The organism is Microbacterium sp. 1S1 (assembly GCF_008271365.1).
Lineage (GTDB): Bacteria > Actinomycetota > Actinomycetes > Actinomycetales > Microbacteriaceae > Microbacterium.
Window position 1 is genome coordinate 1459702 of the sequence record NZ_CP043430.1, and the last position, 54963, is coordinate 1514664.

Annotated in this window: 57 protein-coding genes and 1 tRNA gene (1 of these 58 only partly in view); 40 read left to right on the forward strand and 18 right to left on the reverse strand. The window is 70.0% G+C overall.

The genetic code is table 11. The features are described 5' to 3' along the window. The first annotated feature begins 32 nt into the window (after positions 1-32). The 9 genes from FY549_RS07130 (at position 33) to FY549_RS07170 (ending at position 6141) form a co-directional block, all read left to right on the forward strand. A complete protein-coding gene (locus tag FY549_RS07130) occupies positions 33-836 on the forward strand; it encodes a DUF1206 domain-containing protein (RefSeq protein ID WP_149084421.1) in 804 nt (267 codons plus the stop codon). A gap of 70 nt (positions 837-906) precedes the next feature. Then, the gene (locus FY549_RS07135; RefSeq protein WP_149084422.1) at positions 907-2214 is read left to right on the forward strand and encodes an aminotransferase class V-fold PLP-dependent enzyme; all 1308 of its coding nucleotides are present in this window, start codon (positions 907-909) and stop codon (positions 2212-2214) included. Then, positions 2211-2645: a Fe-S cluster assembly sulfur transfer protein SufU gene (gene sufU / locus FY549_RS07140; RefSeq protein WP_149084423.1), complete on the forward strand. Its 435-nt coding sequence runs from the start codon at positions 2211-2213 to the stop codon at positions 2643-2645. The genes FY549_RS07135 and sufU overlap by 4 nt, the downstream gene beginning before the upstream one ends. Before the next feature lie 59 nt (positions 2646-2704). Next, positions 2705-3346, forward strand: coding sequence for an NADPH-dependent F420 reductase (locus FY549_RS07145; protein ID WP_149084424.1), 642 nt, complete (start codon positions 2705-2707; stop codon positions 3344-3346). Positions 3347-3431: 85 nt separating this feature from the next. Further along, positions 3432-4079 carry a GntR family transcriptional regulator gene (locus FY549_RS07150; protein ID WP_149084425.1) on the forward strand — a complete coding sequence of 216 codons (648 nt, stop codon included), beginning with the start codon at positions 3432-3434 and terminating at the stop codon, positions 4077-4079. A 103-nt stretch (positions 4080-4182) separates the two neighbouring features. Further along, entirely contained in the window at positions 4183-4428 is a 246-nt protein-coding gene (locus FY549_RS07155) for a hypothetical protein (protein WP_149084426.1), read from the forward strand. Positions 4429-4436: 8 nt separating this feature from the next. Then, positions 4437-5288, forward strand: a complete 852-nt coding sequence (locus tag FY549_RS07160) for a hypothetical protein (protein WP_262381148.1) — start codon at positions 4437-4439, stop codon at positions 5286-5288. Between the two features lie 118 nt (positions 5289-5406). Next, positions 5407-5991, forward strand: a complete 585-nt coding sequence (locus FY549_RS07165; protein ID WP_149084428.1) for an asparagine synthase — start codon at positions 5407-5409, stop codon at positions 5989-5991. Between the two features lie 77 nt (positions 5992-6068). Continuing rightward, positions 6069-6141, forward strand: a tRNA-Arg gene (locus FY549_RS07170). Positions 6142-6217: 76 nt separating this feature from the next. Here FY549_RS07170 and FY549_RS07175 read toward each other — a convergent pair. After that, positions 6218-7153 carry a LysR family transcriptional regulator gene (locus FY549_RS07175; RefSeq protein WP_187614944.1) on the reverse strand — a complete coding sequence of 312 codons (936 nt, stop codon included), beginning with the start codon at positions 7151-7153 and terminating at the stop codon, positions 6218-6220. A gap of 71 nt (positions 7154-7224) precedes the next feature. On the opposite strand from FY549_RS07175, the gene FY549_RS07180 reads away from it, so the two are divergent. Next, entirely contained in the window at positions 7225-8955 is a 1731-nt protein-coding gene (locus FY549_RS07180; RefSeq protein ID WP_149084430.1) for an L-aspartate oxidase, read from the forward strand. 41 nt (positions 8956-8996) lie between these two features. Here the strand turns inward: FY549_RS07180 and FY549_RS07185 are convergent, their stop codons facing one another. Further along, on the reverse strand, positions 8997-9308 hold the full coding sequence (locus tag FY549_RS07185) for a hypothetical protein (protein ID WP_149084431.1): 312 nt from the start codon (positions 9306-9308) through the stop codon (positions 8997-8999). A 135-nt stretch (positions 9309-9443) separates the two neighbouring features. Between FY549_RS07185 and FY549_RS07190 the strand changes: the two genes are divergently transcribed. The 5 genes from FY549_RS07190 (at position 9444) to FY549_RS07210 (ending at position 14040) form a co-directional block, all read left to right on the forward strand. Then, complete coding sequence (locus FY549_RS07190; RefSeq protein WP_149084432.1) at positions 9444-10937, forward strand: L-serine ammonia-lyase, iron-sulfur-dependent, subunit alpha; 1494 nt, start codon at positions 9444-9446, stop codon at positions 10935-10937. 103 nt (positions 10938-11040) lie between these two features. Continuing rightward, entirely contained in the window at positions 11041-11784 is a 744-nt protein-coding gene (locus FY549_RS07195; RefSeq protein WP_149084433.1) for an AAA family ATPase, read from the forward strand. Positions 11785-11794: 10 nt separating this feature from the next. Next, entirely contained in the window at positions 11795-12391 is a 597-nt protein-coding gene (locus FY549_RS07200; protein WP_149084434.1) for a TetR family transcriptional regulator, read from the forward strand. A 144-nt stretch (positions 12392-12535) separates the two neighbouring features. After that, the gene (locus FY549_RS07205) at positions 12536-13309 is read left to right on the forward strand and encodes an ABC transporter ATP-binding protein (protein ID WP_374114495.1); all 774 of its coding nucleotides are present in this window, start codon (positions 12536-12538) and stop codon (positions 13307-13309) included. Beyond that, positions 13306-14040, forward strand: a complete 735-nt coding sequence (locus FY549_RS07210; RefSeq protein ID WP_149084436.1) for an ABC transporter permease — start codon at positions 13306-13308, stop codon at positions 14038-14040. The genes FY549_RS07205 and FY549_RS07210 overlap by 4 nt, the downstream gene beginning before the upstream one ends. Positions 14041-14060: 20 nt before the next feature. Here the strand turns inward: FY549_RS07210 and hrpB are convergent, their stop codons facing one another. From hrpB to FY549_RS07230, 4 genes are all read right to left on the reverse strand, one after another. Continuing rightward, positions 14061-16616, reverse strand: coding sequence for an ATP-dependent helicase HrpB (hrpB, locus tag FY549_RS07215; protein WP_149084437.1), 2556 nt, complete (start codon positions 16614-16616; stop codon positions 14061-14063). Positions 16617-16815: 199 nt separating this feature from the next. Continuing rightward, positions 16816-18417, reverse strand: coding sequence for a flotillin domain-containing protein (locus FY549_RS07220; RefSeq protein WP_149084438.1), 1602 nt, complete (start codon positions 18415-18417; stop codon positions 16816-16818). Between the two features lie 170 nt (positions 18418-18587). Continuing rightward, complete coding sequence (locus FY549_RS07225; RefSeq protein WP_149084439.1) at positions 18588-19016, reverse strand: MarR family winged helix-turn-helix transcriptional regulator; 429 nt, start codon at positions 19014-19016, stop codon at positions 18588-18590. A 219-nt stretch (positions 19017-19235) separates the two neighbouring features. Continuing rightward, positions 19236-19928, reverse strand: coding sequence for a hypothetical protein (locus FY549_RS07230; RefSeq protein ID WP_149084440.1), 693 nt, complete (start codon positions 19926-19928; stop codon positions 19236-19238). Between the two features lie 170 nt (positions 19929-20098). Between FY549_RS07230 and FY549_RS07235 the strand changes: the two genes are divergently transcribed. Next, entirely contained in the window at positions 20099-21145 is a 1047-nt protein-coding gene (locus FY549_RS07235) for an NAD(P)-dependent alcohol dehydrogenase (protein ID WP_071328057.1), read from the forward strand. Positions 21146-21201: 56 nt separating this feature from the next. Here FY549_RS07235 and FY549_RS07240 read toward each other — a convergent pair whose 3' ends face one another. Further along, positions 21202-21795 (reverse strand): TetR/AcrR family transcriptional regulator, encoded by a 594-nt coding sequence (locus tag FY549_RS07240; RefSeq protein ID WP_149084441.1) that lies wholly within the window; start codon positions 21793-21795, stop codon positions 21202-21204. A 98-nt stretch (positions 21796-21893) separates the two neighbouring features. On the opposite strand from FY549_RS07240, the gene FY549_RS07245 reads away from it, so the two are divergent. The 3 genes from FY549_RS07245 (at position 21894) to FY549_RS07255 (ending at position 24114) form a co-directional block, all read left to right on the forward strand. Then, the gene (locus tag FY549_RS07245) at positions 21894-22283 is read left to right on the forward strand and encodes a DUF1304 domain-containing protein (protein WP_149084442.1); all 390 of its coding nucleotides are present in this window, start codon (positions 21894-21896) and stop codon (positions 22281-22283) included. A 40-nt stretch (positions 22284-22323) separates the two neighbouring features. Next, complete coding sequence (locus FY549_RS07250) at positions 22324-23346, forward strand: NADP-dependent oxidoreductase (RefSeq protein WP_149084443.1); 1023 nt, start codon at positions 22324-22326, stop codon at positions 23344-23346. A 120-nt stretch (positions 23347-23466) separates the two neighbouring features. Then, positions 23467-24114, forward strand: coding sequence for a GntR family transcriptional regulator (locus FY549_RS07255; RefSeq protein ID WP_149084444.1), 648 nt, complete (start codon positions 23467-23469; stop codon positions 24112-24114). A gap of 58 nt (positions 24115-24172) precedes the next feature. Here FY549_RS07255 and aspS read toward each other — a convergent pair whose 3' ends face one another. Further along, positions 24173-25474 (reverse strand): aspartate--tRNA(Asn) ligase, encoded by a 1302-nt coding sequence (gene aspS / locus FY549_RS07260; protein ID WP_149084445.1) that lies wholly within the window; start codon positions 25472-25474, stop codon positions 24173-24175. A gap of 360 nt (positions 25475-25834) precedes the next feature. Here aspS and FY549_RS07265 point away from each other — a divergent pair, with 360 nt between their 5' ends. Both FY549_RS07265 and FY549_RS07270 read left to right on the forward strand, forming a co-directional pair. Beyond that, positions 25835-26854, forward strand: a complete 1020-nt coding sequence (locus FY549_RS07265; protein ID WP_149084446.1) for a TerC family protein — start codon at positions 25835-25837, stop codon at positions 26852-26854. Between the two features lie 94 nt (positions 26855-26948). After that, a complete protein-coding gene (locus FY549_RS07270; protein ID WP_149084447.1) occupies positions 26949-28241 on the forward strand; it encodes a hemolysin family protein in 1293 nt (430 codons plus the stop codon). 111 nt (positions 28242-28352) lie between these two features. On the opposite strand, the gene FY549_RS07275 is transcribed toward FY549_RS07270, so the two are convergent. Continuing rightward, complete coding sequence (locus tag FY549_RS07275; protein ID WP_149084448.1) at positions 28353-28895, reverse strand: small multidrug efflux protein; 543 nt, start codon at positions 28893-28895, stop codon at positions 28353-28355. Between the two features lie 156 nt (positions 28896-29051). On the opposite strand from FY549_RS07275, the gene FY549_RS07280 reads away from it, so the two are divergent. The 13 genes from FY549_RS07280 (at position 29052) to FY549_RS07340 (ending at position 43774) form a co-directional block, all read left to right on the forward strand. Further along, positions 29052-30245 carry a sensor histidine kinase gene (locus FY549_RS07280; RefSeq protein WP_200838900.1) on the forward strand — a complete coding sequence of 398 codons (1194 nt, stop codon included), beginning with the start codon at positions 29052-29054 and terminating at the stop codon, positions 30243-30245. After that, positions 30242-30844 (forward strand): response regulator transcription factor, encoded by a 603-nt coding sequence (locus FY549_RS07285; protein ID WP_149084449.1) that lies wholly within the window; start codon positions 30242-30244, stop codon positions 30842-30844. Before FY549_RS07280 ends, FY549_RS07285 begins: the two co-directional genes overlap by 4 nt. A 219-nt stretch (positions 30845-31063) precedes the next feature. After that, complete coding sequence (gene erm / locus FY549_RS07290; protein ID WP_149084450.1) at positions 31064-31828, forward strand: 23S ribosomal RNA methyltransferase Erm; 765 nt, start codon at positions 31064-31066, stop codon at positions 31826-31828. A gap of 81 nt (positions 31829-31909) precedes the next feature. Beyond that, positions 31910-33313: a threonine synthase gene (thrC, locus tag FY549_RS07295; RefSeq protein WP_149084451.1), complete on the forward strand. Its 1404-nt coding sequence runs from the start codon at positions 31910-31912 to the stop codon at positions 33311-33313. Positions 33314-33369: 56 nt separating this feature from the next. Continuing rightward, on the forward strand, positions 33370-34089 hold the full coding sequence (locus tag FY549_RS07300; RefSeq protein ID WP_149084452.1) for an ABC transporter ATP-binding protein: 720 nt from the start codon (positions 33370-33372) through the stop codon (positions 34087-34089). Then, positions 34086-35372 (forward strand): ABC transporter permease, encoded by a 1287-nt coding sequence (locus tag FY549_RS07305; protein ID WP_149084453.1) that lies wholly within the window; start codon positions 34086-34088, stop codon positions 35370-35372. Before FY549_RS07300 ends, FY549_RS07305 begins: the two co-directional genes overlap by 4 nt. Positions 35373-35375: 3 nt before the next feature. Continuing rightward, the gene (locus FY549_RS07310) at positions 35376-35963 is read left to right on the forward strand and encodes a TetR/AcrR family transcriptional regulator (RefSeq protein WP_149084454.1); all 588 of its coding nucleotides are present in this window, start codon (positions 35376-35378) and stop codon (positions 35961-35963) included. Positions 35964-36089: 126 nt separating this feature from the next. Continuing rightward, positions 36090-37430: a purine-cytosine permease family protein gene (locus FY549_RS07315; RefSeq protein ID WP_149084455.1), complete on the forward strand. Its 1341-nt coding sequence runs from the start codon at positions 36090-36092 to the stop codon at positions 37428-37430. Positions 37431-37474: 44 nt separating this feature from the next. Next, positions 37475-39022 (forward strand): hydantoinase/oxoprolinase N-terminal domain-containing protein, encoded by a 1548-nt coding sequence (locus tag FY549_RS07320; protein WP_149084456.1) that lies wholly within the window; start codon positions 37475-37477, stop codon positions 39020-39022. Between the two features lies 1 nt (position 39023). Further along, complete coding sequence (locus FY549_RS07325; protein WP_149084457.1) at positions 39024-40124, forward strand: DUF917 domain-containing protein; 1101 nt, start codon at positions 39024-39026, stop codon at positions 40122-40124. After that, positions 40121-41224 carry a DUF917 domain-containing protein gene (locus FY549_RS07330; protein ID WP_149084458.1) on the forward strand — a complete coding sequence of 368 codons (1104 nt, stop codon included), beginning with the start codon at positions 40121-40123 and terminating at the stop codon, positions 41222-41224. The genes FY549_RS07325 and FY549_RS07330 overlap by 4 nt, the downstream gene beginning before the upstream one ends. 10 nt (positions 41225-41234) lie before the next feature. After that, positions 41235-42263: a DUF917 family protein gene (locus FY549_RS07335; protein WP_149084459.1), complete on the forward strand. Its 1029-nt coding sequence runs from the start codon at positions 41235-41237 to the stop codon at positions 42261-42263. Then, entirely contained in the window at positions 42260-43774 is a 1515-nt protein-coding gene (locus tag FY549_RS07340) for a helix-turn-helix domain-containing protein (RefSeq protein WP_149084460.1), read from the forward strand. The genes FY549_RS07335 and FY549_RS07340 overlap by 4 nt, the downstream gene beginning before the upstream one ends. A gap of 9 nt (positions 43775-43783) precedes the next feature. Here FY549_RS07340 and FY549_RS07345 read toward each other — a convergent pair whose 3' ends face one another. The 6 genes from FY549_RS07345 to FY549_RS07370 form a co-directional block, all read right to left on the reverse strand. Beyond that, the gene (locus FY549_RS07345; RefSeq protein WP_149084461.1) at positions 43784-44194 is read right to left on the reverse strand and encodes a VOC family protein; all 411 of its coding nucleotides are present in this window, start codon (positions 44192-44194) and stop codon (positions 43784-43786) included. A 45-nt stretch (positions 44195-44239) separates the two neighbouring features. After that, positions 44240-44998 (reverse strand): SDR family oxidoreductase, encoded by a 759-nt coding sequence (locus FY549_RS07350; protein ID WP_149084462.1) that lies wholly within the window; start codon positions 44996-44998, stop codon positions 44240-44242. 10 nt (positions 44999-45008) lie between these two features. Continuing rightward, the gene (locus FY549_RS07355) at positions 45009-45317 is read right to left on the reverse strand and encodes a hypothetical protein (protein ID WP_149084463.1); all 309 of its coding nucleotides are present in this window, start codon (positions 45315-45317) and stop codon (positions 45009-45011) included. 146 nt (positions 45318-45463) lie between these two features. Then, positions 45464-46633: an RtcB family protein gene (locus FY549_RS07360; protein WP_149084464.1), complete on the reverse strand. Its 1170-nt coding sequence runs from the start codon at positions 46631-46633 to the stop codon at positions 45464-45466. Between the two features lie 275 nt (positions 46634-46908). Further along, positions 46909-47310: a VOC family protein gene (locus FY549_RS07365; RefSeq protein ID WP_149084465.1), complete on the reverse strand. Its 402-nt coding sequence runs from the start codon at positions 47308-47310 to the stop codon at positions 46909-46911. A gap of 31 nt (positions 47311-47341) precedes the next feature. After that, positions 47342-48109: a siderophore-interacting protein gene (locus FY549_RS07370; RefSeq protein WP_149084466.1), complete on the reverse strand. Its 768-nt coding sequence runs from the start codon at positions 48107-48109 to the stop codon at positions 47342-47344. Between the two features lie 100 nt (positions 48110-48209). On the opposite strand from FY549_RS07370, the gene FY549_RS07375 reads away from it, so the two are divergent. From FY549_RS07375 to FY549_RS07390, 4 genes are read left to right on the forward strand one after another with little or no spacing between them, the layout of a single operon-like run. Beyond that, positions 48210-49205, forward strand: coding sequence for a siderophore ABC transporter substrate-binding protein (locus FY549_RS07375; RefSeq protein ID WP_149084467.1), 996 nt, complete (start codon positions 48210-48212; stop codon positions 49203-49205). Positions 49206-49257: 52 nt separating this feature from the next. Continuing rightward, positions 49258-50244, forward strand: a complete 987-nt coding sequence (locus FY549_RS07380; protein ID WP_149084468.1) for an iron chelate uptake ABC transporter family permease subunit — start codon at positions 49258-49260, stop codon at positions 50242-50244. Between the two features lie 7 nt (positions 50245-50251). Then, the gene (locus FY549_RS07385; RefSeq protein WP_149086031.1) at positions 50252-51280 is read left to right on the forward strand and encodes an iron chelate uptake ABC transporter family permease subunit; all 1029 of its coding nucleotides are present in this window, start codon (positions 50252-50254) and stop codon (positions 51278-51280) included. Then, positions 51277-52032 carry an ABC transporter ATP-binding protein gene (locus FY549_RS07390; RefSeq protein ID WP_149084469.1) on the forward strand — a complete coding sequence of 252 codons (756 nt, stop codon included), beginning with the start codon at positions 51277-51279 and terminating at the stop codon, positions 52030-52032. Before FY549_RS07385 ends, FY549_RS07390 begins: the two co-directional genes overlap by 4 nt. Positions 52033-52038: 6 nt before the next feature. Here the strand turns inward: FY549_RS07390 and FY549_RS07395 are convergent, their stop codons facing one another. The 3 genes from FY549_RS07395 to FY549_RS07405 are packed head-to-tail and all read right to left on the reverse strand — an operon-like array spanning position 52039 to position 54003. After that, the gene (locus tag FY549_RS07395; RefSeq protein ID WP_101847336.1) at positions 52039-52236 is read right to left on the reverse strand and encodes a hypothetical protein; all 198 of its coding nucleotides are present in this window, start codon (positions 52234-52236) and stop codon (positions 52039-52041) included. Between the two features lie 38 nt (positions 52237-52274). Further along, positions 52275-53234: a DNA-3-methyladenine glycosylase family protein gene (locus tag FY549_RS07400; RefSeq protein WP_149084470.1), complete on the reverse strand. Its 960-nt coding sequence runs from the start codon at positions 53232-53234 to the stop codon at positions 52275-52277. Positions 53235-53289: 55 nt separating this feature from the next. Continuing rightward, positions 53290-54003 (reverse strand): winged helix-turn-helix domain-containing protein, encoded by a 714-nt coding sequence (locus FY549_RS07405; protein WP_149084471.1) that lies wholly within the window; start codon positions 54001-54003, stop codon positions 53290-53292. A 331-nt stretch (positions 54004-54334) separates the two neighbouring features. On the opposite strand from FY549_RS07405, the gene FY549_RS07410 reads away from it, so the two are divergent. Next, complete coding sequence (locus FY549_RS07410) at positions 54335-54643, forward strand: GNAT family N-acetyltransferase (protein WP_149084472.1); 309 nt, start codon at positions 54335-54337, stop codon at positions 54641-54643. A gap of 52 nt (positions 54644-54695) precedes the next feature. After that, on the forward strand, positions 54696-54963 hold the 5' portion of the coding sequence (locus FY549_RS07415; protein WP_149084473.1) for a DIP1984 family protein. It continues 215 nt past the right edge of the window; 268 of the gene's 483 nt are visible here — the first part of the coding sequence; the start codon lies at positions 54696-54698; its stop codon lies beyond the right edge, outside the window.

Genomic DNA, 54963 nt, shown 5'->3' on the forward strand with positions numbered 1-54963 from the left:
TCCCGGCCTGCCGCGGCGGATACTCTTCGAGGATGAGCACCGTCAAGCATGCGGCGCGCGTGGCGAAGGATTCCACCGCGTTTCGGCGGACCGCCCGCGCGGGATTCGTGGTCCTCGGCGTCATCCACATCATCATCGGGGCGATCGCCCTCACGATCGCCGCTGGTGGGGCCGGCGACGCCGACCAGGACGGCGCGATGCAGCAGGTGCGCAACAACCCGATCGGCGGACTCCTGCTGGTCGCCATCGCTGTCGGACTCCTCGCGCTCGCCGTGTGGCAGGTGGCGAGCGGCTTCCTCGCCGCCGACCCGGCCGAGACGAAGAAGTGGGGGAAGCGCCTCAAACTCTTCGGGATCTCCGGCACCTACCTCGTGATCGCCGGCCTCGCGCTCGTCTACGCGGTGGGCGGGCGAGCGGAGTCGGAGGAGGCGTCGAAGACCCTGAGTCAGGTGGTGCTCGCCGCCCCCGGCGGGGTGGTCCTGCTCGTGGTCATCGGTCTCAGCGTGATCGGCGTCGGCATCGGCTTCATCGTGGGCGGCATCACGCGCTCCTTCCGCAAGCTGATCGACGTGCCGACCGGAGCTGCCCGCCCCGGCATCATGGCGCTCGGCGTCGTCGGCTACATCGGCAAGGGCATCGCGGTGGGCGTCACCGGCGTGCTGTTCGTGGTCGCCGCCGTGACGCAGGACCCCGAGAAGGCCGCCGGCCTCGACGCCGCGCTGCACAGTCTGCTGACACTGCCGCTCGGCGGGCTCGTCCTCGGTGCGGTCGGCGTCGGGTTCGCGCTCTACGGGGTGTTCTGCATCGCACGGGCCCGCCTCGCCCGCATGTCTTAGCACCTCCTCTCCGAGGCTGTGCCCGCCCGGAGCCGGACCCCTGTCGCCCGGAAGATGGGAGACTGGAACGATGAGCGCTTCTCCCGGAGTCGACGTGTTCACCCCGCTGACCGAGACCGAGGTGCAGCGGATCCGCGAGGACTTCCCGATCCTGCACACCCACGTGCACGGGCACCCCCTGGCGTACCTCGACTCCGGCGCGACATCGCAGCGCCCGGAGGCCGTGCTCGACGCCGAACGCCGCTTCGCCACCACCGCGAACTCCGCCGTGCACCGCGGGGCTCACACCCTCGCCGCCGAGGCGACCGAACTGTTCGAGGACGCCAGGGGGACCCTCGCCCGCTTCGTGGGTGCCCACGACGACGAGATCGTCTGGACATCCAACGCCACCGAGGCGATCAACCTCGTTGCCTACTCGCTCTCCAACGCCTCGCTCGGCCGGGGCGGTGCCGCCGCGGCGGGCCTTCGGCTCCGCGACGGGGACGAGATCGTCACCACGGAGATGGAGCATCACGCCAACCTCATCCCGTGGCAGGAGCTCGCCGCACGAACCGGTGCCACCCTCCGGGTCATCCCTCTCGACGACGACGGAGCCCTCCGCCTCGACGTCGCCGCGGAGCTCATCTCGGAGCGCACGAAGCTCGTCGCCTTCACCCACGTCTCGAACGTTCTCGGGGTCATCAATCCGATCGAGACCCTCGTCGGCCTCGCCAGGGAGGTCGGCGCCCTGACATTGCTCGACGCCTGCCAGTCGGCCCCCCACCTGCCGCTGGACGTCCACGCGCTCGGCGTCGACCTCGCGGTCCTCTCGGGTCACAAGATGCTCGGCCCGACCGGCATCGGGGCCCTGTACGGCCGGCGCGAGGTTCTCGCCGCGATGCCCCCGTTCCTCACCGGCGGCTCGATGATCACGACGGTCACGACGACCGAGGCCGAGTACCTGCCCGCACCGCAGCGCTTCGAAGCCGGGACGCAGCGGGTGTCGCAGGCGATCGCGCTCGCCGCCGCCGTGGACTACCTGTCCGCGGTCGGCATGGAGCGCATCGCAGCGCACGAGGCCGCCTTCGGGCGACGCCTCGTGGACGGCCTCGGTGAGATCGAGGGCGTGCGGGTTCTCGGTGCGGGCATCGCGCTGCCACGGGTCGGGCTCGCGAGCTTCGACGTCGCCGGCATCCACTCCCACGACGTCGGCCAGTTCCTCGACGATCGGGGCATCGCCGTCCGCGTCGGCCACCACTGCGCGCAACCCTTGCACCGCAGGCTCGGTGTCACCTCGTCGACCAGAGCTAGTACCTACCTCTACACCACCGCGTCCGAAGTGGACGCCGTCATCGAGGCGGTCGCCGGGGCGATCGCGTTCTTCGGGAGGGGCGCATGAGCGACCTGCAGAGTCTGTACCAGGAACTGATCCTCGACCACTCGCGCACACCGCATGGCTACGGGCTCCGCGAGGAGACCCCGGCGCAGTCACACCAGCTCAACCCGACGTGCGGCGACGAGATCACCCTGCAGGTGCATCGCGGCGCAGACGGAGGGGTGGAAGCGATCGCGTGGGAAGGACACGGGTGTGCCATCTCCCAGGCCTCGGCGTCCCTGCTCGCCGAGCTGGCCGAGGGCCTCACCGTGGACGAGCTGGAGGTGCGCATCGCGAAGTTCCGTGAGGCGATGCGCTCACGGGGCACGATCGCACCGGACGAGGAGCTGCTCGGCGACGCGGCGGCGCTCGGCGGTGTGTCGAGGTATGTCGCACGGGTGAAGTGCGCGATGCTCGCGTGGGTGGCCGCGGAGGATGCGCTCACGCGCCTCTGACGCCGTCCGAAACGGTCCTCGACCGGGAATAGCATTGCGCGCCTGGCGTTGGGCCGAGCATGACAACTCTCGGAATCATCGGAGCAGGCAACATCGGCAGCCAAATCGCTCGCGTGGCGGTGGCGAACGGCTATGGCGTGGTGATCGCGAACTCGCGAGGACCGGAGACCCTCTCCGACCTCGTCGCGGAGCTGGGGCCGCACGCGAAGGCGGCGACGGCGGAGGAGGCGGCCGCCGCGGCGGACGTGGCCGTGGTCACCGTGCCGCTGCATGCGATCGATCAGCTCCCGGCCGCACAGCTCGCCGGGAAGATCGTGCTCGACACGAACAACTACTACTTCGAGCGCGACGGGCACATCGAGGCCCTCGACAAGGGCGAGACCACGACGTCCGAGCTTGTGCAGGCGCAGCTTCCGGAGTCGAAGATCGCCAAGGCGTTCAACCACATCTACGCCGCCGACATCACCACCGACGGGACCCCCGCCGGTACGCCGAACCGTCGCGCGCTGGCCACCGCCGGAGACGACGCGGAGGCGGTGGCCTTCGTCACCCGTTTCTACGACGAGGCCGGTTTCGACACGGTCAATGTCGGCCCGCTCAGCGAGTCGTGGCGCGTCGAGCGTGACCGTCCGGCGTACGTCGTGCGGCAGAACGCGGAAGAGCTGACGGCGAACCTGGCGCGGGCGAACCGCCTCCCCTGAGAGCCGGAGCCCTGCCCCGGTCTGGGATACCAAACTTGGCCATTCCCGGGCCGGGGTGGGAGAATGCCCGGATGGTGGGGGGGCTGTGGGGGCAGGCGGGGAACTCGAGTCGGTCAGGGTCACGAGGATCCTGCGAGACGACATCGTGCTGGGGAGGCGCGCTCCCGGGTCGCGTCTCGTGGAGCGCGACATCGCCGCAGAGTTGAACGTGTCGCGTCTGCCGGTGCGCGAGGCCATCCGGACGCTGGTCGCGGAGGGCGTCGTGGTCGCGCGGCCGCGTACCTGGGCCGTGGTGCGGGAGTTCACGCACGACGACATCCGCGACTTCGCCGAGGTGCGGGAAGCGATCGAGACCCTCATCTTCGTGTTCGCGGCCGAGCGGCACGACGCGGCCGGGCTCGCGCGGCTGCGTGACGCCTACGAACGCGAGGCGGAAGCCGCCCGGTCCGGTGATGCCGAGGCGGCGCGCACGGCGGCGGCGACGTTCCATGAGGTCGCCGTCGGCTTGGCGGGCAACGAGATGCTCGGTGAGCTCATCGCCGTGTTCCTGACCCGGCTGCGATGGTTGTTCGGCCAACACGACGACCTGGAGGCGATGGCGGACGAACATCGGGTCATCCTCGAGGCCGTCGCCGCGCGCGACGCTGAGGCCCTGCGCCGGATCGTCCCGGCGCATCTGTCGAGTGGGCAGTCGGCAGCCGAGCGTCGGTTGGCCCGCACCGCCGAGCGCTGAGGCAGCTTCGCTCCGCGAAGACGCCCCCGATGGGCAGCGCGGCGGTTGTATCCTTGTCCGGTCAGAGTCCGTCCGGTCTGTTCGTGTTGTTCTGGGGAGCGAGATGCGAGGTCTTGCTGTCACCGTCGGAGGGATCCTCCTGCTCGGTGGTGCCGCTCTCGTCGTGGTGGCCGACCAGGCGCGCGCCGGCGATGTCGCGGCCGTGAAAGCGGAGATCGCGCGGATCGAACAGATGCTCGAGGAGTCGCAGAGCGAGAACCTCGCCTTGGCGGAGCGGCTCACCGACCTCCGGTTACGGATCGCGGCGCAGGACGCGGAATTGTCGGACACGACGGGCTTCCTGAAGTGATCCGTCGGGTGCTGGCGGTGACCGCGACGGCGGCCGTGCTGCTCGCGGCCGCAGCGGCCGCGAAAGCCGAGGGGCTGGAGGGCGAGCGGGCAGAGGCCATGGCCGAGCTCGCCGTCATCGCGGACCGTTCTCACAGCGCTGCCCAGCGCACCGATCACCTCTCGGGCGCCATCGCGCAGGCCGAGGAGGACACGGCCGATCGAGCGGCGGTGCTCGCGGTGCGTCCCGCGTTCATCGACGAGCTCTCCACCCTGGCGGCAGCCCTGCGCACCGCCGACGGCAAAGTCGACACGGCGGTGCAGGTCGCGTCGGCGCGCTCGGCCCAGGAGGCGGTGCGGACGGAGCGTACCGACCCCGACACCGTGGTCGCGGCGACGGCGACGCTCCGAGCGCTCACGCAGAAGGTCGGCACAGAGGTCGCGGGCTGGCAGGCCGCGCAGCTCGCCGGCTCCGGTGGCGCGCCGTGGTCGTCGAGCGGCCCGGGCGGCTACGCGCGAGTGCGGGCGGCTCTCGACCGGGTGGGCGGCGGGGGCGTCGGCCTGTACGAGTCGTCGTCGTGCGCGGGGGGCACCGCTCCCGCCTGCGCCAACAGCAACGGTTACATCAAGTACCGCGCCGACATCACGGGGTGGAGCGACGGGCGACTGAACTGGGCGATGGCGCATGAGCTCGCGCACATCTATCAGTTCCGCGTCTGGGGCCCACTCACCGCGTCGAACACCTATGCGGCGATGTTCGGGGGAGACCCGGAGTTCCTCGCCAACTGCATGGCCGTCGTCCGGGGCTTCCCCGGATCGGTGGGGTGCTCCGGCGAGCAGCAGACGTGGGCGTCCGGCATCTGGGTCGGCGTCGTCCGCTGAGCCGCCGCGCCCCGCGCCCGCGTGCCGATGTCGGACGCGTGCGGCATGCTGATCCCGAGCCGTTCCGGCCGAGACTGCTCGGCATCGATACCGGTACGCTCGACGGAAGGAGGTGCCGGTGGGACGGACTGCGGATGCCATCGCCGAAGGCGTCGCGATCGCGACGGCCGCTGCGCGCCTCGCCGTGAAGAATCACATCCTCATCGGCACCATCGCGGAGGACGGCGTCTTCGACCTCGACAAGTACGTCGAGGACGCGAGGGCTGCGCTGGCGGCGATGGCCGAGGAGTCCGAGGAGGCCGCCGCGACCGTCACGGCTCTGCGGAAGCGTGCCCGTGGCCGGCATTCGGACCCGGTCGGCACGCACGACTACCGGGACCGCGACGTGCGCAACCTGCGGCGGCGAGCCAAGCAGTCGCTCGGCGTCGCGCAGCGCCTGCGCGAGATGATGGACGACCGGCCTCAGCTCGAGAGCATCGTCGAAGAGGCGCGCGCGGCGGCGTGGGCGGACGTGCGGCACAATCTCGACCGCCGGCTGCGCGTCGAGGGAATGCGGCCGGACCAGGATCCGGACTACGGCCGCATGCGCGAGGCCCGCATGCAGGCGCTGCGGCTGGTCGACCTGCAGGCACTCTCGTCGCAGCAGAGAGCGAAGGAGAAGCGGCGGAAGAAGCAGGAGAAGGCGGCCGCGAAGGGCGAGTGAGCCCTCGTTTCGCTTTCCTGTCTCGACTGTTGTAGGCTGGTCGTCGGCCCGCTGAGCGGTAACGCACCGCGGGTCCTGCGCCTCTAGCTCAATGGATAGAGCATCTGACTACGGATCAGAAGGTTGGGGGTTCGAGTCCCTCGAGGCGCACACTGTGTTGAGACAGTACGGAAACCCCCGTCGCGGAAGCGGCGGGGGTTTTCGCTGTCCCGGGAGGGTGCTTCGATCAGAGCAGGCTCGTGATGGCGGGGTCGCGCTCGGCGAGCTCGGCCGCCGTGGACACGATGGCTGTGCGCATCGCGGCGACCGCGACCGCGGGGGTGACGTCCGAGCGATGGGCGAGGCTGATCGTCCGGGACATCGCCGGATGCGTCAGACGGGTGGACCGCAGCGCCGGGCGTTCGTAGAGCACCATCGCGGGGACCACCGCCACGCCGACGCCCCTTTCGACGAAGCGCAGTACGGCGTCCATCTCGGCGCCTTCGAGCGCGAGCGTCGGGGTGAGGTCGGCGGCTCGGAAGGCGGCGTCCATCGCAGCCCGGAGCTCGTAGCTCTCGTCGAACTGGATGAGGGGGAGGGTGGCGAGATGCGCCAGGCTCACGGACGGGCCGTGGGTCACCGGGGGTGCGGCCGCCGATGAGATCACCACGAGTTCCTCCGCGAGCAGCGGGACGTGCGTGAGGCTGACTCCGGCCGGCACCGGACCCTCGGACTGGGTGACGAGGGCGATGTCGACCGCACCGACGGCGAGCTGTTCGACGAGCAGGCGCGAGCCGCCCTCGGTGAGGTGCAGGTCGATGCCGGGGTGGGCCGCGTGGAACGTGCTCAGCGCTTCGGCCACGAGGCTGATGCACAGGGTCGGCGGGGCCCCCAGTCGCACACGGCCACGGCGGAGCCCGGCGAGTTCGGCCACTTCGTCGCGGATGGCATCCGCCTCGGCGAGCATCCGCTGCGCGCGGGGCAGGAGCGTCTCGCCGGCGGCGGTCAGGGCGATGTGACCCCGCGCGCGATGGAACAGTTCGGCCCCGAGTTCCCGCTCCAGGGTCGAGATCTGGCGGCTCAGCGACGGCTGAGCGAGGTGAAGGTGCTCGGAGGCGCGGGTGAAATGTCCGAGGCGGGCGACTTCGACGAACCCGCGGAGCTGCTCGAGGTTCATATCCATAGCGTACCCGCATGGTTTCCAGACGAACTATGCATTGGAGTAATTAGGATCGCCTAACTACCGTCGAAGGCATGAATGCACCCGAACGACAGATCTCCACCACGGTGCTCGTGATCGGCACGGGCGGCTCCGGACTCCGTGCCGCGATCGAGGTCGCCGAACACGGCGTCGACGTGCTCGCCGTCGGCAAGCGCCCGCGGCAGGACGCCCATACATCGCTCGCGGCCGGCGGTATCAATGCGGCCCTCGGCACGATGGACGCCGAGGACAGCTGGCAGCAGCACGCGGCCGACACGATCAAGGAGAGCTATCTCCTCGCGAACCCCCACACGGTGCAGATCGTCACCCAGGGCGCCGAGCGCGGCATCCGCGACCTCGAGCGCTGGGGCATGGACTTCGCGCGCGAAGGCGATGGCCGCATCTCCCAGCGCTTCTTCGGGGCGCACACCTACCGGCGTACGGCGTTCGCCGGCGACTACACCGGCCTCGAGATCCAGCGCACGCTGGTGGCCCGTGCCGAGCAGCTCGAGGTTCCCATCCTCGACAACGTCTACATCACGCGTCTGCTGGTGCGCGACAACGTGGTCTTCGGCGCGTACGGGTTCGATCAGGCGGACGGCACGCGCTACCTCATCCACGCCGACGCGGTGATCCTCGCCGCGGGCGGGCACAACCGCATCTGGCGTCGCACGTCGTCGCGGCGCGACGAGAACACCGGAGACTCCTTCCGGCTCGCGGTCGACGCGGGGGCACGGCTCCGCGACCCCGAGCTCGTGCAGTTCCACCCGTCCGGCATCATCGAGCCGGAGAACGCCGCGGGCACCCTCATCTCGGAAGCCGCGCGCGGCGAGGGCGGCATCCTCCGCAACGCGCTCGGTGAGCGCTTCATGGAGAGATACGACCCCGAGCGGATGGAGCTGTCGACGCGCGACAGGGTCGCCCTCGCCGCGTACACCGAGATCCAGGAGGGTCGAGGCACGACGAACGGCGGCGTCTGGCTCGACGTGTCGCACCTGCCCCGCGAGACGATCATGACCCGGCTTCCCCGGGTCTACCAGACGATGATGGAGCTGCAGATGCTCGACATCACGGCGGAGCCGATCGAGATCGCCCCGACTGCGCACTACTCGATGGGCGGCGTCTGGGTGCGCCCCGACGATCACCAGACTGACGTCGAGGGGCTGTATGCGATCGGGGAGGCGTCGAGTGGCCTCCACGGGGCGAATCGTCTCGGCGGGAACTCGCTCATCGAGCTGCTCGTCTACGGCCGGATCGTCGGGCAGGCCGCCATGGCGCACGCCGCGGGGCTCGATGCACAGCGCCGGTCGGCTGACGCCGTCGCGGCCGCCCGAGCCGAGATCGACGACCTTCTCGCCGCCGAGGGCCGGGAGAACGTCCGGGCGCTGCAGCGCGCGATCCGCAACCTCATGACGGAGTACGCGGGGGTGGTGCGGTCGGAGGAGGGGCTCAAGGCCGGCCTTGCGGACCTCGACATGATCGAGGGACGGATGGAGGACATCGGTATCCACCCGGACATCGCCGGCTTCCAGGACCTCGCGCACGCATTCGACCTCAAGGCCTCGGCGCTCGCTGCGCGGGCCACCCTGGAGGCGGCGCGCGAGCGTCGCGAGACGCGGGGATGCCACAACCGGAGCGACTTCCCGGACACCGACCCCACCCTGCAGGTTAACCTCGTGTGGTCACCCACTCAGGGCGTCAGCCGAGAGGAGATCCCGGCGATCCCCGCCGAGATCGCCGAACTCATGAGGGACGTTGACACCACCGGCAAGCTCGTCGAGTAAGCCGGGCGCGGGGCCGGTGGCGCCGCGGTCCCTCGGTGCGGTCAGTCTTCGGTGTCGCCGTTCTCGCCGACCTGGGGCTGCCCGACGACGCCGATGCCGACCGCCTCGTGGTCCGGCTGCGGGTCGTCACGCTTCGGCGCCTTGGGCTCCTCGCCCGGGGTCTTCTCGGTGCTCGGCTCCTCCAGCTCCTCGGTGCTCGGCACCTCGGCGGGGTCGGCGTCCTCGGGGGAGTCGGCCTGTTCGGGTGTCGTCGCCTCGCCCTGCGTGGTGTCGGACGCCGGCGTCGGCGTGGGTGTCTGTGCCTCGGGCGAGAGCTCGTCGTTCGCGGTGGGTTCGGGAGTGCTGTCTGTCATGATCGTCCCTTTCTGCGCTGTCGTCTTTCCAGGGTGTCTCCCCCTCATCGGGAGATGAAGGGGCTTGACGCGAGGCCGACGTCCCGCGGTTAATCCCGGTGAACCGGTTTGGGGAAGTCGGCGTAGCCTGGAGGGGTGACAGCGTACGTCTCGGCCTTCGACCTCTTCTCCATCGGCGTCGGCCCGTCCAGCTCGCACACCGTGGGACCCATGCGAGCGGCACTCGACTTCGCGCGGCGGCTCTCCGCCTCGGGTGAGCTCAGCCGCGTCGACCGCGTGGAATGCACGCTGTACGGCTCGCTCGGGGCCACGGGCATCGGTCACGGCACCCCGGATGCGGTGGTCGCGGGCCTCCGAGGCCTCGCTCCGGAGACCTGTGACCCGGCAGCGGTCCGCGCGGCGTGGGCCGCGTACCCGGACGGTGAGCCGCTGCGGATCGACAACGCCCACGCGGTGCCGTTCCAGAAGGACGACATCGTGTTCGCTCCCCGCACTCGCCTCCCCGGTCACCCGAACGCCATGACGCTCATCGCGCGCGACGGCGACGACCGCACGCTCGTCGAGCAGACGTACTACTCGATCGGTGGCGGGTTCATCCGGCGCGAGGGCGAGGCGGCACAGCTCTCCACCGGCGCTTTCCCGCATCCGTACACCGATGCCGCCTCGTTGCTCGCGCTGTGCGATGAGCTCGGACTGTCCATCGCGGAGGTCGCCCGACGCAATGAGACCGCGCTGCGGAGCGAGGAGGAGGTCGCCGCCGGCCTCGATGCCATCTGGGACGCGATGTCCGGCTGCGTGGACGCGGGGCTCCATGCCGACGGCGTCCTCCCGGGCATGCTGCAGGTGAAACGCCGCGCCGGCACGATCCGCGCGCAGCTCGAAGCCGTCGAGGCCGACGGGCACCGAGAGCTGCCCGGCGAGTGGCTCGGAGCGTTCGCGCTGGCCGTGAACGAGGAGAACGCCGCGGGCGGCCGCGTCGTCACGGCCCCCACGAACGGTGCGGCCGGGATCCTCCCCGCGGTGGCCATGTACTGGTGGCGCTTCCTCGCCGACTCCGGCCTCGGCGCCGGGAACGCAGTGACGCCGTACGGGGAGCTCGTCGGCAGCGCCCTTCTGGGGTTCGACAGCGCTTCGCCGGCTGCAGCCGCTCTCGACGGTGAGGAGGCCGGGATCGCGGAGGCCAATCGACGCCGCGGCATCCGACGGTTTCTGCTCACCGCCACGGCCCTCGGGTCCCTGTTCAAGGCGAACGCCTCGATCTCCGGTGCCGAGGGCGGCTGTCAGGCCGAGGTCGGGTCGGCGTGCGCGATGGCGGCGGGTGGGCTCACGGCGGTGATGGGCGGCACGAACCGTCAGATCGAGAACGCCGCGGAGATCGCGATGGAGCATCACCTCGGCCTCACGTGTGATCCGATCGGCGGACTCGTCCAGATCCCGTGCATCGAGCGCAACGCGATCGCCGCCTCGACCGCCGTGACGGCTGCGCGCCTCGCCCTCCGCGGTGACGGCAGTCACTACGTCTCGCTGGACGCGGTGGTCGAGACGATGCGCCAGACCGGCGTGGACATGTCGACGAAGTACAAGGAGACCAGCGAGGGCGGCCTGGCGGTGAACGTCATCGAGTGCTGACGGTGCCGACCCACCCCCTTCGGTGCACTCCGGCCCGTTGCGTGCGCACGAGAAGGGGTGGGAGGCGCGCACAGGGGTGGATCGACCGAGAGGGGAGAGCCATATGCGGCAGCAACCGGTCGTCGCGGTGCGGCCGAACGAGGAGGCGCCGGCCCCGGGCGGGACGTGGCCGACGAGCATCCCCGCGGTCGCCCAACTGCTGAGGGAGGGGCTGGACCTGGAACCGGGGGTGACGTTCCTCGTCGGCGAGAACGGCAGTGGGAAGTCCACTCTCGTCGAGGGCATCGCGATCGCGTACGGCCTCTCCCCGGAGGGCGGTTCCCGGCAGGCTCGGCACACCACACGGGCGACCGAGTCGCCGTTGTCCGATTGGCTGCGACTCCAGCGCGGCGTGGGCTCCAGTCGCTGGGGATTCTTCCTGCGGGCGGAGACGATGCACTCGTTCTACACGTACCTCGAAGACAACCCCTCCCTGCGCGGCGACGTGCCTTTCCATGAGATGAGCCACGGAGAGTCGTTCCTCGCCCTGCTCGACAGCCGCTTCGACGACCCGGGCTTCTACTGCCTCGACGAGCCGGAGGCCGCCCTGTCGTTCCACTCGACCCTCACGCTGATCGCGGTGCTGCAGCGCATCGCGGAGGAGGGCGGCCAGGTACTGTGCGCGACACACTCCCCGGTTCTCGCGGCCCTCCCCGGTGCAAGGATCCTGGAGGTCGGCGAGTGGGGGTTCCGCCCTGCCGCCTGGGAAGACCTGGAGATCGTGGCGCACTGGCGCTCGTTCCTCGGCGCGCCGCAGCGGTACCTGCGGCACCTGCTCGAGGACGAACGGGGAGCCGCGGAGTCGTAGGCTGGCGGGCATGACCGAGCAGAGGGCGCCGAGACGACGCGGACGCCCGCGCGGAGGCACCGACTCCCGGGAGCGCATCGTCTCCGCCGCCGTCGACGAGTTCGGCGAGCAGGGGTACGACGGCGCCACGGTGCGGTCCATCGCTGCCCGCGCCGGGGTCGACTCCGCCCTCGTCCACCACTACTTCGGCACCAAGGCGGACCTGTTCGCCGAGGTCGCAGGCATCCCGTTGCGACCCGACCTCGACGTCCCTGAGATCCTCGCCGGCCCGAAACAAGAGGCTGGAACACGGCTCGTGCGCTACGTGCTCGACGCCTTCGAGACCCCCGACGTCCGCCGCCGCGGCGTGCTTCTCCTGCGCACGGCGGTCGGAAGCCCGCTGACGACGCCCCTGCTCGCGGGCTTCCTCTCGCGCGAACTGCTCACCCGCGTGGCGCGCCGCCTCGACGTCGAGGACGCCGACCTCCGCGCGGCACTCGTCGCTTCGCAGATCGCCGGCATGCTCATCGGCCGCTACGTGTTGCGGCTTCCCCCGCTCACCGGAGCATCCGTCGATGAGCTCGTCCACCGTGTCGGGCCCACCGTCCAGCGCTATCTCTTCGGCTGAACCCCACCATCCGCGGGGCATTCTTCGGGGACCTCGGCCATCGCCCTGCGCCTATCGAGGCGTGTCGATCCGGTGCTCCGAGATCGTGCCGGCCGAAAGACGCCGTTGACCGGGCGAGGGCCGAGGCGGATAATTCATCGCATGATGAATAACGCGGCCGTCGAGATCGCGCAGCTGCGGGTGCGGCGTGGCGCCACACACGTATTCGACGGCGTCGACCTGAGCATCCCGCGCGGCCAGATCACGGGCCTCCTGGGCCCCTCGGGGTGTGGCAAGACCACGCTCATGCGATCGATCGTCGGGGTGCAGCGGATCGCGTCCGGCGACGTCACGGTCCTGGGCGAGCCGGGCGGTTCGCGCTCGCTGCGGCATCGAGTGGCCTACGGCACGCAGGGCGCGTCGGTCTACGGCGATCTCAGCGTGCGGCAGAACCTCTCGTACTTCTCGGCGCTCGTGAAGGCGCCGAGGGGCGACGTCGATCGGGTCATCCGAGAGGTCGGTCTCGACGCACAGGCGGGGCAGCGCGTCGACTCGCTGAGCGGTGGTCAGGCGACACGGGTCTCGCTCGCGGTGGCGCTGCTCGGATCCCCCGAGCTCATCGTGCTCGACGAGCCAACCGTCGGGCTCGACCCGGTACTGCGCGCCGAACTGTGGACCCTGTTCCGCGGCCTCGCCGATCGAGGTGTGACGCTCATCGTTTCGAGCCATGTGATGGACGAGGCAGTGCGCTGCGACCGGCTGCTGCTGATGCGGGACGGTCGGATCATCGCCGACACGACTCCGTCCTCTCTGCTCGCCGACACGGGAGCGACCGACGCCGAGACCGCGTTCCTGACCCTGATCGAACGCGACGCGGTCGCCGGCATCGGAAACACGCGACGAGCGCGCCGAGAACGGCATGAGGAGGCCGACGGATGAACAGCGGACGGCTTCTCGCGACCGCCGGCCGCGTGCTCACCCAGCTTCGGCACGATCCGCGGTCCATCGCCCTGATGCTCATCGCGCCGAGTCTGCTCGTCGGCCTCTTCGCCTGGCTGTTCAGCGACCAGGACGGTGTGTTCGACCAGTTCGGCGGGGCGATCCTGGCCCTGTTCCCTTTCATCGTGATGTTCCTCATCACGTCGATCACCACCTTGCGCGAACGTCGTTCCGGCACGCTCGAACGGCTGATGACCACGCCGCTGGGGAAGGCCGACTTCATTCTCGGCTACGCGCTCGCGTTCGGCCTGATGGCGCTGGTGCAGGCGGTGATCACCGTGTCGTTCGCGGTCGGGGTGTGCGGACTCGAGGTCGACGGACCGCTGTGGCAACTGGGGCTCGTCGCCGTGGTGGACGCTCTGCTCGGCACGGCACTGGGCCTGCTGGCGAGCGCGTTCGCGCAGACCGAGTTCCAGGCGGTGCAGTTCATGCCGCTCCTGGTGTTCCCGCAGATCATCCTCGGTGGTCTCTTCATGCCGCGCGACCAGATGCCCGACGTGCTGCATGCGATCTCCGACTGGCTGCCCCTCAGCTACGCCATCGACACGATCAACGCGGTCGCGGCGGGGGACGAGGGCGAGGACGTCTTCGGTCCGCTGCTCATCGTCGCGGCCTTCGCGGTCGGCGCCCTGATGCTCGCCGCCCTCACCCTCCGCCGGCGCACGCGCTGAGTCGGACGTCTGACTGGGGGTCAGCGCGCGGCGCGGTTCTTGGTGTGCTTCGTCGGTACCGCGGCCCAGGGATCCTCCGGCCAGGGGTGCCGGGGGTAGCGACCGCGCATCTCGGCTCGTACCTGGGCGTAGGGGCCGGACCAGAACGAGGCCAGGTCGTCGGTCACGGCGAGCTGCCGCCCGGCCGGCGACAACAGATGGAAGAGCACGGGCACACGTCCATCCACGAGCCGCGGAGTCTCCGCCCAACCGAAGCACTCCTGCAGCTTCACCGCGACGACGGGCCGAGCGGCCGGGTCGTCGTCGGACTCCGGATACCTGATGCGCACGCGGGACCCGCTGGGGACCTCGAGCCGCTCCGGGACGAGCGCATCGAGGTTCACCGCATCGGGCCAGGGCAGGAGACGGCGCAGAGCAGACGTGAGGTCCAGTCGGCTCGCGGGCGCTCCCGCCGCGAGGGCGTCGAGTTCCGGCGCCAGCCAGGCGTCGAGTGCGTCGACCAATCCGGCATCCGACACGTCGGGCCAGGGCTCGCCGAGCTCGCGTCGCAACAGCGCGAGCCGGCGGCGCAAGGCATCCGCCCCTTCGGACCAGGTGAACATGCCGAGCCCGTCGCGTCGGAGCGCTCGGCCCACGGCATCGCGACCTTCCGAGGCTGCTGCTCGCACCGGCACCGAGGAGCGCAGGATCGCACCGATGCGCCGCTCACGGCGGGCTTGCACGCGTCCTCCCACGAACTCGGCCTCGACGCGGTCGCTCACGAGATGATCAGCCGCACGCTCCACCTGCTCCTCGGTGAGGGCCGCCGCAGCGCGGATGACGGCACCGGTACCGGCCGCCGCCCGGGAGGAGGCCCGTGAGACGTCGGCTACGGCGAGCCATTCCGCGGCGGCGAGAGAGCCGTGCACTCCGGCCCGCGTGCCCGAAGCCAGCAGGAAGGTGGCTCCCGAACCTGTGCGTTCGACGCGGCGGGCGACGCGTTCCGGGAATGCCAGCGCGATCACGAGACCGGCGCCGTCCACCCCCGGGCGCGTGTCGGGCGTCGGCTCGATCAGGCGTTCCAGCCGACGTGCCTCCTCGCGCCAGCGGCGCGACTCCGCAGTCCCTCCGCCCCGCAGCGCGACGATCGCGTGGGCGACGTCGACATCCGGGACGCGCTGATCGCCGCCCAGAAGCGCCACGACCTCGGCGGCGAGCCGGCTCCCCACCACAGGGCCGCCGTCCCGCAACGCCCTGGCCAGCCGCGGATCGGTCGGGACGCGCGCCAACACCCGGCCCTCCGGTGTGGCGCGACCGTCATCGTCGACCGCGCCGAGACTGCGGAGCACGGTGACGGCCTCGGCGAGGCTGTCGGCGCGCAGCGGCTCGATCAGGCGAAGGCCAGCTCCGCCCGGGGCGCCCCAGCACGCGAGGAGAAGGGCCGCGGCGGCAAGGTCGGCCGTCGCGATCTCCGGCGACGGACGAGCGGGAGCCGCGGCGTAGGTGCGCTCGTCGACGCAGCGGACGACCGTGCCGGGGCCCTGCCGCGTGGCGCGCCCTGCCCGCTGAACGCACGAGGAACGGGAAGCGGCAGTGGTCACGAGGCCCGTCATACCCCGGGCGGCGTCGCGCTGCGGCTGCCGTGACAAGCAGCTGTCCACGACCAGCCGGACGCCAGGCACCGTGAGAGAGGACTCGGCGAGCGACGTGGTGACGATGATGCGGGGGAGGTCTTCCGGTCTGCGCCCGCGGATCACGGCATCCTGTTCCGCGGGAGGGAGCTGGCCGTGTAGCTCCCTCACGTCGAACGTGTCGCTCAGAGCCCGGACGCGTCGAGCGATCTCCGACACCTCGCGAGCGCCAGGGGCGAAGACGAGCACGTCGGAGCCGGGGTCCTCGTGCAGCAGGTCGCCGGCGGCCGCGGTCGCCACGCTCGCGACGTGATCGAGGAATCCCCGAGTGACGCCCCACTCGTCGAGGCGGGGTACGGGACTCGGCGCCCACCGCTCGATGAGGGGGAAGGCGGGGACGTCATGCTCGACGATCGGCGCGGGAGACGTCTCGGTGCCGATGACGGCGGCGATCCGGGCGGCGTCGAGCGTGGCGGACATCGCGACGACGACGAGGTCATCCCGCAGCTCGCGGACCTCGGAAAGCAGACCGATGAGGAGGTCGGTCTCCAGGGCGCGCTCGTGCACCTCATCGATGATGACGCCGTCGACGCCCTCGAGCCCCGGGTCGTCGAGCATCCGTCGCAGGAGGACGCCGGCCGTGACGAATTCGATCCTCGTGTCCGGCCCTGCCGTGCGCTCGCCGCGGACGGTGAAACCCACCCGGGCTCCGAGAGACGATCCGTCGAGCTGCGCGAGGCGGCGAGCGGCTGCGCGCGCGGCGACCCGGCGCGGCTGGGTGACGATCACGCGACCGGAGCTTCGTGAGGCGAGGAGCGGAGGCACGAGGGTGGTCTTGCCGGTTCCCGGGGGCGCAGTCACGACGACCGATCCGCTGGTGTCCAGGGCAGCGGAGAGCTCGTCGAGCGCGTCTGCGAACGAGAGGCCGGCGCCGATGGAGGCCAGGTCGAAGGCGTCGCGCGTCATCCGTCCAGTCTGCCCGGTCGCTCGCCGCGCGGAGCCGTTCACAACTCAGGAGAGGCGGCGCGATACGGAGGAGGGGGCGCCTCCGTGCTGGCTGAGCCCGTCGATCTCCTGAGTAGTGAACCGAAGGGGGACGGTGCCCGAACGGGAAACAGCGGATGCCGCGACCGAAGCGGTCGCGGCATCCGTTGTGGTGTGCCGGCTACTCCCCGGCGGGAGCCGGCGGCGCGGGCGGCGGCGGGGTGGTCGGTGCGGGCGTGCGCGGTGCCGGCGTGGGCTGGGACGCTTCGGCGACTCCGGCCCCGAAGCCGCGGCCGACGGCCTGACCCTGGATGATGCCGGCGAGGTCGAGACCGGTCGCGGAGTGCACGCTGTCGAAGACCGAACGCAGGGCTTTCGCGCTGTCGGCACCGACGACGTTGGACGCGCCGTCCTCGCCGGAGCCGCCGACGATCGACACGTTGCCGATGGCGGCGTAGCCCTTCGCGAACTCGGACATGATCGATGGCAGCACTTCCAGCACGCGCTGCGAGAGGAACGCATCCTGGTTGGAGGCGATAGCCTTGGCCTCGGCCTCGACGGCGGCAGCACGGGCCTCACCTTCGGCGCGGATGGCCTCAGCCTCGGCGTTGGCCCGGAGGCGGCGAGCCTCGGCTTCGGCCTCCGCCTGGGCGCGCAGCGCGTCGGCGTCACCGGTGGCCTTGGCGATCGCGGCGGCGGCCTCACCGTCGGCGCGAGCCTTGTCGGCCTGGGCCTGCTGCTCGGCGATACGCGTGCGCGCCTCGGCCTGCTTGACCTGCTCGATCGCCGCCGCCTCGGCTGCCCGCTCACGCGTGTAGAGCTCCGCCTGCGCGCGGGTCTCTGCTTCGTACCGCTGCGCGTCGGCGACGCGCTTGACGTCGGCGTCGAGCTGCGCCTGCTTGTTCTCGGCCTGCTGCTGGAGCACGGCCTGCTCTGCCTGGGCGCGAGCGAGCTGCTCGGCCTGCTCCGCCTCGGCACGCGCGCGGCCGATGCCGGCGTTGGCGTTGGCGGTGTTGGTGTCGAGCGCGGTCTGCTCGACGAGGTTCGCCTCCTGGTTGGCGATGTTCTTCTGGTTGATCGCGCGGTCGGCGTTGGTCTGCGAGATCTCCGCGGCCTGGCGCTTGGCCTGGATCTCCGGAGCTCCGAGGGACTGGATGTAGCCGACCTTGTCGGTGATGCCCTTGATCTGGAACGAGTCGAGGATGAGACCCTGCTCGGCGAGCTCCTGGGAGACGTCCGCGGCGATCTGGTCAGAGAACTTCTTGCGCTCCCGCATGAGCTCGACGACCGACAGCGTCGCGACGATGCCGCGCAGCGCACCCTCGAGCTGCTCGGTCGTGAACTGCTCGATGGCCTTGTCCTGAGAGGCGAAGCGCTCAGCGGCCCGGCGCACCAGCAGGGGGTCTGAGCCGATCTTCACGATGGCGACGCCGTCGACGTTCAGCGTCACGTTGTCGAGGGACTGTGCTTCGGCGTTGAGCGACACCTGGCGGGACCGCAGGGAGATGATCTCGTGACGCTGCGTGATCGGGTTGACCAGCGACTTCCCGTTCACGATCACGGTGACGGGCGACTCCGACAGCTCGGAGCGGCTGGTGCCGTCGGCCGACACCACCGCGCGTTGCACCTTCTGCTTGCGTCCGGAGATGACGAGCGCTTCGTCGGCTCGAGCCACCTTGATCCAACTGCGTGCGAACAGCAGCAGGATCAGAAGGACGACGATCGCGGCGACGACCGCGATCCCGATGACGATGAGGATGCCGACGATTCCGGCGATCTCCATGGATGACCTCCCTGGTTCCCCCCGAGGGGGCGGTCCGATATGCCCACGGTCGATGTGGGCGTGCGCAACCCACCCTGCCAGAAAAGCGGCTCCCACCACCGGGCCGGACGCGATCGCGCGGCAGTAGGGGACGACTTCTGCCGCTCGATCCGTGTGGAGGAAGGAGCGAGTCAGCGAAGGCGGAGCTTGTCCGCGAGGTCGCGCAGCAGGCGCAGCTCGTCATCGTCGAGGCGCGACATCCGTGTGGCGATCGACCGGCCGTGCACCGTCGCGAGGGAGCGGAAGGCTCGTGCGCCGTCCTCGGTCGCGCGGATGAGCGCACCGCGGCCGTCGTCCGGGTCGGGGCACTTCGCGACGAGTCCTCGCGTCACCATCCGGTCGACGAGGCGGGACACGCTGGGTTGGCTGATCAGCATGTTGGCGGTGATATCGCGCAGCCGCGCCGTCATGTCGGGCGCGCGTGTGACGGTGAGCAGCACGTCGTACTCCGCTTGCGTGATGTCGCCGTGGTCGAAGTCCGCCGCCATCTCGGTGAACAGCTCGTGCTGCGCGCGGAACAGGCTTTCCCAGGCCTCCAGCGCGAGCTTCCGATCGGTCATCCTCACAGAGTACCGGGCACAGTAAAGGGCCGGTCGGAGAGGCTCCCGACCGGCCCTTGTCCCTTGCACCAAGAGTGTCCTGCAATCACATGCGGTGGATGCCACAGCAAACATTCACCGTGCGATCACTGTATAACGGCCAGGTAACGAATGCAACGGTTTGGTCACAGATGTTCATGGCGCCCGTCAGTGTGGCGGGCGCCCGCGCGGCCGCCGTGTTCAGAGGACGAACGCCGCGGTCACCAGCAGATACGAAGGCACGGACCGCCTGTTGCACCATGCGTAGATGCAGCCGTACAGGACGGCCGCTGCCATCGCGTAGAGGCCGGTCGCGGGGCCCTGAAGGAGGATGTGGACGGCGCCCCAGGTGAGGGCGAGGACGAGACCGCCCCAGGGGATGGCCGGATGTCCGAAGGCGGTCTCTCCCGCGCGCTGCCCCAGCGCGATGACAAGGAGGATGACGCAGGCCTCGCAAAGGTAGTAGACGAGCAGCAGGGCGAAAGCGAGTGGGGTGGCATCGCCCTGAGCCGACGCCAGCCGCTCGTACTCGCCGACGAGCTTCCACTCCTGCAGGATCACGACACGGAAGCCGATGGCGGCGGCCGTCGCGAGGAGCACGCCGAGAGTGCGGAGCGCCGGATGACCGCGAAGAGAAGGGGTGAGCAGGGTGCCGGGTTCGCCGTCCGCCTTGCGTGTCACGCGGAAGACGAGGAGCGCCCCGATCGACCACCCCGCCGCGGTGACCGCCCAGTGCAGGAGTGCGCCGGCCGCAGCACCCGCCGAATCCCACAGCGGATCGAGCAGCATCGTCACGATGAGCTCCCAGCCGAACACGGCGAAGGCGTACAGGGCCAGGATCAGCGAGCGGCCCGCCGTCGACGTCAGGCGCGGGTCGTCTCGGCGTTCTGTCACCGGACGAGCGTATCGACAAGTGCCAGGACCTCCCGCCGGCTGGAGGCGTGAGAAAGACAGTCGCGCGAACCGGGCCCCGCAGACCGGACGGATACTGGAGGAGACGGTTTCGAGAGCCCCGGCCTCCGCACCGCGCGGCAGACCTCTCGAACGCCAGAAAGAAGATGCTCATGAAAGCTCTCCGCTACGTCGAGATCGGTAAGCCCCCGGTGGTGGTCGACATCCCGATTCCGAAGCCCGGCCCGGGCCAGGTTCTGCTCAAGATCACCGCGGGCGGTGTCTGCCACTCAGACGACTACGTCATGGGGCTGCCCGAGAAGGACTATCACGAGCAGGGCTACCCGCTCCCGTTGACTCTCGGGCACGAGGGTGCCGGCATCGTGCACGAGATCGGCGAGGGCGTCGACTCGACGCTCAAGGTCGGGGATGCCGTGGCGGTCTATGGTCCGTGGGGTTGTGGTCGCTGCCACAACTGCTCGATGGGTAAGGAGAACTACTGCACGAACGCCGCTGCCGAGGGCATCCGTCCTCCGGGGCTGGGCAGCCAGGGCTCGATGGCCGAATACATGATCGTCGACGACGCCCGCCATCTCGTGCCGCTCGGTGACCTCGACCCCGTGCAGAACGTCTCGCTGACCGACGCGGGCCTCACCCCGTACCACGCGATCAAGAACTCGCTTCCGAAGCTCGGCGCCGGCACGGTCGCCGTCGTGATCGGCACCGGCGGTCTCGGCCACGTCGGCATCCAGATCCTCAAGGCCATCTCGGGGGCCACGGTCATCGCCCTCGACGTGAACGACGAGAAGCTGAAGCTCGCCACCGAGGTGGGCGCCGATCACGTGCTGATCAGCGATGCATCGGCAGCCGAGAAGATCCGCGAGCTCACCGGGGGTCTCGGTGCGAACGCCGTGTTCGACTTCGTGGGCGCGAACCCGACGATCGCCCTGGCCCAGAGCGTGGCCGCGCTCGAGGCCGACATCACGATCGTGGGCATCGGTGGCGGCAGCATGACGCTCGGCTTCGGTTCGATCGCCTACGACGCCGCGGTGCGCATCCCCTACTGGGGCTCACGCGCCGAGCTGATCGAGGTGCTGGACCTCGCCCGCGCCGGGAAGATCCACGTCCAGACCGAGAGCTACACCCTCGACGACGGCCCGAAGGCATACGAAGATCTCGCGTCGAACAGCATCCGCGGGCGCGCCGTCATCGTCCCCTGACGTCGACCGAGAACGCCCGGGAGGCATCGCCTCCCGGGCCTTCGTCGTGCAGGACTTCAGCCGCGAGCCCGCCGGTCGGCGAGGAGCGCCAGCGCCGCGTCGATCGCGCTCGCCGCAGCGTCCGGGGCGACGCGGACGAGCGCGAAGGCGGAGACCACCAACCCCGTGCAGGCGTCGGCAAGCGTCTCGACCTGTGTGTCCGCGAGCTGGGGGAGTGCGGCCCGGACGCCGTGGGCGAAGGCCTCCCGGAGCTCCGCACGATAGGACGAGACGACCCGGGCGACCGCGTCGTCGGTGCCGATGGGGGCGGCTGCGGTGTTGACCAGCAGGCAGCCGCTCGTCGCCGGGAGGCTGCCGGTCGTCAGGAGCGCCGCGCGGAGCCGGGCGAGGTATGTCTCCAGAGCGTCCGGCGCCACGACCTCGCCCGTCAACGGAGCGAGCCGGGGGCGGATGACCTCTTCCAGGTAGCTCTCGACGGCGGCGTCGAAGAGTCCGCGCTTGGAGCCGAAGGCGTGATAGATGCTAGAGCGGCTGAGGCCGGTCGCGCGCTCGAGCTCCGGGAGCGGTGCACTCTCGAAGCCCTGCTCCCAGAACACGCCGCGGGCCGCGCGGACCGCCTCTGCGGTGTCGAAGGTCTGCGGGCGCCCCATGCGCTGTCTCCCTGCTCTTTTGTGAATCGCTTGATCCAGTATATATTGGAACGAACGATACAGAATGCGCGGATCGGCCGCGTCGAAGGGGGACCGTCATGACCATCGCCGGGCTCGTGCTCGCAGGCGTCGCAGCGCTCGTGCACGTCTACATCTTCTGGCTCGAGTCGTTCGCGTGGACGAGTGCGCGAGCCCGCCGCACGTTCGGCACCGGTACGGCGGAGGAGGCGGCACGACAGAAGGAGCTCGCCTTCAATCAAGGCTTCTACAACCTGTTCCTCGCGATCGCCGTCCTCCTCGGCATCGTCCTGTTCGCCACGGGAGCGACGGCCGTCGGCGCGACCCTCATCTTCACCGGCGCCGGCTCGATGGTCGCGGCGAGCCTCGTGCTCCTGCTGTCGAGCCCCGACAAGGCGTCCGCCGCGCTGAAGCAGGGCGCCATCCCGGCGCTCGGCGTCATCGCGCTCGCCATCGGCCTCCTCGTCTGAGGCCGGCCGCAGCACCCCCAGATCCTCACGAAGGAGAGAAATGACCCACGCCACCAGCACCCAGATCCAGCTCGCGCGTCGCCCCGAAGGGTGGCCGACGCACGAGGACTTCCGTACCGTCGAGGTCGAGTTGAGCGACCCGGCGCCGGGGGAGGTGCGCGTGGCCAACGAGTTCGTCTCGGTCGACCCCTACATGCGAGGTCGGATGAACGACGTCCGCAGCTACGTCGCCCCCTACGCCCTCGGCGAGGTCATCGCCGGTGGGGCCATCGGCCGGGTCGTCGCGTCCGCCGCGGACGATCTGCCCGTCGGCACCGTCGTGCTGCACCAACACGGCTGGAGTGATGTCGTGCAGGCGGAGGCATCGACCTTCCGCGCCGTGGCCGAGGTGCCGGGAGTGCCGCTGTCGCTGCGCCTGCACATCCTCGGGATGACCGGCCTCACCGCGTACGTCGGACTCACCGCGATCGCCGACCTCAACCCGGGTGACACGGTCTTCGTCTCCGGCGCTGCCGGCGCGGTCGGCACGGCGGTTGGTCAGATCGCGAAGCTCCTCGGCGCTGGCCGCGTCATCGGCTCGGCGGGATCGGCCGAGAAGGTCGCGCTACTGACGGAGAAGTACGGCTACGACGCGGCGTTCAACTACAAGGACGCCCCGGTGCGTGAGCAGCTCGCCGCGCTGGCTCCCGAGGGTGTGGACGTGTTCTTCGACAACGTCGGTGGCGACCACCTGGAGGCCGCCCTCGACGTGATGAACGACGGCGGCCGGATCGCGTTGTGCGGCGCCATCACCAGCTACAACACCACCGAGCGCGTGGCCGGCCCCGACAACATGGCGAACATCATCACGCGCGGTCTCCGCCTCCAGGGCTTCACCCTGGCGAACTACCTGCATCTCTCGCCGGAGTTCAGCGAGAAGATGACGCGGTGGTTCGCGGAGGGGCGCATCGCCTACGACGAGACCATCGTCGACGGCATCGACAACACGGTCGACGCGTTCCTCGACATGATGCGCGGAGCGAACACGGGAAAGATGCTCGTCCGGGTCGCGGCCTCCGCCTGACGTCAGGAACGGGTCGCCACCGCGTTTGAGATATATTGCTTGAGACGTAGAACTTCACTCTCCAAGACCCCCACTGGAGGCAGTGTGACACTCTCTGGCGGCCCCCTCGAACGCCGGTCGATGAGCGATGAGGCTTTCGTGCGCCTGCAGGACGCCATCATCAGTGGCGAGCTCCAGCCGGGCGAGCGCCTGCGCGACTACGAGCTCGCCGAGCGCCTCGGCACCTCGAAGACCCCGATCCGGCACGCTCTGGATCGCCTCGCGGACAACGGCCTCGTCGAGATGCAGCGCAACCGGTACACACGCGTCGCGCCGATCGATCTCGAGCGCGTGCGGAACGCCGTCGACCTGTTCGGTGACATCTGGATCGGCTCGGTGCGTCACGTCATGCCGGTGATCCAGGACGACGACGTCTCCTACCTCGTGGAGCTTGCCGACGACATGGCGGCGGCGGTGCAGGCGCGGGACATCATCGGGTTCGGAGCTGCTCTCCGCAGTGCGGCGACCGGTTTCGCCCGGATCGAGGGCAACGCCACGCGCGCCGGTTCCATCGAGCGACTCGGGCCGCAGATCCGCCGGTTCACGCAGCACGCGAAGGACGCCGTCGACTGGGCCGCGGTCGAGGAGTTCGTCGGGGCTATCCGAGGGGCGATCTCCGAGCGTGACGCCGTCAAGACGCGCGCGGTCCTCGTGGGCTTCTTCGATGAGGTCCTGCCGGCGATCATCGACAGGGCCGAGCAGTCGGGACTGGCGGAGATCGCGGAGTGATCCGCCGCTGACGACGAGGGCGACCGCGGACCGCGGTCGCCCTCGTCGCGTCTGTAGCCTACGGCGTGAGGCGGTGGAGGTCCCTCGGGAACAGCGTCACCTCACGGACGTTGGCCGCCCCGATGAGCCGGCCGACCCAGCGCTCCAGCCCGATCGCGAAGCCGCCGTGCGGAGGCATCCCGTGTGCGAACGCTTCCAGATAGCCCTCGTAGGCCGCGGGAGACTCGCCCCGCGACTCGATCGCCGCGACGACCTCGCTGTGGCGGTGCAGTCGCTGTCCGCCGGTCACGAGTTCCAGTCCGCGGAACAGGAGGTCGAAGCTGTTGCTCCACTCCGAGTCGTCGGGCTGCGGATGCGTGTAAAACGGGCGCTTGCGCATCGGGTATCCCTCGACGGCCAGGACGTCGCTGCCGAACTCCTCCTTCGCCCAGGCCCCGAGCGCCCGCTCGTGCGCGGGGGACAGGTCGGGCTCGTCACCCGGAGCGCCGACCCGGCGGAGGGCGTCGCGGAAGTGCACCACCGGGATGTCCTCCGGGATCACCGGCAGCGTGACGTCGAGCAGCGCGAGCTCGGCACCCGCGTCGGCGCGGATGCCGTCGAGCATGCCGCGGAGCACGTCGCCGAGGAGGCGCAGGACGTCGCGGTGGTCGCGGATGAACCCGAGCTCGACGTCCAGCGACACGTACTCCGACAGGTGCCGCACGGTGTCGTGCGGCTCGGCCCGGAAGACGGGCCCCACCTCGTAGACGCGCTCGAACACGCCTACGAGCTGCTGCTTGTAGAACTGCGGGCTCTGTGCGAGGTATCCGGTCCTGCCGAAGTAGTCGACCGGGAACACGTTCGCCCCCGACTCGGTCACGGTGTCGACGATCTTCGGGGTCTGCACCTCGGTGAAGTCCGCGGTGTCCAGCACCCGTCGGAACGCGCGGACACTCGCCGCGGCGATCTGCCACGTCGCGCGGCGCGCGGGATGGCGCCAGGTCACCGCCGCGTGGTCGAGCAGAGTGGGCAGGGTCGTCTCCAGCGCCGGACGCCAGAGCTCCACGACCGGCGGGGACGCCGGTTCCGACAGGCTCTCGATCCGCGGGTCGACGATCTCCACGCCGCTGGGCGCCTGCGGGTTCGCGGCGACCGTCCCCGTCACGCGCACCACCGTCTCCTCCGAGGGGAGGCCGTCGGCCGGAATCTGGGCGGGACGGACGACGGCCTGCGCGAGTCCCGAGCGGTCGCGGAGGATCAGGAACGCGACGGCGGCCAGCTCCCTCCGCCGGTGGACGTGACCCAGCAGTGTGACCGGGGTGCCGGGGGTGGCGTGGACGAGCTCCGCTGCGAGAGTGCGGGCGGGGTCGGGTGATCTCATTTCTCCTCCAGGTTGTGGGAGCCCTGGAGGTGTGGGCGGGGGCCAGATCGCGGTGCCACCACACCTTCGCCGGTGAGAAGCCGGCCTCTCGTCGATACGCCGGACGCGCGGGGACCGCCTGCCCGGAGGCCGGGGGTCGTCACGCCCCGGCGGTCGCCGCGTCCAGTCTGGGGGCGTCGTTCTCGGCAGATCCACAGAATCCCGGAGGGGCCGTCTCGTACCCTGGATTATCCAAGGGGAGTACTCCGATACGGTCGGGTCGTCATTACGGATGCCTCTGCATCCCGGCTCACCGGTCCCGCTCGGCGGGATGGGGAAGACTTTGGCGCTGTTCAACCACGCCCGAGTCTGGAGTACCCGTTGGAAATCACCCCTCTGATCTGGGTCATCACGATCGCGGTCACCGTCGCGTTCTTCGTCTACGAGTTCTTCGCGCACGTCCGCAAGCCGCACGAGCCGAGCATCGGCGAGTCCGCGCGGTGGTCGGCCTTCTACATCGGGCTCGCGCTGCTGTTCGGCGTGGGCATCGGCATGGTGTCCGGCTGGACCTACGGCGGTGAGTACTTCGCCGGGTACCTCACCGAGAAGGCCCTGTCCATCGACAACCTCTTCGTCTTCCTCATCGTGATGACCGGCTTCGCGGTGCCGAAGAAGTATCAGCAGAAGGTGCTGATGATCGGCATCGTGATCGCGCTGATCCTCCGCGGGATCTTCATCGCCGTCGGCGCGACCCTCATCGAGAACTTCTCCTGGATCTTCTACGTCTTCGGCGCGCTGCTGCTCTTCCTCGCCTACCGGCAGGCGTTCAGCGACCACGAGAGCAACCCGGCGAACGGTCGGTTCATGACGTTCGTGCGCCGGCACCTCCCGGTCAGCGAGGAGTACAACGGCGACAAGCTCACCGTCGTCACGAACGGCAAGCGCTTCGTCACCCCGATGCTGCTGACGATCATCGCGATCGGGTTCATCGACCTCGTCTTCGCCGTCGACTCGATCCCCGCCATCTACGGTCTCACCGACCAGGCGTACATCGTCTTCACCGCGAACGCGTTCGCCCTGATGGGTCTGCGCCAGCTCTACTTCCTCATCGGCGGCCTGCTCGAGCGCCTCGTCTACCTGGCTCAGGGCCTCGCCGTGATCCTCGCGTTCATCGGTGTGAAGCTCGTGCTGCACGCCCTGCACGTCAACGAGGTGCCGTTCATCAACGGCGGCGAGCCGATGCTGTGGGCGCCCGAGATCCCGATCTGGTTCTCGCTGCTCTTCATCGCCGCGACCATCGCCGTCGCCACCGTGGCGAGCCTGATGAAGACGCGCCGGCACCGCAACGCCGTCTCTTCCCGGACCGATTCCACCCCCACCATCGACAAGGAGCACTCTTGAGCGCGTCGCGCTGTTCTGACTCTTCGGACTCTGACAGTACGAGCACCCGGTTCATCCCGGGTGCTCACCCCGCCACCGAGGAGGTCGCCCGCTGATGGGCGATCTGCTCTGGAACATCGCCCTCGTCCTGCTCTTCGTGCTGATCGGCGGTGTCTTCGCCGCGACGGAGATGGCGCTGGTCACGCTGCGTGAGAGCCAGCTCAACGCGATCGCCGCGCGCGGCCGACGCGGGGCCAAGGTCGCCGCCCTGGCCCGCAACCCCAACACCTTCCTCTCGGCGGTGCAGATCGGCGTGACCGTGGCGGGTTTCGCGTCCGCCGCGTACGGGGCCACCTCGATCGCGCCGTCCGTCGTGCCGCTGCTGGAGGGCTGGGGCGTCGCGCCTCCGCTTGCGATGACCCTCGCCACGGTCGTCTTGACGCTCATCATCGCGTACCTGTCGCTCGTGCTCGGCGAGCTCGTGCCGAAGCGGCTCGCGATCCAGCGCAACGCGCAGTTCGCGTACGCGGTGGCACCGGCCCTGAACGGCTTCGCGACCGTCATGCGGCCGGTGATCTGGCTGCTGTCGGTCTCGACGAACGCCCTGGTCCGCGTCCTCGGCGGTGACCCCCACAAGACGAGCGACGAACTCACGGACGAGGAAGTGCGCGACATCGTGGCCACCCACCAGGGGCTCCCCGATGATGAGCGCCGTATCCTCGATGACGTGCTCTCCCTGCGTGGACGCCAGGTGAGCGAGGTCATGCGGCCCCGTCCCGAGGTCGTGGCCCTCGACGAAGCGGCGACCGTGGGCACAGCGATGGAGCAGGTCCGCGAACTGCCCTTCTCCCGGTACCCGGTGTCGCAGACGTCGATCGACGACATCACCGGATTCGTCCACGTGCGCGACCTCTTCGAGGCGGCGGCCGATGACCCGGAACGATCGCTGCAGGGGATCGTCCGTGACATCCCCTACATCCCGTCCACCGCGCGCGTGCTGCCCACTCTGACCCGCATGCGGGCGGAGGGACACCACATCGCCGTCGTCGTGGACGAGTACGGCGGCACCGACGGTCTCGTCACGCTGGAGGACCTCGTGGAGGAGGTCGTCGGCGAGATCTTCGACGAGTACGACGCCGAGGTCTTCATCGCGGCCGACGACGGCTTGGACGGGCGCCTCAACCTGCAGGACTTCGAGGAGGCGACGGGGCTCGCGATGCCCCGCGGTTCTTCCGACACCATCGCGGGATTCGTGACGGAGCAGCTCGGACGCCTCGCGGTCGTCGGTGACACGGTCGAGGTGCCGGGCGCGACCCTCCAGGTTGCTGAGGTCGACCGACGTCGCATCGCGCGGATCCGTGTCTCGATGCAGTCTGATCCGGATGCCGGACGGGGCGCCGAGGAGTGATGTCCGACCGGGCGGCGGGGCGCGTCAGGCGCGCGTTCCGCTGCCCGGCTCGCGCCGACAGCAGCGTGATCGCGCGGTCATCCTGACGCGGGCATCCGCCATCGCCGTCGTTCAGCGGATGGCGTACACGGCGCTGCCGACGATGACCGCGATGACCGTCGTCCAGCCGACGATCGCCACGGCCTGCCAGAGGAGGATACGCCCCTTGCCGATGCCGGACGCCGCCAGCATGGTGGCGGTGAAGTGCGTCGGCAGCAGCAGCGGTCCGAGCAGGCTCACCCCGGGGACGCCGTAGCGCTCGAACGCACGCTGGAACTTCTCGCGGCGGGCGGACCCGCGTCCGGTTGCTGCCGGGACTCCGTCCGCTTCCAGGCTGGTGCCCCCGCCCACCGTCACCGGCTGCTTCGCCCGCGAGCGGTCCACGATGGCCCGGCGGGCGCCGGCACTGGCGAGCACCAGGATCGCGACGCACAGGAAGTTACCGACCATCGCGGCGATCGCCGCGACGACCGGCGGGATGCCGCCGAGGATGCCGATGCTCGCGGCGCCCTCGCCCTCGACGAACGGGACGGCTCCGGCGAGGGCGACGATGAGCGGCTGCACGAGGTCGGGGACCTGGGCGACGAGGTTCTGGAAGGTCTCGATGAGGTTCATGGGGGAATCTCCGGGTGTCGGTGCGAACGGACTCTCCGTCGCGATGACCCCAGTCCAGTCGAGTCCACCCGTCGCTGACAGTGCCACCGCGTCACCGGTATCCGGGCGGTTCGCACGCCGATCCCGTGACATTCGTCACGGCTCTATCGTGGAGGCGTGCACAGCCCGACCCCCATCCCGTCCGATCCCGGTCCCGGTGCCCGCCACCTCGCGCGCGGCATCACGGCCACCTGGTGGTACACGGTCACCGCCGTCCTCTTCATCGAGCTGATGCTCGTCGGCGCGTGGACCGGGATCGCGGTGGCTCTCGACCTCTCCGGCGGCACCCTCCTCGTCGTGGGAATCGGCGGCATCGTCTGGGCGGCGTCCACCTTTCCGCTCCTGCTCGACTACCGTCACCGCGTCGACGTCGGGCCCGGGGTCGCGTGGTCTCGGCTGCTCGCGCCGGCCCTGGTCGCCGTGGCATACGGCGCCGCCGCGGGAGCTCTCGTCGGCTCCTGGCAGCTCGCCGCGATGCCGATGGTGCAGGTCTTCGTCCTGTCGAGCTGGCCGCGCGGGATCCGGGTGCGCGTCGTCGTGGTCGGCACCTTCGTTCTCGTCGCTCTCGCCCTGGTCGACTCGGCCGTGGCCTTCGCCGCCGGCGTCCCCTGGTGGGTGCCGGTGATCTACGGCGCCATGCTCCCCGGGATGACCGTGAGCTCATTGTGGTGGTGGGACGTGCTTGTGACACTCGACCGGGCGCGGGCGTCGGAGGCGCGACTGGCCGCGACCCAGGAGCGCCTGCGCGTGGCCACGGACGTACACGACCTCCAGGGGCATCATCTCCAGGTGATCGCGCTGCAGCTCGAATTGGCGGAACGTCTGCTCCCGGTCGATCAGGACGCGGGGATGGAGCAGCTCCGCGCGGCACGGGTGAGCGTGGACGAGGCGCGACAGGGCACCAGGGACCTCGCGACGCGATTCCGTTCCGTGCCGCTCGGCGATGAGTTGGCAAACGCTCGTGATCTGCTCGCCGCGGCGGGGCTCACCGTGGACGCCCGGATCCATCCGGACGCGGACGCCGCACCCGCGTCCGACCTCGGGCCGGTGATCCGGGAGACGACGACGAACGTGCTGCGGCACGGACGAGGCGGTCACGCCCGTCTGCTCCTCGACCGGACAGCGGGTGCGTGGCGGTACGAGATCGCCAACGACGCGGGCCCCGCGACAGGCGATGACACGGGCGGCTCCGGGTTGGCGGGTGTCCGTCGCCGGATCGGCGAGGCCGGCGGTACCTTCGAGCAGCGCCGGGACGACCAGGAGTTCGTCGTCACGGTCACGGTGCCCGCCGGGGCGGAGGCCGCACGATGATCCGCGTGCTGCTCGCCGACGACGAGGGCATGATCCGCTCGGCCCTCGCCGCCCTGCTGCGCCTCGAGCCCGACATCGACGTCGTCGCCGAATGCGCCGACGGCGAGGAAGCCGTTGCCGCGGCTCTTCGGCTGGAGCCGGACATCTGCCTGCTCGACCTGGAGATGCCGGGGCTGGACGGCGTGCAGGTCACCGAGAGGCTCACCAGGGCGATCGCCACTCGGTGCATCGTGGTCACCCGGCACGCCCGCCCCGGCGTGCTCCGGCGCGCGCTCGCCTCCGGTGTCTCCGGGTTCCTGCCGAAGTCGCGCGGCGCGGACGAGCTCGCCGCGATCATCCGTCGGGTGTCGGCCGGGGCCCGTTACGTCGATCCGGAGATCGCCGCCGATGCCCTGAGCGACGAGCGCTCGCCACTCACCGATCGCGAACTCGATGTGCTCCGCGCCGGGCGGAGAGGCGAGACGACGGGTCAGATCGCCCGGGCACTCGCGCTGGCGCCGGGTACGGTGCGCAACCACATCTCCGTCATCCTGGGGAAGCTCGCGGTGGGCACCCGTCAGCAGGCGGTGCTCATCGCCGAGGAGCGCGGCTGGATCTGACCGTTATGCTGGCTGACATGGGAACAATATGCGCCGCGCCCGTGATGGGGCGCACCCTCGTGTTCCGCGACCGCCGCTCCTGACGGCGCGCTCGCGTTCCGCACGGCTCTGCGCGCCGTCCACCGAGATGTCATCGCACCTCGGGACGGGCGATCCAACGACGCTTCCCGCGTCCTCCCATTCTTCGAGGTGCTCCGATACTTCCTCTGGAGCGCACTCATGCCTCGTTCAATCCACGGCGGCCGTCACGAACTCGGCCAGAACTTCCTCACCCACCGTCCGACACTGACTCGCATCACGACCCTCGTCGCCCGGACGTCCGGTCCCATCCTGGAACTCGGATGCGGCGACGGCGCGCTCACGCGCTCCCTCGCCCGACTGAATCGTCCCCTCACGGCCATCGACATCGATGAGCACCGCGTGCAGCGGCTGCGCCGGACACTGCCGGATGTGCAGGTCGAGGTCGCCGACGCGCTGCGTCATCCTCTCGACGCGGAGGTCGTCGTCGGAAACATCCCCTTCCACGTGACCACGCCCCTTCTGCGGCGGCTGTTGTCGAACGCGCGGTGGCGCGAGGCCGTGCTGCTCACCCAGTGGGAGGTAGCGCGCAAGCGCGCCGGCGTGGGCGGCGGCACGATGATGACGGCGCAGTCGGCTCCGTGGTTCACGTTCTCCTTGGAGAGCCGCGTACCGGCGTGGGGATTCTCACCGCAGCCGAACGTGGACGGTGGACTGCTGTCGGTCACTCGGCGCGGTTCACCGCTGGTCCCTCTATCCGAACGGAAACCATATGAGGCGTTCGTGCGAGCGGTGTTCACAGGCCGGGGGTCCTCTCTCGCAGCGGTTGTGGCGTCCGCCGCCCGTATCCCGACCGCCCGCGCACGACGTGCCGTCGCGGACGTCGGGGCCGACGGGCAGCGCCTCCCTCGCGATCTGCGACCGGAACATTGGGCAGCGCTCTGGCATCACGTCTCACGACGATGAGAACGCGCCCGTCATCCCGTCAACTCGATGCGGAACGGCCTGCGAGAATGGAGGCGCCGAGTCCCGAGCCGAGGAGCACACGTGCCGTTCATCTCCACCCGCGGCGGCATGCAGCCGCAGTCGTTCAGCGAGACGCTGCTGGAGGGCCTGGCGCCCGACGGCGGTCTGGCCGTCCCCGATGTCATGCCCGAGGTCGACGGCGAAACGCTCGAACGCTGGCGCGCGCTGACGTATCCCCAGCTCGCGACCGAGGTGCTCGGCCTCTTCGCGACCGACATCCCCCGGGAGGACCTCGCGCGCATGACGGCGGCGGCGTACGCCGACTTCCCCGACGGGGTGGTCCCCCTGCGTCGCGTGGACGACGACCTCACCCTGGTCGGCCTCTCCGAAGGACCGACGCTCGCCTTCAAGGACATGGCGATGCAGTTCCTCGGGCAGGTGCTGGAGTACACGCTTGAGCGCCAGAGGTCTGTCCTCAACATCCTCGGTGCCACCTCGGGCGACACGGGCTCGGCGGCGGAGCATGCCTTGCGCGGGAAGGAGCGCGTCGCGGTGTTCATGCTGTCGCCCCAAGGCCGGATGAGCGCCTTCCAGCGGGCGCAGATGTTCTCGCTCGACGACGCGAACGTGCACAACATCGCGGTCGAGGGTGTCTTCGACGACTGCCAGAATCTCGTGAAGAAGCTCGCCGGCGATCTCGACTTCAAGCGCGCTCAGCACCTCGGGGCCGTGAACTCCATCAACCTGGCGCGCATCACGGCGCAGACCGTCTATTACTTCTGGGCGTGGCTGCGCGCGACCGACGCCGGGGGATGGGCCGAGGTGTCGTTCACCGTGCCCTCGGGCAACTTCGGCAACATCCTCTCCGGGTTCTTCGCGAAGCAGATGGGGCTGCCGATCCGGCGCCTCGTGCTCGCCGCGAACGAGAACAACGTCCTCGACGAGTTCTTCCGCACGGGCGTCTACCGCCCGCGCAGCGCCGCCCAGACGCTCGCGACGTCGAGCCCCTCGATGGACATCTCGAAGGCGTCGAACCTCGAGAGGTTCATCTTCGAGCTCGTGGACCGCGACCCGGCGCGGGTCGTCGGCGCCTGGGACGATCTGGAGGCCCAGGGCTTCTTCGACTTCTCGGCCGAGCAGGCACGCTTCGAGGAGGAGTTCGGAATCGTGAGTGGCACCTCGACCCACGAGGACCGGCTGGCGACCATCCGGGCGGTGTACGAGGCCTCGGGCGAGGTGATCGACCCGCACACCGCCGACGGCGTGAAGGTCGCACGGGAGTATGTGGAGCCCGGTGTGCCGATGCTGGTGCTGGAGACGGCCAAGCCCGAAAAGTTCGCCGAGACCATCCACGAGGCCATCGGAGTCGAGCTGGCGTACGCGCCCGAGCTCCGCGCCATGCTCGACGCCCCGCAGCACGTGACCGAGATGCCGGACGACGAGCGCGCCCTGCGCGCCTTCATCGAGGAGCACGCCCTGCGTTGATCGTGGTGCTGCACCAACTTTAGGCAGTTACTGCCTTTTATTGTTACCATGGATGCATGGAAACGATCCGTCCGGCGAACCCAGCACCCCTCACCCTCGAAGCGCGCCACCTGACGAAGTCGTACGGGAAGGGCGACGGACGGTTCCGTGCCCTCGACGACGTGTCCGTGGAGGTCGTACGGGGGGAATCCCTCGCGATCGTCGGCAAGAGCGGGTCGGGCAAGTCCACCCTCATGCACCTGCTGGCGCTGCTCGACCGGCCGGACGACGGCGAGATCCTGGTCGACGGGGCTGTCGCGTCCGAGCTTCCGAAGCGTGCCGTGAACCGGATCCGCAACCAGCGCTTCGGATTCGTCTTCCAGCAGTTCTTCGTCATCCCCAATGCGTCGGTGCTGGAGAACGTGATGCTACCGCTGAAGATCGCGGGCGTTCCGAGGGCGGAACGCCGTCGACGCGCACTGACCGCCCTGAGCCGGTTCGGCCTGGAGGACAAGGCCGGGAACCGAGCGAACGACCTGTCCGGAGGGCAGAAGCAGCGGGTCGTGTTGGCCAGGGCGCTCGTCGCCGAGCCTGAGGTGATCTTCGCCGACGAACCCACCGGCAACCTCGATAGCAGCACCGGCGCGATCGTCGAGAAAGAGCTGTTCGCCCTTCAGCGGGATCACGGGATCACGCTCGTGATCGTGACGCACGATGAGGATCTCGCTGCCCGCTGTGACCGCCGGGTGGTCGTCCGGGACGGCCGGGTCTGGGACGAGACGGAGGTGGCGGCATGAGCGCCCTCGATCTGATCCGCACCGCCGTCGCCCAGACGTTCCGCAGCAAGCTGCGCACCACCCTGACGGTGCTGGCGCTTTTCGTCGGTGCGTTCACGCTCTCCCTCACGACCGCACTCGGCGCTGGCGTCTCGGACTACGTTGCGAAGCAGGTCGCCGCGCTCGGAGCCGACGACGTGCTGCTCATCTCCGCGGGCACGTCAGCTGCGACGACCGACTCGGGGCTCCAGCTCTACGATCCCGAGACCTCAACGGCCGCGAACGGCACGGCCAACCCGCTCACGGGAGGGGGTGCGCTCACGCCGGCCGACGTCTCCGCGCTGGAGCGGATCGACGGGCTCTCGGCCGTGACACCGCTCTCCGCCGTCGCGATCGACTGGATCGAGGGGCCGAGCGGTGACCGCTACGAGTTCGCGATCGCGCCGACCTCGTCGATCGCTCACGCAGACCTCGCGGCCGGAACACAGCTCGCCCCGGAGGCATCGGAGAATCAGATCACCGTACCGCTCGACTACGTGGAGGCTCTCGGCGTCCAAGACGCGCAGGACGCGGTGGGTCGCACTGTCCAGCTCGGGTTCACCGATGTGTTGGGTGGAGACCACACGATCGAGGCGACGATCGTCGGCGTCTCCAACACCAGCCTCCTGAACGCGGGTGCCGGCGCGAACACCGCGCTCGTCGACGAGGTGGCCTCGCGGCAGCGCGCGGGCTCCACGGCGCCCGAGCGCTATCAGGCGGCGGTCGCCACCTTCGACCCCGGCGCCGGGCAGGATGCGGTCGACCGCATCAAGGTGGAGGTCTCCGCGGCGGGAATGACCGCCCAGACCGTGCAGGACCAGCTCGGGCTCGTGCAGACCGTCATCGGCGGCATCATCGGCGTCCTCACTGCATTCGCGGTGATCGCGCTCCTGGCTGCGGCGTTCGGCATCGTCAACACGTTGCTGATGAGCGTGCAGGAGCGGACCCGAGAGATCGGGCTCATGAAGGCGATGGGTGAGAGCGACGCGCGAGTGTTCGCCCTGTTCAGCATCGAGGCTGCGGTCATCGGCCTGCTCGGAAGCGTTCTTGGTGTCGCGGTAGCGGTACTCGTGGGGCTTCCGCTGAACGCGGCCCTCGCGCAGGGGCCGCTGTCCGGCCTCGCCGGCCTCGACCTGCTGCTCTTCCAGCCCCAGGGCATGCTCGGAGTGGTGGCGCTCATCGTCGTCCTGGCCTTCGTCGCCGGCACCCTCCCGGCGCGACGCGCGTCGCTGAAGACGCCGATCGACGCGCTGCGATACGAATAGAACATGCCTGCGTCGCCCAACACGAACAGCAATGCCCGCGGGCGCGCGACCGCCCGAGCTATCGAAGCGGCGGCGGTGCGGCTCGCCACGGAGAAGGGCGTCGCCGCGCTGACGGTCGATGAGATCTGTGTCGCAGCGGGCGTCAAGCAGCGCACGTTCTTCAATCACTTCCCGACCAAGGAGGATGCGCTGCTCGGGGCGGCGCAGCCGCGGCTGAACGAGCAGCGGGTGCGGGAGTACCTGAGCGACGATGGCGTGGGTGTCCTCACCGGGGCGCTGGGCCTGGTGGAACTCCCGGCGGCGGCGGACGGGCAGGAGGATCTCCTCGAGGCGAGGCTCCGCGTGCTCTCCGCCTCCCCGGCCTTGGCGGAGCGGCAGGCGGCCCGGCTGCTGCCGCTGGCACAGGAGGTACGGGAGATCATCCGGCTCAAGCTGCGCGCGCTCGATCGGGAGCGGCCGGCATCGCAGGTGGACGCCGCGGCAGACGTGCTCACGCGTATCGCAAGCGCGCTCATGCTGCGGCCCGGCCCGTCCGACGGGGCAGGCGCGGGGCTGGACGACCTCCGATGGGTGTGGGCCCGTCTGCTCTGAGGCGTCCGCAGCCTGTGCATCATGCACTGCGATGGGAGATTTTCAGGCGTAACGCACATTCCGGATGACGAGGACCCGTGGCTACTGTGGCCGCAACCCGTTCCTCCTCCTCCCGAAGGAATCCTCATGGCACGCACGGCGCACGCAGACGACTTCGCGCTCTCCCGAGTGACGCCCGAGGCCCGCAAGCCCTGGTTCGGAATCGCCGTTCAGCGATTCGGACAGGTCTCGGCCCTCTCGCAGTTCCTCCTCGGCGCGACCCTCGGTTACAGCATGACCTTCGGCGAGGCCGTCCTCGCCTTCCTCTTCGGCTCGATCATCCTCGAGGTGATCATGTGCGTGGTCGGCTTCATCGGCCAGCGCGAGGGCCTGAACACCGCCCTCCTGGCCCGCTGGACCGGCTTCGGCGAGATCGGCGCCTCGCTGGTCGGCCTCGCGATCGGTATCAGCCTCATCGGTTGGTTCGGCATCCAGTCCGCGATCTCGGCGCAGTCGCTGGACGCCCTGATGCCGGGCGCGCTCCCGGTGTGGGCCTGGAGCCTCATCTTCGGCCTTGCCGTCACCGCGATCGTCGCCTTCGGTTTCGTCGGCATGCAGTGGCTCGCGAACATCACCGTCCCGCTGTTCCTGATCCTCGTCGGGTGGTCCGTCATCTCCGAACTCACCCGGCACGACATCGGCGAGCTGCTGATCGGCCCGGCACCGGGCCCGACCATGAGCGTCTGGGCGGGCACGGGGATCGTGGCCGGCGGGCTCATCGTCGGCGCGATCATCACCGGCGACATGACCCGGTTCAACCGGTCGCGCGCCGACGTCGTCAAGCAGACGGTGCTCGGCGTCTCCCTCGGCGAGTTCGTGATCGGCCTCGCCGGTGTGCTCCTCGCTCACGCGGCGGCGACCGGCGACATCGTCGCGATCGTGACCTCGTCCGTCGGGTTCATCGGCCTGTTCATCGTCCTCACCGGCACGCTCAAGATCAACGACTGGAACCTGTACTCCTCCACGCTCGGCCTGGTGAACTTCATCTCCACGGCCTTCGGCAAGAACCTTCACCGCGTCACCACCACGATCGTTCTCGGGGTGGTCGGCTCGGTGCTGGCGGCGGTCGGGATCCTCGGGCAGTTCACCGAGTTCCTCGTCGTGCTGAGCGTCGCGTTCCCGCCGATCGCAGGAATCATGGTCGCGGAGTACTACGTCGTGCGGCGCTGGCGCCCCGAGCTCGACGCGACCCGCGAGGCGGGAATCCTGCCCGCCACCGCCCCGCGCATCGTCCCGGCCACGATCGTCGTCTGGCTGATCTCCTCCCTGGTCGGCTACTTCGTGACGTGGGGCATCCCGTCGTTGCTCAGCCTCTTCCTGTCGATGGTGCTCTACATCGTCGCCGGCAAGCTCGGCTGGGTGCGCGGTGTCGGCGTCGCCACCACCCGCCAGGCCAGCCCCGCCGACAGCGCCCCCGCCGCGGTCTGAACAGACCCGCCGGAACAGAACCACCCTCCACGAAAGCGAGCATCATGCACATCGGCATCGACGTCGGCGGCACCAACACCGACGCCGTCCTCATGGACGGCACCCGCACCCTGGCCGGGGTCAAGCACTCCACGACCCCGGACGTGACGAGCGGGATCGTCCAGGCCATCGAAGACCTCCGAGCGGGGCACTCCTTCGAGGGCGGCGACATCGACGCGGTGATGATCGGCACGACGCATTTCATCAATGCGCTCGTACAGGCGAGCCGGCTCGCTCCGGTCGCGGCCCTCCGGCTCGGCCTCCCCGCGACGCGGGCGCTGCCCCCGCTGATCGATTGGCCCGAAGTGCTCGTCGCCGCCACCCAGGCGCGCAGCTATCTGGCACACGGGGGCTACGAGTTCGACGGCCGCCCGATCTCGCCGCTCGACCCCGACGAGATCCGTGCGCACGCCGAGGACATGAAGGCGCACGGCATCCGCTCCGTCGCCATCTCCTCGGTGTTCAGCCCGGTCAACCACGACCTCGAGGTGCAGGCGGCCGAGATCGTCGCCTCGGTGCTGGGGGCGGATGCTGCCATTTCGCTCTCGCATGAGATCGGCCGGATCGGACTGCTGGAGCGCGAGAACGCGACCATCATCAACGCCGCCCTCCGCGAGCTCGCGTCCGAGATCGTCGACGGGCTCACTTCGGCCGTCCGCGCCCAGGGCATCGCAGCGCCGATCTTCCTCAGCCAGAACGACGGCACGCTCATGGACGAGGACTACGTGCGCCGGTACCCGGTGGCGACGTTCGCCTCCGGGCCCACCAACTCCATGCGCGGGGCCGCGGCCACGAGCGGTCTCGTCGACTGCGCCGTCATCGACGTGGGTGGCACCACGGCCGACATCGGGCTGCTCATCAACGGCTTCCCCCGGGAAACGGCGAACGAGGTGAAGGTCGCCGGCATCCGCACGAACTTCCGGATGCCGGACGTGCTGTCCCTCGGGATCGGCGGCGGCAGCATCGTGGACGAGGAGACGGCCGAGGTGGGCCCGGCCTCGGTCGGCTACAGGCTGACGACGGAGGCTCTGGTCTTCGGCGGCTCGACCCTCACGGCCACCGACATCGCGGTCGCCGCCGGCCGGGCCGAGGTCGGCGATCCCGCCAAGGTCGCGCACCTCGACCCCGTGTTCGTCGAGCGCGTGCTCGCCCGCATCGCCGAGCGGGTGGCGGAGGCGGTCGACCGCATGCGCACGTCGCCGGAGCCCATCGCGGTCGTGGCCGTCGGTGGCGGGTCCATCCTGCTGCCCGACGAGCTGCCGCTGTTCGGCGTCGTGCACCGTCCGGAGAACTACGCGGTCGCCAACGCCATCGGCGCCTCGATCGCGCAGGTCGGCGGCGAGATCGACAAGGTCTACGCGATCGAGCCCGGCCGTCGCGACGAGACGATCGCCGAGGTCCGCGCGGAAGCGGTCGACAAGGCGATCGCGGCCGGGGCGAAGCCCTCGACCGTGTCGATCATCGACTTCGACGAGGTCCCGATCCCGTACCTACCCGGCAACGCGACACGCATCCGCGTGAAGGCCGTCGGCGACCTCGACATGGGGGCCTGACATGAGCACGATGATCACCGCCGCCGACATCGACGGCCTTGCCCGCGGCGCGGCCGTTCTCGGTACGGGTGGCGGTGGCGACCCGTACATCGGCGCGCTCCTCGCCCGGCAGGCCCTCGCCTCGGGAGGCGTCACCGTCGTGGCGCTCGATGAGGTGCCGGACGACGCCCTCGTCCTGTTCGTCGCGATGATGGGTGCACCCACCGTCATGGTCGAGAAGCTGCCGAGTCTCGCGGAGGTCGTCGAGCCGGTCAGGGCGCTCGGCGTCCACCTCGGCCGTCCCGTCACGCACATCGCCTGTGCCGAGGTCGGCGGCGTGAACTCGACGATCCCGATCGCCGCGGCCGCGGCCCTCGGTCTTCCGCTCGTCGATGCGGACGGCATGGGACGCGCGTTCCCCGAACTGCAGATGGTGCTCCCCACCCTGTACGGCGTGACGGCCTCGCCGCTCGCGTTCAGCGATGAGAAGGGGAACACGGGGGTGCTGCAGACGGCCGACAACTCCTGGACCGAGCGCATCGCCCGTGTCGCCTGCGTCGAGATGGGCTGCTCCGTCATGATCTCCGGCTTCTCGATGTCGGGTACCGCCGCGCGGGAGGCGCTCGTGACGGGATCGCTGTCCCGGTGCATCGAGATCGGTCAGCGCATCGTGGAGGCCCGCGGGGCGAAGACCGATCCGGTCGCCGCGGTCGTGGAGCTGCTGGGCGGCCGCGAGCTGTTCGGCGGCAAGGTGGCCGACGTGAACCGCGCCACGACGACGGGTTTCGCGCGCGGTCGCGCCCGGATCGACGGAGACGGCGGGGCATCGCTGACCCTGCAGTTCCAGAACGAGCACCTCGTGGCGGAGGCGGACGGCCGGGTGCTGGCGACCACTCCCGACCTCATCATGGTGCTCGACGCCGAGTCCGGGGAACCCGTCACGACCGAGGGGCTGCGCTACGGCCAGCGTGTCCGCGTGATCGCTGCTCCGGCCGACGAGCGCTGGCACTCGGCTGCGGCTCTCGGCATGGTCGGCCCCGGCTACTTCGGTTACGACATCCCGGCACATCGGTTCGACGGCACGGTCTCGGCCGGGAGCGCGACGGCAGGAGTGGTGGCATGAGCTGGGAGCTCACGGCGGCGGACCTTCCCGACCTCGCCCGCGGGGCGACGCTGCTGGGCACCGGTGGCGGCGGAGATCCCTACATCGGGAAGATGCTCGTGGACCGGGTGCTCGGCGACGGGAGCATCACGATCCTCGACCCCGACGACCTCGCCGATGACCTCTTCGTCATCCCGACCGCCCAGATGGGGGCGCCGACCGTGATGGTCGAGAAGATCCCCGCCGGGACGGAACCCACGCTGGCATTGCGCACCCTCGAGGAGCACCTCGGTCGCCGAGCCGACGCCACGATGCCGATCGAATGCGGCGGGATCAACTCGATGATCCCGCTCATCGTCGCCGCGGAGACCGGGCTGCCGGTCGTTGACGCCGACGGCATGGGGCGGGCGTTCCCCGAGCTGTCCATGGAGACCTTCGCGGTCTACGGCGTGCACGGCTCCCCCCTCGCCCTCGCGGGGGAGCGGGGGGAACGTGTGGTGATCGACACCGGCGATGACGACCGCCAGATGGAGTGGCTCGCGCGCGGGATCACGATCCGCCTGGGCGGCGTCGGCCACATCGCCGAATACGCCATGAGCGGTGCCGACGTGCGACGGACGGCCGTGCCCCGCACGATCTCGATGGCACTCGCGCTCGGCCGAGCGATCCGGCTTGCGCGGGAGCAGCACCGCTCGCCCTTCGAGGCGATCGCCGCGACGCTCTCGACCACCCTCTATCCGCGTCTGCGTGAGCTCTGCGTCGGGAAGGTCGTGGACGTCGAGCGACGGACCACCGAGGGCTTCGCCAAGGGCAGGGCGGTCATCGCCCCGCTCGGTGCCGCAGAGGGCGACACGTTCGAGATCGCCTTCCAGAACGAGAACCTCACAGCGCGGCGCGGCGGAGAGCTCGTCGCGATCGTTCCCGATCTCATCTGCGTCGTCGACCACGAGACCGCCGAACCGATCACGACGGAGGGGCTCCGCTACGGACAACGTGTCCGGGTGCTCGGCATCTCGACGCCCGCGATGATGCGCACGCCCGAGGCTCTGGCCGCCTTCGGCCCCTCGGCCTTCGGGCTCGCGGAGGAGTTCGTCCCCGTCGAGGGCGCAGCCGCGTCCTAGGCTGGATCGCATGAGGCTGGAGCGGGACGATCTGGAGGCGCTCGCCCGCGGGTACGCGCTGCTCGGCTCCGGCGGAGGCGGCTCCACGACGATGCTCGAGCTCATTCTCGGCACCACCGCGCACTGGCCCCTCGATGTCGCGCCCGCGGACGCGCTCGATGCCGCGACGCCCTGTCTCGGGGTGGCCTTCGTCGGGTCGACGATGCTGCTCGGCGAGCGGATGCCCGGCGCCGCGCCCTTCGCCCCGCTGCTGCGGGCGGTGGAGCGGTGGCTCGGTCACCCCGTCCCGGCGGTGTGCTCGCTCGAAGGCGGGGGGATGAACGGCCTCGCGCCGCTCACCCTCGCCGGATCGCACACCGTGGTGGATGCCGACTGCACGGGGCGCGCGGTCCCGGGGCTCGATCAGATGTCGCTCTTCGTCGACCGCGTGCCTGGCCTGGTCTTCGCCTGCGAGACCGGGGCGGACGGGGTGGCCCTCGTGGAGGCGACCAGGGCGATCGATGCGGAGCGCGTGGTCCGCTCGGCCATCGTCCAGGCCGGCGGGGTGGGCTGCGCCGTGCTGGCCGGCTTCACCGTCGGCGACCTGCGGGAGCACGCCATCGCCGATCACCTCTCTCGTGCCCTGGCGCTCGGCCGCAACTTCCTGGCGCATCGATTCGCCCCGCTGCCCGTGCTGGCGCACGCGCTCGGCGGCGCGCTGCTCGCCGAAGGGCGCATCGTCGGCGGCGCGCCTTCGCGCACAGACCCCCACGTGAACGCGATCGAGATCGCGGGTCTCGGCGGCGCGGTCCACCGTGTCGTCACCCGTTCCGAGACACTGGCCGTGCTCACCGATGGCCTGCTCGTCGCGGCGGCACCCGACATCATCGTGCTCGTGGACGCGGTCTCCCGAGAGATCCTCGAGGTCACGGAGCTCGGCCCCGGCCGCACCGTGGCGGCCATCGCCCTGCCCGCTCCGGAGTGGTGGAACGAGCGTCCCGACCGGCGGCTGCGGGTCGTCCCCTCCGCCTACGGCTTGGCCGATCTGGACGTGGCGTGAGCGGGACACTGGAGCTTCGAGCACTGCTGGCGCAGGAGGAGAACGGCACTGTCCGCCACGTCGCCGGCCCCCGCGGGACCGGGTGGGACGCGGTCGTGGTGGAGGCTGCGGAATCGGACCTTCCCGACGACGGGGGCGCCCGCCTCGCGATCCTCACCGCGGCCGCGCCGACGACGACCTGGCAGCAGGACGCGATGCTCCGCCGGGTCCGCGACCGGGGATTCACCGGCCTCGCTCTCCCTGCCGCGGCGACGCTCGATGCCGGAGCGCTTCGTCTCGCCGATCGGATCGGTCTCACGGTGCTCGACGTCGAGCGGCCGGTCCAGCTCGCGCGCGCCTGTTGGATGCTCATCGAGGCCAGGGACGCGCTCACGCTCACGCGCGTGCGGAAGGTCGCGCAATCCTTCGAGTACGCCGCCGACGACCTCGGCGACCTGCTCGGGCACCTCGCGGCGAACCTCGGCGTCGGTGTCGCGCTCATCGACGCCGCGGGAGTGCTGCGTGAGGCCGGGGGACATCTCGATGCCGAGCTGCACGCGGTGATCCGCTTCGACGCGTGGAGCGACGGTGCCAGGGCGGGGGACGGCGCGGCCGCCTCCGTCCGCGTGGACAGCCCCGGCCGGTCCGGTCTGCGTCTCGTCCTCTTCGGGAGCGGCTTCGGGGAAGCGCAACTCCAGTCGCTCACGGTGGCTGCAGAGGTCGCCATGCCCGCCGTGGCCGCCCGCATCCTCATCGATGAGATCGCGGCGGTGAACGACGTCGCCGCGTCGTCCGGACTGCTGCGCGACTTCGTGGAGCTGCGGGGTGCGGCCGACGCCGACGTGGAGCGCCGGATGGCGGAGCGGGGATGGCGCACCGGCGGGCATCATCTCGGCTTCCGCATGGTGGCGCGCGGACGCGTGGAGCCGCTCGGGCTGCTTCGTGCCATCAGGCCGGGGCTCAGCGCGATCGATGCCGAGGCGCACGCGACGACAGCGGGCCGGGGCCTGAGCGGCTGGCTCTCGTTCGCTGAGGCACCGGAGCCGGATCGCATCGAGCGGGCCGTCGCCGCGCTACGCGCACTGCACCTCGCCATGCTCCGGGACTTCGCCGTGGCGACGGGCGTGGGCTCGGCTCAGTCCGGACCGGAGGGGCTGGCGGCGACGCTCGACGAGGCCGGTGATGCGGCGCGTATCGCCGCTGCCCGATCCGCGACGGGATGGTTCGTCCGCGTCGACAGTCTCGGGCTCGAACAGCTCCTGCTCGCCTGGACGGGCAATGACACCTTCGTCCCGGCGGCGCAGTCGCTGCTGGCGCCCCTCGCCGAAGGCAATGGCGAGTTGCTCACCACGCTGTCCGCCTACCTCGATCACGAGTCCGGCATCGCGGCCACGGCGGCCGCGCTCGGCCTGCACCGCAACACGGTTGCCGTGCGGATTCGCCGCGTGCAGGAGCTCCTCGGGATCGACATGAGCGATCCCGAGGCGCGGCTGGCGCTGCATCTCGCGTGCCGCGCCGTGCTGCCGCGCTGAGTGCCGCGGTCACTCCGGGTCGCCGTGCAGCATCCAGGCGATCCCGAAGCGGTCGATGAGCATGCCGAACGTCCCGCCCCACGGCGGCACGTCGAGCGGCATCGTGATCGTGGCGCCCTCGGAGAGCCGGTCCCACACCTGCTGCGTGACGTCCTGGGTGTTACCGCTGAGGGACACGGAGATACCCTGAGGCTTCTCGTAGGTCATGCCCTCCGGCGTGTCCGAGGCCATGAGGACGAGACCGTCCGGCGTCGTGAGCTGGGCATGCATCACGAGATCAGCCTGACTCGGATCCTGCACCATGTCGGGGAACTCGCCGAAGACGCTGATGTCGAGGTCGCCGCCGAGGACGCTCTGGTAGAACTCCATCGCCTCGCGGGCCTCGGTGCGGAAGGACAGATACGGATTCAGGTTCGCCATGCGTGCTCCCGGTGGCTGTCGACAGTGGAAAGGCCCCGCCTGCGTTCAGTCTGCGCGTCGTTCCTCCGATGCCGCAAGCCACTCTTCGAAGGTCTGGGTCCCCAGCATCGCGTCGGGCCCCGGCAGCGCTTTCCCCGCGCGCATCCCTGCCATCTGCGGACCGGGGACGTTCAGCGCCGGGACCCAGCCGCGGTATCCGATGCGTCGCGCATACGCTCGGACCATGGCGGCGAGCTGCTCCTCGCGGGGCCCGGCGAGGTCGGGCACCCGACCCTGCGGCTTCCCGGTCGCGAGTGCCACCAAGCGTTCGGCGACCTCGCGTGCCGCCACGGGCTGGGTCCGCGCGCGCGGAGCGAGGTGCAGCGGACCGACCTTTGCCCGGGCGAACATCTGCGCGGCGAACTCGTGGAACTGCGTGGCCCGGAGGATCGTCGAGGGGACGGCGGATGCGGAGACCAGTTTCTCCTGCGCCACCTTGCCCGCGTAGTAGTCGTAGGGGATCCGGTCGACGCCGACGATGGAGAGCAGGACGACGTGCCCCACGCCGGCGTCCGCGGCAGCGGCGAGGAGGTTCCCGGTGGCCGCCGTGAAGAACTCGATCGCTGTGCTCGCCTTCAAGGTCTCGACGCTCACGACATCGATCACGGCGTCGGCTCCGGATAGCGACGCCTCCAGCCCGCGCCCGCTGACCAGGTCGACGCCGTGCGAACGGCTGAGCACGACGACCTCATGACCCACGCTCCGGACGGCCTCCACCGTGGGCGTGCCGACGACGCCGGTCCCTCCTGCGACGACGATCCTCATGCGTCGATCCTCACTCCCGATCCAGTCCGAAGCTGCGCTTCACGAGCGCCTGCACATCGCGGTCGAGGCCGTCGATGCGGGTGCCGACGGCGTCGAACCGGGCGTTGACCGCGTCGAAGCGCGCGCTCATCTCGTTGCGCAGGCCGCCGATCTGACCGTTCATCTCCTCGCGCACGCCGCCGATCTCGCTGCGCACACCGCCGATCTCGCTACGCAGGACGCGGATGAACAGGGTCGAGACGACCGTGAGCATGCCCGTCATCAGCGCCGTGAACGCGCCGATCATGGTCCAGACCTGTGCACCGTCCATGGTTTCCATCCCCTCATCGTGGCACCGGATCCTTCAGCCTGCCAGCATCCTGGCGAGTGCCAACTTCGGGGGCCCGCGCTCTGTGGAGTCATTACGGAAGCGCACGGATTGGGGAGGAAGAACCGGGCGAGAATCCCTCCTCGCCCGGTTCCTCGTCAGTCGCCCTTCACGTTGACGAGCTGCCGCAGCGTGTGCCGGATCCGCACCAGGCTCGCCGCATCCTCCATCACACGGTCGATGGGCTTGTAGGCCTGGGGAATCTCATCGATGAAGGCGTCGGTGTCGCGGAACTCGATGCCGACCATCGCCTCGCGCAGCTGCGCGTGCGTGAACGTCTTCCGCGCCGCGGACCGGGAGTACTCCCGCCCGGCGCCGTGCGGTGAGGAGTTCAGCGACAGCGGGTCGCCGAGCCCCTCCACGACGTAGGACGCGGTGCCCATCGACCCGGGGATGAGTCCCGGCCGGCCCGCATCCGCCTGGATCGCGCCCTTCCGGGACACCCACACCCGCTTTCCGAAGTGCATCTCCGACTCCGTGAAGTTGTGGTGGCAGTTGATCCGCTCCATCTCCTCCACGGGGGCGCCGAGGAACGCGGAGAGCTGCCGGATGACGCGGTCCATCATCTCCTCGCGGTTCAGGAGGGCGAAGTGCTGCGCCCACCGGAGTTCCCGGATGTAGCGCGTGAACTCCGGTGTCCCCTCGACGAGGTAGGCCAGGTCGGGGTCGGGGAGGTCGATCCACCACTGCTTCGCCAGCCGCTGCGCGACCGCGATGTGGTGCCCCGCGATCCTGTTTCCCACGCCGCGGGAACCGGAGTGCAGGAACAGCCAGATCCGGTCGAGCTCATCCGCCGAGACCTCGATGAAGTGGTTTCCCGACCCGAGTGTGCCGAGCTGGAGCCGCCAGTTCTTCGCATAGCTCTCCGGATCGAGCTCGGCAGCGGAGGCCCGCTCCTCCAGCTCGGCGATGCGCGGTGCGGCCGTCGCCACGATCTTGTTGTTGTAGCGCCCGGCGGACAGCGGGATCGCGCGCTCGATCTGCTCCCGGAGCGCGGCGAGGTCGTGCCCGACGAGGTCGTTCTTCGTGAACGGCGTGCGGACGGCGATCATGCCGCAGCCGATGTCCACGCCGACGGCCGCGGGGATGATCGCACCGAGCGTCGGGATGACCGAGCCGACGGTCGCTCCCTTGCCGAGGTGCGCATCCGGCATCAGCGCCAGGTGCGGGTGGATGAACGGCATGCGTGCGGTGGTGCGGGCCTGATCGAGGGTCTTCTCATCGATCAGGGATGCCCACGACAGCAGCCGTGCGGAGAGCCTCTCCATGATTCCTTTCCTTGTGGTGGTGTCCGGCCACAGGTCGGGAAGGTCTCGTCATGGAGAACGCCCCGGACCTGACGGTGCGGGGCGTGGTGAGAGCGGATGCTGTCACACGGCTCGCGCCGGAGGGTACGACTCGTCGCGGTCATTGCGCTTCTGCGGAAGCGGCAATGCCACGGCGTAGGGAAGGTTCCGCAGGGCGGTCATCCGTCGTCTCCTCGGCTGGCGTACTGGGCCGATCGGCACAGGGTTGCCACCCTAGGATGCGACACGCCCGGGCGTCAAGCGTCCTTCGGCGGGTTGTGCATGAACTCGAGTCGGATGCCGTCGGCGTCCTCGACGAAGGACGCGTAATACCGCTCGCTGTATCGCGGGTACTCTTTCGGCTCGCGCACGGAGGTCCAGCCGGCTTCGAGAGCGAGGTCATGCAGCCGGTCGACCTCGGCGCGCGACGGCACCGCGAAGGCCATGTGCTGCCAGCCGACCCGGCCGTGGCGGTGGGGTGCGGAATCGTCGTCCCACGTATAGAGGATGATCTCGGTCTCGTCGCCGGTGTGCCAGGAGATCGAGTGATCGTCCTCCCCGCCGGACTCGTAGCCGAGTGCGGCGAGCACGGGATGGAACTGCGCCCGTCCGCGTTCGAGGTCGGCGACGGTGATGCCCAGGTGATCGAGGAGAGCCATGCGCCCAGTCTGTCAGCGCAGCGACTCCCTGTCAGTGGGGTGCGTGGTACTCGGCCTCGCCGCGCTTCCAGTAGCCCTTCACGACGGCGTTCGCGCTGTCCACGCCCCAGCGTGCGAGCAGGGCCCGGCCGGGCTTCACGATGGACTGCTCGGCGGCGATGAACACGAACGGGTCGTCTCCGACGAGGTCGTCCGCGGTGAGGGCGTCGAGGAAGGCGATCAGCGCGGAGCCGGCAGGCGCCTCGCCGCGGTGCAGCCACTCGACCGGCACCGGAGCGTCGATCTCGACCTCGCGGCCGGCCGACACCGTCTCGATGACGATGCGTGCGGGGGCGCCCTCGGGGATGAGGGCGGAGAAGCGGCGGATGGCGGGGATCGCGGTCTCGTCGCCGACGAGGAGCCAGGATCCTGGCTCTCCGGTGAGGACGGCGGCGCCGCGCGGCCCGCCGACGCCGATGGTCGACCCGAGCGGGGCCTTCGCGGCCCACGGCGCGGCCACGCCCTGGTCGCCATGCACGGCGAACTCGACGTCGAGCCAGTCGTCTCCCCAGGCGAGCGGCGTGTACTCGCGGCTCGGGGCGGCGCGCAGCTCCTCCACCGAGTCCACGGGGCCGCTCGGGAAGAAGAGCCGCATGTGGTCGTCGGAGCCGGGGGAGTCGAAGCCGGCGAGGTCCGGCCCGGACAGGCGAACGCGCACGAAATCCGGGGCGAGCCACTCGCGGGCGCTCAACGTGACGTTGCGGAAGCGCAGCTCGAGGCCGCGACGCTCGATCGAGAAACCGGATTTCGTATCGCTCATAAAGTAAGGCTAACCTAAAAACCGACGCGGTCGGCTCGCCCGCCCGCCGGTCCGGCGCCCCGCAAGGGCGCACACATCCCCGCAGAACAGGAGTCTCTCCATGTCCGTGCCCAGAACTCTCACCGTCCCGAGCGTCGCTCTCGTCGGACTGCTCGCCCTCTCCGGCTGCGCATCCGGCGGCGAAGCCGAACCGGCAGCGACGACGGCGGAATCGGGGACCGTGACCATCGAGGACAACACCGGCACGCACGAGATCGCGACGCCGCCGACCTCGGTCGTCGCTCTGGACAACCGGACCTTCCAGACCCTCTCCGACTGGGGCGTCGAGCTCTCCGCCGGTGCGGTCTCCCTCATGCCGGAAACGGTGTCGTACGCGAAGGACGAGGACATCGTCGACGTCGGCCTGCACACCGAGCCCGACCTCGAGGCCATCGTCGCCGCCGATCCCGACCTCATCATCAGCGGCCAGCGGTTCACTCAGCACAACGAGGCCATCGCGGACCTCGTCCCTGACGCCACGATCATCGACCTGGAGCCCCGGGACGGCGAGCCGTTCGACGAGGAGCTCAAGCGGCAGACCACCACCCTGGGCGAGATCTTCGGTAAGCAGGACGAGGCCGAGAAGCTCGTCGAGGAGTTCGACGCCGCCGTCGACCGCGCGAAGGCGGCCTACGACGACGCCGACACCGTCATGGCCGTGAACACCTCGGGCGGCCAGATCGGCTACCTCGCCCCGACGGTCGGCCGCTCGCTCGGCCCGATCTACGACATGCTCGGCCTCACCCCGGCGCTGCAGGTCGACGACGCGACCGACGACCACCAGGGCGACGAGATCTCGGTCGAGGCGATCGCGGCATCGAACCCCGACTGGATCCTCGTGCTGGATCGCGACGCCGTGTTCGCCGCGGAGACGCCCGACTACGTCCAGGCCGCGGAGATCATCGAGAGCTCCGAGGCGCTCGCGGGCGTGACCGCGGTGAAGGACGACCAGATCGTCTACATGCCCACGGACACCTACCTCAACGAGAGCATCCAGACGTACACGACGTTCCTCAACGACCTCGCTGACGCGCTCGAGAAGAGCGCCGACAAGTAAGGGCTGTGCGGCGGCGTCCCCGACCGGGGACGCCGCCGCCGGCATCTCCCTCATGACCTCTTCTCTCCTCACCTCGGCACCGCGGGCGTCCGCACGGCTGTTCGATACGAAGCTGCTCATCGGCGTCGTCGTCGTGGCGGCGCTCCTGGCGCTCTCGCTCTTCACGGGGGTGTACGACATCGCCGGTGCGGACGACGGCGCGCAGATGTTCCAGATCACGCGCGTCCCCCGCACGATCGCACTCGTGCTCGCCGGCGCCGCGATGGCGATGGCCGGCCTCGTGATGCAGCTGCTCACCCAGAACCGCTTCGTCGAGCCGACCACCACCGGGACCACGGAGTGGGCCGGGCTCGGGCTCCTCACCGTGATGGTGCTCGTGCCGCAACCGTCCCTTCCGCTGCGGATGGCCGGCGCCGTGCTCGCCGCGTTCGTCGGGACGATGGTGTTCTTTGCCTTCCTTCGCCGCGTCGCGCTGAAGTCGTCGCTCATCGTGCCCATCATCGGCATCATGCTGGGCGCGGTGGTCGGCGCGATCACGACCTACTTCGCGCTCGTCACGAACTCCCTGCAGATCATCGGCGTCTGGTTCGCTGGCAGCTTCACGTCGGTGATGCGCGGACAGTACGAGATGCTGTGGATCGTCGCGGTCATCGGCGTGATCGTGTTCCTCGTGGCCGACCGGCTGACCATCGCCGGGCTGGGGGAGGAGATTGCCACCAACGTCGGGGTGGACTACAACCGGATGATCCTGCTCGGCACTGCTCTGATCGCGGTGACGACGGGTGTGGTCACCGTCGTCGTCGGCAACCTTCCCTTCCTGGGACTGATCGTCCCGAACATCGTCTCGATGGTCCGCGGCGACGACCTGCGCAGCAACCTGCCGTGGGTGTGTCTGCTCGGCATCGCCATCGTCACCGTCTGCGACATCATCGGCCGGACGATCATCATGCCGTTCGAAGTGCCGGTGTCGCTGATCCTCGGTGTCGTCGGCGCTGTCGTGTTCGTGCTCCTCCTCCTTCGGCAGCGTCGTCGTGGCTGAGGCGACGATGACGGCGACGGAGGCCGCGCGGACGGCGCGCTCGGCCGGGGCGTTCACGACCCCGCGGGCGCGACGCCGATACATCGTCGTGCTGGTGGTCCTCGGCGTGATCGCCGTGGGCTCCGCGTTCGGTCTTCTCGCCTGGGACAACCCCCTGCCCGTCGGCACGGCCGGATTCTGGCGCATCGCTCAGCATCGCGCGACGGCCGTCGTCGTGATGGCGCTCGTCGCAGTCGCGCAGGCCGTCGCCACGGTCAGTTTCCAGACGGTCACGAACAACCGGATCATCACGCCCTCGATCATGGGGTTCGAGTCGCTGTACCGCGTCGTGCAGACCACGACCGTGTACCTCTTCGGCGTCGCAGGGCTGGTGGCGATCCAGGGTGTCGGTCAGTTCGCCCTCCAGGTGCTCATCATGGTCGGGCTCGCCGTCCTGCTCTACGGGTGGCTCCTCTCCGGCCGTTACGGCAACCTCCAGATCATGCTGCTCGTCGGCATCGTGATCGGGGGCGGTCTCGGCGCGATCGCGACCTTCATGCAGCGGCTGCTCACCCCGAGCGAGTTCGACGTGCTCGCCGCCCGGCTGTTCGGCAATGTCTCCAACGCCGACCCGTCGTACCTCCCGCTCGCGATCCCCCTCGTCATCACGGCGTCCCTCCTGCTGTGGCTGCGCTCCCGACGATTGAACGTGCTGGCGCTCGGTCCCGACGCGTCGCGGTCGCTCGGGCTCGACCACCGCCGGGAGCAGTTCCTCGTCCTGACGCTCGTCGCCGTGCTGATGGCCACCTCGACGGCCCTGGTCGGGCCGATGACCTTCCTCGGCTTCCTCGTGGCGACACTCGCCTACCAGTTCGCCGACACGCACGACCATCGGTTGATCTTCCCGGTCGCCGTCCTCACCGCGTTCTCGATCCTCGCGGGGGCGTACTTCGTCATGAAGAACGTCTTCTACGCGCAGGGCATGGTGTCGATCCTCATCGAGATCGTGGGCGGCACCGTGTTCCTCATCGTCATCCTCCGAAAGGGCAGACTGTGATCGCACTCGACGGCGTCCGCCGTGACTACAGCAGCGAGGTCGCGATCGGCCCCGTCGACCTCCGCATCCCGACCGGCGGGATCACCGCACTGATCGGACCGAACGGGGCGGGCAAGTCGACGCTCCTGACGATGATCGGGCGGCTCAACGGGATGGACGCCGGCGCCATCGAGATCGCCGGCCTCGACGTCGCCACGACGAAGTCCAAGGACCTCGCCAAGGTGGTCTCGATCCTGCGCCAGGAGAACCACTTCGTGACCAGACTCACGGTGCGTCAGCTCGTGGGCTTCGGACGCTTCCCGCACTCCCGGGGACGCCTGACGAAGGTCGACGAGGAGGTCATCAGCCAGGCGATCGACTTCCTCGATCTGGGGACGCTCGAGGGACGCTACCTCGACGAGCTTTCGGGCGGGCAGCGGCAGCGGGCCTACGTGGCCATGGTCCTCGCCCAGGACACCGAGTTCGTGCTGCTGGACGAGCCCCTCAACAACCTCGATATGCGGCACGCGGTGCAGATGATGAAGCACCTGCGGCGGGCGGCCGAGGAGCTCGGGCGCACGATCGTCATCGTGCTGCACGACATCAACTTCGCCGGGCACTATGCCGATCACATCTGCGCCATGAAGGACGGCCGCGTGGTGGAGTTCGGCACCCCGGCCGAGATCATGACGGACGACGTGCTGAGCCGCGTCTTCGACACCCCGGTGCAGGTCGTGGACGGCCCGTCCGGCCCGCTCGCCGTCTACTACTGAGGCGGGTCAGAGCTCGACGCCGTGGTCCTCGTCGTTCACACCGGCGTTGTGACCGCGCCGGGACTCGTAGCCGAGGAACCAGCCGAACCACACGATCGCCGCGAGCAGCACGCCGAGCCAGACGTTCTGGAAGATGAGGCCGAGGACGACACCGGCGATCAGAAGGCCGACCGTGACGAAGATGCGCAGGGCGGAGCGGGACATGCGCTCAGCATACGGGGCCCATCGCGAGAACGGACCGGTCAGCGCCGTCGGTGGTCTTCCGGGGCGAGCCGGGGTCCTCGTCGCGGTTCGACGACGCCGCTCGCGAAGATGAGGCGGATGACGCGCTGGCGATGTCCGGCCCAGGGGGCGAGCAGCTCGATCATTCCCGCGTCGTCCGTGCGGTGTCCGGTGAGAGCGTGCCCGACCTCGTGCGCCAGATGGTAGTCGCCCACGCTGACGGCATCGGGGTCGCCGAGGGCGCGGATGCGCGTCTCCGCGGCCGTCCAGACGCCGACTCCGGGCAGGCTCGTGAGCACGCGGTCGCGGTCAGGGCCGGTCGGGGCGGCCCGCACGGCAGCCGCGATGCGGTCGCCGCGTTCCGCCGCCCGCACGATGGTCTTCGACTGCGGCGGCTCCACCCCGGCGCGATGCCACGCCCAGGACGGGATGCGTCGCCACTGCGCTGCTGTGGGAGCAACGGCCATCGGTCGCGGCGTCGGCCCCGGTGCCGGGTCGCCAAAGCGCGATACGAGGTACCGCCAGGCACCGAAGGCCTGCATGGAGGTCACCTTCTGCTCGAGGATGGCGCAGGCGAGCGCGTCGAAGACCTCGTCCGTCCGCGCGAGCCGGACGCCGGGGTGGCGCCGGGCGGCCTCGGCGATGAGAGGATGCCGCGAGGGATCGAACCCGGAAGGATCGTCGGAGGCGCCGCACAGTGCCGGGACGAGCGCGAGCGCATACTCGGCTCCGGGCCCCCAGGCGGTCGCCTTCACCTCGTCCCCGGACATCCGCAGGGCGAGCGTCGACGCACCCTGGGGGGTGCGGACCGCCCGCCAGATGACCGGACCGTCGAACAGCATCGTCGGGTCGGTGCCGCCGCGGCGGAGCATGCCGACGGTGCGCCGGAGATCGAGCGGATGCGGCGGGCGGTACGTGGTCTCCCGCGGAGCCTCCGCGTGGACGGCGCCCGCCGTCGCAGGGGCGGTGGCGAGGGTCATGTGCCCACCCTACGCGCGGCTCCTGACACCGGCCTCCGGGACGATGCGGAGCGGCTCAGAAGCGGTCGGGCGACGGGGTGCCGTGCCCGTACCGGATGACGACGTCGGCGTGACGGTCGAAGCGGTAGCCGATGCCACGGACCGTGCGGACGATGTCCTCGTAACGACCGAGCTTCGCGCGCAGCCGGCGCACGTGCACGTCGATCGTGCGCTCGCCGGGCGTCTCGTCGTCCTGGGCCTGCCACAGCGCCGCGACGAGCTCGCTCCGTTCGATCGTCCGGCCCTCGCGGAGGACGAGGTACTGCAGCAGCTCGAACTCCTTGTACGTGAAGGCCGCGGACTCGCCGTCGATGAGGACGCGCTTGCGGGAGATGTCGACGGTCACTCCGGACTCCTCCGGTGTCGTCTCCTCCTCGGCGGCAGCTTTGGTGCGGGCGACCGCCCCCGGCTCCTGCAGGGCGAGGCGCACGACGTCGAGGTCGCGGCCTCCGGAGCCGTGCGGGGCCAGAGCGACGGTGGCGTGGGTCTCGGCGCCGGGCGCGAGCTCGGCCAGCGTGCGGCGGAGGGCGTCGACGAGCAGCGGCAGGCTCACGCCGGCCTCGGCGGCCTTGATCTCGTCCAGGCCGACGTAGAGCGCGAAGCCGCGGGGGGAGCGGACGGCGGGAAGGTCGGCGCCGGCAGGGGCCAGCGGTGCCGGCGACTCGGCGGGACGGGCGGTGCGGGTCGCGGCGGTGACGGCGGGACGCTCGAGAAGGGCGGAGTTCGACATGATGATGGGTCCTCAGGACGTGAGCCCGACGGGAAGGGGGCTCGGATGCGTTGCATGAATGACCGGCGGAGCCGGGGAAGCGAGCACGGGTGTGTGCTCGGGACGCTGCTCTCGCAGATGGCGAGGAGTCAGGTCAGGCGGGGTGGCTGTTCGTTCAGCGACACATTCGGCAACACATGTCAACGCGACCGGGCATCATCATCCCGGCAGTCCCGTTCGCCTCCTGGGCGGACAAAGGGCGTGCGTTGATGGTCATGGGGGGATTATGTCGGATCGTGACGGGACATGTCAAAACGCCCGGGCGCGTCGCAAGAGGCGTAACGTGACGGGGATGACGATCTCGCACACCGTCGGCGGCTTCATCCTGACCGACGAGAAGGACGCATCGCGATACACGCTCACGCGCGACGGGAAGCTCGTCAGCGTGCTCGACTACCGGGACGACGGACACACCGTCGCCCTCACCCGGGCCTACACCGTCCCGGCATTCCGCGGGAACGGATACGCGGGGAAGGTGGTCGAGGGGGCCGTCGCCGACATCGCGGAGCGTGGCGACCGCAAGGTCGACGCCGTCTGCTGGTACGTGGCGGAGTGGTTCGCCGCCCACCCCGAGCGGGCGGGGCTCCTCCGCACGCGCTGACCCTCCGGCCGTGTGACGAACTGTTACGACGACCGCCTGCGAGGATGAGGACATGAGACTCGCCGAAGCCCTCGCCGCCCGCGCCGACCTGCAGCGCCGCATCGAGCAACTGCGGGCGCGCATCGTCGCGAACGCCCGCTATCAGGAGGGCGAGGAGCCAGCCGAGGACGCTGCCGCGCTGATCGAGGAGGCGGACGCCGCGCTCATCCGGCTGCAGGGGCTGATCCGTCGTATCAACGTCACGAACGCCCGCCTCGATCTCGGCGCGGACGGGACGATGACCGACGCGCTCGCCGCGCGGGACGTGCTGCGCCTACGCC

What these genes read in the sequence shown, in the direction of transcription:
- FY549_RS07180 (WP_149084430.1), top strand. Translation starts at nt 7,225, where the DNA reads ATGAATGCACCCGAACGACAGATCTCCACCACGGTGCTCGTGATCGGC.
- sufU (WP_149084423.1), top strand. Translation starts at nt 2,211, where the DNA reads ATGAGCGACCTGCAGAGTCTGTACCAGGAACTGATCCTCGACCACTCG.
- FY549_RS07145 (WP_149084424.1), top strand. Translation starts at nt 2,705, where the DNA reads ATGACAACTCTCGGAATCATCGGAGCAGGCAACATCGGCAGCCAAATC.
- FY549_RS07155 (WP_149084426.1), top strand. Translation starts at nt 4,183, where the DNA reads ATGCGAGGTCTTGCTGTCACCGTCGGAGGGATCCTCCTGCTCGGTGGT.
- FY549_RS07240 (WP_149084441.1), bottom strand. Translation starts at nt 21,795, where the DNA reads ATGGGGCGCCCGCAGACCTTCGACACCGCAGAGGCGGTCCGCGCGGCC.
- FY549_RS07305 (WP_149084453.1), top strand. Translation starts at nt 34,086, where the DNA reads ATGAGCGCCCTCGATCTGATCCGCACCGCCGTCGCCCAGACGTTCCGC.
- FY549_RS07185 (WP_149084431.1), bottom strand. Translation starts at nt 9,308, where the DNA reads ATGACAGACAGCACTCCCGAACCCACCGCGAACGACGAGCTCTCGCCC.
- hrpB (WP_149084437.1), bottom strand. Translation starts at nt 16,616, where the DNA reads ATGACGCGCGACGCCTTCGACCTGGCCTCCATCGGCGCCGGCCTCTCG.
- FY549_RS07335 (WP_149084459.1), top strand. Translation starts at nt 41,235, where the DNA reads ATGAGGCTGGAGCGGGACGATCTGGAGGCGCTCGCCCGCGGGTACGCG.
- FY549_RS07220 (WP_149084438.1), bottom strand. Translation starts at nt 18,417, where the DNA reads ATGGAGATCGCCGGAATCGTCGGCATCCTCATCGTCATCGGGATCGCG.
- FY549_RS07235 (WP_071328057.1), top strand. Translation starts at nt 20,099, where the DNA reads ATGAAAGCTCTCCGCTACGTCGAGATCGGTAAGCCCCCGGTGGTGGTC.
- FY549_RS07195 (WP_149084433.1), top strand. Translation starts at nt 11,041, where the DNA reads ATGCGGCAGCAACCGGTCGTCGCGGTGCGGCCGAACGAGGAGGCGCCG.
- FY549_RS07410 (WP_149084472.1), top strand. Translation starts at nt 54,335, where the DNA reads ATGACGATCTCGCACACCGTCGGCGGCTTCATCCTGACCGACGAGAAG.
- FY549_RS07205 (WP_374114495.1), top strand. Translation starts at nt 12,536, where the DNA reads ATGAATAACGCGGCCGTCGAGATCGCGCAGCTGCGGGTGCGGCGTGGC.
- FY549_RS07330 (WP_149084458.1), top strand. Translation starts at nt 40,121, where the DNA reads ATGAGCTGGGAGCTCACGGCGGCGGACCTTCCCGACCTCGCCCGCGGG.
- aspS (WP_149084445.1), bottom strand. Translation starts at nt 25,474, where the DNA reads ATGAGATCACCCGACCCCGCCCGCACTCTCGCAGCGGAGCTCGTCCAC.
- FY549_RS07275 (WP_149084448.1), bottom strand. Translation starts at nt 28,895, where the DNA reads ATGAACCTCATCGAGACCTTCCAGAACCTCGTCGCCCAGGTCCCCGAC.
- FY549_RS07225 (WP_149084439.1), bottom strand. Translation starts at nt 19,016, where the DNA reads ATGACCGATCGGAAGCTCGCGCTGGAGGCCTGGGAAAGCCTGTTCCGC.
- FY549_RS07380 (WP_149084468.1), top strand. Translation starts at nt 49,258, where the DNA reads ATGACCTCTTCTCTCCTCACCTCGGCACCGCGGGCGTCCGCACGGCTG.
- FY549_RS07375 (WP_149084467.1), top strand. Translation starts at nt 48,210, where the DNA reads ATGTCCGTGCCCAGAACTCTCACCGTCCCGAGCGTCGCTCTCGTCGGA.
- FY549_RS07255 (WP_149084444.1), top strand. Translation starts at nt 23,467, where the DNA reads ATGAGCGATGAGGCTTTCGTGCGCCTGCAGGACGCCATCATCAGTGGC.
- FY549_RS07250 (WP_149084443.1), top strand. Translation starts at nt 22,324, where the DNA reads ATGACCCACGCCACCAGCACCCAGATCCAGCTCGCGCGTCGCCCCGAA.
- FY549_RS07300 (WP_149084452.1), top strand. Translation starts at nt 33,370, where the DNA reads ATGGAAACGATCCGTCCGGCGAACCCAGCACCCCTCACCCTCGAAGCG.
- FY549_RS07285 (WP_149084449.1), top strand. Translation starts at nt 30,242, where the DNA reads ATGATCCGCGTGCTGCTCGCCGACGACGAGGGCATGATCCGCTCGGCC.
- FY549_RS07385 (WP_149086031.1), top strand. Translation starts at nt 50,252, where the DNA reads ATGACGGCGACGGAGGCCGCGCGGACGGCGCGCTCGGCCGGGGCGTTC.
- FY549_RS07350 (WP_149084462.1), bottom strand. Translation starts at nt 44,998, where the DNA reads ATGAGGATCGTCGTCGCAGGAGGGACCGGCGTCGTCGGCACGCCCACG.
- FY549_RS07370 (WP_149084466.1), bottom strand. Translation starts at nt 48,109, where the DNA reads ATGAGCGATACGAAATCCGGTTTCTCGATCGAGCGTCGCGGCCTCGAG.
- FY549_RS07320 (WP_149084456.1), top strand. Translation starts at nt 37,475, where the DNA reads ATGCACATCGGCATCGACGTCGGCGGCACCAACACCGACGCCGTCCTC.
- FY549_RS07395 (WP_101847336.1), bottom strand. Translation starts at nt 52,236, where the DNA reads ATGTCCCGCTCCGCCCTGCGCATCTTCGTCACGGTCGGCCTTCTGATC.
- FY549_RS07135 (WP_149084422.1), top strand. Translation starts at nt 907, where the DNA reads ATGAGCGCTTCTCCCGGAGTCGACGTGTTCACCCCGCTGACCGAGACC.
- FY549_RS07355 (WP_149084463.1), bottom strand. Translation starts at nt 45,317, where the DNA reads ATGGAAACCATGGACGGTGCACAGGTCTGGACCATGATCGGCGCGTTC.
- FY549_RS07130 (WP_149084421.1), top strand. Translation starts at nt 33, where the DNA reads ATGAGCACCGTCAAGCATGCGGCGCGCGTGGCGAAGGATTCCACCGCG.
- FY549_RS07400 (WP_149084470.1), bottom strand. Translation starts at nt 53,234, where the DNA reads ATGACCCTCGCCACCGCCCCTGCGACGGCGGGCGCCGTCCACGCGGAG.
- erm (WP_149084450.1), top strand. Translation starts at nt 31,064, where the DNA reads ATGCCTCGTTCAATCCACGGCGGCCGTCACGAACTCGGCCAGAACTTC.
- FY549_RS07200 (WP_149084434.1), top strand. Translation starts at nt 11,795, where the DNA reads ATGACCGAGCAGAGGGCGCCGAGACGACGCGGACGCCCGCGCGGAGGC.
- FY549_RS07360 (WP_149084464.1), bottom strand. Translation starts at nt 46,633, where the DNA reads ATGGAGAGGCTCTCCGCACGGCTGCTGTCGTGGGCATCCCTGATCGAT.
- FY549_RS07365 (WP_149084465.1), bottom strand. Translation starts at nt 47,310, where the DNA reads ATGGCTCTCCTCGATCACCTGGGCATCACCGTCGCCGACCTCGAACGC.
- FY549_RS07210 (WP_149084436.1), top strand. Translation starts at nt 13,306, where the DNA reads ATGAACAGCGGACGGCTTCTCGCGACCGCCGGCCGCGTGCTCACCCAG.
- FY549_RS07315 (WP_149084455.1), top strand. Translation starts at nt 36,090, where the DNA reads ATGGCACGCACGGCGCACGCAGACGACTTCGCGCTCTCCCGAGTGACG.
- FY549_RS07245 (WP_149084442.1), top strand. Translation starts at nt 21,894, where the DNA reads ATGACCATCGCCGGGCTCGTGCTCGCAGGCGTCGCAGCGCTCGTGCAC.
- FY549_RS07325 (WP_149084457.1), top strand. Translation starts at nt 39,024, where the DNA reads ATGAGCACGATGATCACCGCCGCCGACATCGACGGCCTTGCCCGCGGC.
- FY549_RS07310 (WP_149084454.1), top strand. Translation starts at nt 35,376, where the DNA reads ATGCCTGCGTCGCCCAACACGAACAGCAATGCCCGCGGGCGCGCGACC.
- FY549_RS07405 (WP_149084471.1), bottom strand. Translation starts at nt 54,003, where the DNA reads ATGTCGAACTCCGCCCTTCTCGAGCGTCCCGCCGTCACCGCCGCGACC.
- FY549_RS07270 (WP_149084447.1), top strand. Translation starts at nt 26,949, where the DNA reads ATGGGCGATCTGCTCTGGAACATCGCCCTCGTCCTGCTCTTCGTGCTG.
- FY549_RS07345 (WP_149084461.1), bottom strand. Translation starts at nt 44,194, where the DNA reads ATGGCGAACCTGAATCCGTATCTGTCCTTCCGCACCGAGGCCCGCGAG.
- FY549_RS07175 (WP_187614944.1), bottom strand. Translation starts at nt 7,153, where the DNA reads ATGGATATGAACCTCGAGCAGCTCCGCGGGTTCGTCGAAGTCGCCCGC.